This window comes from Paenibacillus sp. FSL R7-0048 (assembly GCF_038004505.1).
Classification (GTDB): domain Bacteria; phylum Bacillota; class Bacilli; order Paenibacillales; family Paenibacillaceae; genus Paenibacillus_AQ; species Paenibacillus_AQ odorifer.
Genome location: NZ_JBBORF010000001.1, coordinates 1,557,130 through 1,614,800 on the forward strand (window position 1 = coordinate 1,557,130; position 57,671 = coordinate 1,614,800).

The window sequence follows — 57,671 nt, forward strand, 5'->3', positions numbered from 1 at the left end:
CTTCGACATGTTCCATAATCTGTGGCATTCCGACTCCGCCTTGAATCGTATCCAGCAGTGTCAGGCCGCCCAGCACCTTCATATAGGAGTCCTTTTCTTGCTCACTGAGCGTGAGCCAGGACATTTTATCATCGGATAATGGAATTTCATCGTCCGTCCAGAATTGCATAATGTTCTGATTCCAGAACATCAATGAGAAATCGTCGTCGGGACGGTTCCAGTTAACGGCTTGGATAGCGGTCATAATATTGCAATCTCCTTTTCTGCGGCTATAGCCTTCCTTTAGATCGAGCAGGTGAGGCATTCCTCGACGGACAGCTTTTTGGTCCGGGTGTAATACAGCGACTTCAAGCCTTTATGCGCCGCATACAGGTAGGAGCGGGCCAGTTCTCTGGTGGAAACATCACTGTTAACATGCAGAACGGTCGAGATACCCTGGTCGATATGGGGCTGAATTTCCGCGATCAGATCGATTACCTTGAACTGGTCCATCTGGTAAGCCGATTTATAGAAAAACACATTGTCCGGCCGCAGGTACGGCATCGGATAATAAGTAGTTGAATTAGCATAAGTCCGAGTCTCAATCTGCTCAACAATCGGCATAACGCTTGAAGTGGCGTTTTGGATATAGGAAATGCTGGCCGTTGGCGCAATCGCCAAACGGTAAGCATGGTATAGGCCATTTGCTTTTACCGCATCCCGCAATTGTTCCCAGTCTGCTGGGGATGGGATATAAATATCTCCGAATAACTCTTGTACCCTTGGGGTAACCGGGCGGTAATCAGTAGTCAGGTAACGCTCAAAATAAGCTCCCGTAGCATAATCAGAAGCCTCAAATCCATGGAAAGATCGGCCCGTGGCGGCAGCGATTTCCATGCTTTTCTCTAGCGAGTGGAAATTCATAGTCATAAAGAAGGTCCGGGCAAAATCGCGGGCCTGCTCGCTTTCATAAGCAATGTTGTTCTTAGCCAGATAGCCGTGCAGATTCATGACGCCAAGACCGACAGAGTGCATTTCCTTGTTTGCTTTGGCTACGCCTGGGGCATTGGAAATACTGGTCATATCGCTAACAGCGGTCAGGGCGATCATGCCCTCATGTACGGATTCACGGATTTTGCCATGTTCCATCACGTTAACAATATTCAAGGAAGCCAGATTGCAGCTTACATCGCGGCGGATTGTACTCTCCTGTCCGTAGTCGGCAATCTCTGAGGTCTCCTGCAGCTGAAAGATTTCAGTACAAAGGTTGGACATTTTGATCTGTCCGACGTTTTTCAGGGCATGGGCCGCATTGGCATTGCTCTTGTTCATGATATATGGATAGCCAGATTCCAGCTGGATCATGGCAATTTTGGTCAGCATATCCCGTGCGCTCATAGCTTTCTTCTTTTTGACACGTGGATCGGCCAGCAGCTTATCATACATGTCATCCAGATCCATATCGTCGAGATGCGTGCCGTAGGCTTTGTACACACTGTAAGGAGCAAATACATGCAGCGCTTCATTGTCCTTCGCCAGCTTATAGAAGCGGTTTGGAATAATCAGGCCGATGGACAGGGTTTTGAGTCTTGTTTTTTCGTCGGCGTTGATCTTCTTGCTGTCGAGGAATTCCAGAACGTCCCAGCCAAAAATGTTGTAATAGGCTGCTCCTGATCCTTTACGTTGACCCATCTGATCTGCATAGGAGAAGCCGTCTTCCATCAGCTTGAGTACAGGTATAATTCCCTTCGCAGCATCCTCAACACCCTTGATAGTTTCACCACGGGAGCGTAGCTTGGATAGGTTAACGGCCACACCGCCACCGATCTTCGACAACTGCATGCAGGTATTCAGCACATAGTTGATGGAATTGAGCGAGTCGTCCATTTCGATTAGGAAGCAGGAGACGAGCTCACCACGCCGGCTCTTACCGGCATTTAAGAAGGTTGGTGTCGCAGGTTGCAGGCGCTGTTCCATCATCGAACGGGCAAGTACCCCCGCAGTATCGGCATTGCCGCGTCCCAGGTGAAGGGCGACTGCCGCCACACGGTCCGGGTAATGCTCCAGATATTGTTTGCGGTCATTGGTTTTTACAGCGTAATCCGTGTAGAATTTCGAAGCTGCCATATAAGATGGAAAACTGAAGTTGTAGGCGTGGGTAATCTGGTAGACTTCTTCAATTTCCGCCGTGCTGTACTGTTCGTAAAAATTCTCGTAGAAATCCTGTTCAATCATATAATCAACCTTGGCTTTTGTATTCGCAAAAACCAGACTCCGCCGCTCTACATCCCGCATAAATTCGGCTACTGCCTCAAGATCTTTGTCTAGCTGAAAGAAGCCACTTTCGTCTCTCTTCATCAACATGTTGTTTAATTCAATATGCCGCAACCCGGCTCACCTCCTGTTTAATCCGTTCTACATCGCCAAATGTACCCGATAACTCAAATTTACCGATAACGGGCACGTTATACCGATCTGCAATCAAGTCCGCGCTGTGCGCGAACAGCTCGCCCCAGTTCTTATTGCCGCTGGCGGCGATGCCCTTCAGATTGGCATTATTGTTCTTCAAGAAAGTAGACACCTTTTCTGGAATCTGTCCAAAGCCGGTGGTATATGTAATAAGCACATAGGGCTCATCAATCGTCATATGCTCCTCAATCTGCACAGCCGGCAACTTAAGTTTGCTGATGAAGCGTCTGACATTTCCTGTTTTTGAATCATACGCGACTAGCATGGTGTCTGTCCCCCTGTAAATATTAAAAACTATTGAAAATAGTATGAAAACTGAATGGATAAGCTATAAATACTGAAAAATCGTATCTATACTATATTTAGTGTGCGTTGTTTATTTTAATTACTATATGTTGAAAAGTCAATATGGGAACAGCAGTCTTAATAGCTGGGAAAGTGTCTCGTAAGCGGTTTTTTGGTAGACTTTTAGGGCAGAAAGACCGGAGTATTAGCATTTTGCTAGTTTAAAAATAAAAATAAAAAAATTGCAGGAATAAGGGTGATACTTAGGGATGCTGCTGAGGGTGATGGCAAGCCAATAAATCTGCAAGGAACAGAGCCTGCTCCTTGCAGATTTATTGGCTTTATTTTTGCGAAGTGGGATTATTCTTAATAATCTCTTGATCTCAAGAACGGTTGTTCACTCCGAGGCTTCGGTCAGATGGTGAATCTGCTTTAAGTTGCTGCATGTATTCCCTGGGGGAAATTCCGGTTACCTTTTTGAAAACTTTACTGAAATAGAAGGCACTCTCATATCCCAGCTTCTGTGAGATTTCGTAGATGCGACCTTCCCCACGTGCCATCATTTCTTTGGCTGTCGTGATTTTGATCTCCGTGATATATTCCACATAGTTGACCTTGGCAACCTTGGAGAAAAGGTGGCTTAGATAGTTGGGACTGAAATTGAAGACATCAGCCACTTGATTGAGCGAGAGCTTAGTTCCGAGATTTCGTTTAATATACTCTTGGACATTTTTGACGAGCTGCTCCTTGTAGCTTTGTCTGCGGGTAGAGAGGATGTCTGAGCAACCGTCCCGGAACTGGATCAGCCAGCCAGCGATCTCTTCAATCGTATGCATCTGGTAGATAGCCCGGTAGCCCTCCGGTTCATTTTCGAAAATTTGTTCCACAATGTTCTCACCGTCTGCGAGCAGTGAAGTGGCCATGTACAGAATGTTGCAGGCGGCATCAGTGGCGGGAACCAGCAGGTCGGCCCGGCCGTCGAAGATTTCGATCATTTTGGAGATAATGGCGTATAAAGCTTGGGTATCCATTTCTTCAAAAGCACGGCGGATCTCTGTACGCAATTCGGAGAAATCAAACAACAGATGATCCTGCTCCAGCGACTCTCCTTCGGCAAAAAACACAAACGACTGTGCTTTAACCGCAGCAGGAAGCGCTTTTCGCGCAGCGAGGTAGCTTTCCCGCAGCAAATAAGGATCCTCGACCGCAAAGCCGATCGCGCCGATGATCCTTACATTGAAGTAGTTATGGAGTATGGAGGCCATATGGGTCAATAGCATTTCAATCTCAGGCATCCATTGCCGTGAATCCGTCCCGTTGACGGGCAGGGTTACAGCAAAATTGCGCAAGTCCAGACTGCTCACATAACAAGGTCTTATGGAAGTAAGCGTATCTTTGGCCATTTGGACGGTACTTGAACACAGGGCAACCATTTTATCGCCGCGGGGCGGGACACTGTCTGGCCCCAAAATACGGCAAGTGCAGACTAGATAAGCAGGTTCCTTGAGCTCAAGGTTTAAATCATCTCTCTGCAAAAGGTACTGGTTTTTATTTGCGAATAAGTTATTGAACAGGCGGATGAAAAATTTATCGCGTTGAGCTTGTAGATTGCCTCTATGAGCAAGCATGGGATAGCTGTCTAGGGTTTGAAAAGCCTCCAACTGGGAAATTGCTTTCCGAATGGAGGCATCAAGTGCCTCTGGTGTCAGTTCTAGCTTCACTAGATAATCTGTGGCTTGCACTTCAATCGCTCCACGCGCGTATTCGAATTCCTCGTAGCTTGTTAAGATGATGAACAGCGGAAGCCGGCCGTGTTTTTTGCGTACCGCATTGGCAACTTCTAAGCCGCTTTTAATTGGCATTTTTATATCGCTGATTACGATGTCAGGACGAAGGGTGTCAATCATTTCTTCCTCTTGAGCCCCGTTGTGTGCAATGCCGACAATTTCTATATTATATTGCTCCCACTTCAGCATGGACTGCAAGCCGATACAGACCAGCGCCTCGTCATCAGCAATTAACAACTTGATCAATTCCATCACATCCTTGCTTGATATGCTACTCTATTCCTTTTGCAGGAACGGCAGAAGAATCTTCATCCGGGTATATTGGCCCGACTCACTCTCAATCGAAAGACCGTAATTATCCCCAAATGCCAGGCGCAAACGTTCATTTACGCTGCGGAGTCCAATATTCTCGGGCATTTCTTTGCTTCCATTACCTGGATTCGACAGAATCGTGGAGATTTCTTCTTCCTTCATCCCTATACCGTTGTCTTCAATCGTAACTAGAATATCGGCGAATCCACTTTTGGCCACCTTAATGAGAATTTCTCCTCTGCCTTTGGGCTCAATGCCATGGAAGATGGCGTTCTCGACCAGGGGCTGGAGCGTGAATCGTGGAATTAGGCCGGTTAGCAGTTCCTCGTTGTCAATCTCCTTTACCATAGAGACCGTACTGCCATAGCGATATTTCTGAATTAGAAAATAATCATCCAGCAGGCTCAGCTCATCTTTCAACGGCATTAGTCTACGGTTGTCTTTGGCGATGCTGCGCAGCAGTCTGGATAGTGAAGTGGTCATTTCCGCGATGCCGGTAGCATTCTGAATTGTAGCCATCCATTTGATCGAATTCAGTGTGTTGTACAGGAAATGGGGATTGATCTGACTCTGCAGCATCCGGTATTCCAGCTCCTGCTTCTGTTTCTCGTCAGCGAGCCGGCTGTCCATAAGCGCTACGATATCTTGGGACAGGCGGTTAATGCCCCGGCCGACATCGCCAAGCTCGCTGTTCCATTCGATATTGCGGTCCAGCAGGAAATTGCCCTGGGCGATCTTATCAATCCGCTTCTTCAGTTTTTCCACCGGAAGACTGATGGTACGGGTCAGATACAGCGTAATGATAGCGCTTAAGACAATAACCAGGAGACAGACGCCGAGCATAACCAGAATCCATATATTTGTCTTGGGAGCGAACAGGTCATTGGATAAAGTCTGTGACAGAATGACTCCGCTGCGTACGGGATAAGATACCACGATATGGCTCTCTTTCTCGTCCTCGAGCTTGACCATGGATAGCTCAGTTTGCGGACCGACAGGTTTATCATTGGTATAGGCCACCGGTTCATACGGCTCTGCAATGGCGATGACCTGGTCGCCGATGAGCTGATAATGATGATTGCCGAGCGTCAGCAGCAGCCGGGAATTCTTCGGCAGGGAGTACCCTTTCAGCTTGTCGGTAATAACAGTGGTATTCGCTAACAGGTACACTGTTCCAACGCGGGAAGCTCCTTTGCCGTAAATAGGAAAAACAAAAGGAATTCCGTTCGTGTTGGAGAGCGGGTCCTTGATCACCCGGTCCCATTTCTCCTCGGCATCATTGCTAAGGCCGGTAATTTGACCGATATTGTGTATGGTAAGCGGAACAGAGGTGCCGGTTTTATCCACCTGCAGAAACTTTCCGTTGCTATCCGTAACAATCAGACGGCGGGCATAGCTGTTGGAGCGGTTGTTCAGGAAGTCCTGCTGCATCGAGTTGAATACATTAACTGCTTCCTTAGAGCTAGCCTTAGGTGAGCTGAAGTAGTCTGTAATCAGGGTATTAGTAGAAGAGTTAGTGCTGCAAGTCATCGCCAGCGATGACAGATCAATTAAATCCTGTTCAATAATATGGGATACCAGCTGCAGATTGAATTCGGTCGCCTGGATGGTTGTTTTACGCTGATAATAAGTAATTAATTCATAGCTAAAAAAAGACAACAGCGACGCTATCAGCAGTGCGAATACGGCCATGAGCAGAATAATGCGACTTTTAATGGTGGATTTTCTTACCGTATTTAACACTCCTCTACAAAATGTGAAAACATATAAAGCGTTTTCATATACCATAGCATATTCCTGCGTTCCGATACAGGGGGAGGTACATAAGCTGAATATTTTACATGTTTTAGATAGAAAATTACAGGTTTGAACCGGAGCAGGGAAGAAGAACACAGAAAAGTGAATGAACTTTGTTTGATAATGCATGCCATTCTTGCGAAAAAAGCTATAAACTTTGAACTAAGCTCAGAAGAGCCGATCGTAGTTACACAATCAGAAGAAAAGGGGATATTTAAATGAAACTGAAAAGATTCTATGGCATAACCCTCGCCACAGTATTCTCCATGAGTCTGTTGGCTGGATGTTCTGGTAATAACAACAACGAAGGTGCTGCTGCAACGACAGCTCCAGCAACGGGGAATTCTGCAAACGCTTCCGCTGAACCGAGCCAGGAGCCTGTGACTTTGAAATGGGCCTTGTGGGATTGGGAAGCTACCGCTTACTACAAGCCGCTAATCGATGCCTATAAAGCTGAGCATCCGAATGTAACGATCGAATATGTCGATCTGGGGTCGACGGACTATATGACCATGTTAAGCACACAACTATCCGGTGGCGCAGATCTGGACGTACTTACAATTAAAGATATTCCGGGCTACTCGAACCTTGTGAAACAGAATCACCTGGAGCCGCTTAAAAGCTTTATGAGTGGCAACGCTATTGATCCTTCGGTATATGGAGGTACTGTAGAACAAATCGAAGTGAACGATGAGGTGTATGCGCTTCCTTTCCGCAGCGATTTCTGGATTCTCTACTACAATAAAGATTTGTTCGACAAAGCAGGAGTGGAATATCCAAGCAATGATATGACATTCGAGCAATATGATGAGTTGGCCAGAAAAATGACTTCCGGCAGCGGTTCTGAAAAAGTGTACGGAGCTCACTACCATACTTGGCGTAGTGCGGTTCAACTGTTCGGTATTCTGGACGGCAAGAACACTGTTGTTGACGGAAACTACGATTTCTTGAAACCAACCTATGAGCGGATCCTGAAAGAACAGGAAGACGGCATCGTAATGGATTACGCCACACTGAAGACTTCAAGTACGCACTATTCTGGCGTATTCTACAATAATTCCGTTGCTACTATGAACATGGGCAGCTGGTTTATCGCTACACAAATTGAGAAAGTGAAGAGTGGCGAGTCCCAATCGGCTAACTGGGGCATTGCGAAATACCCTCATCCGGATGGTGTGGAAGCCGGTACAACCCTGGGTACAATTACTTCCCTAGCTGTAAATCAGAAATCCAAACATAAAGAAGCAGCACTTGATTTCATGAAATTCGTGACTGGTGAAGAAGGCGCTAAAGTCATTGCTTCCACCGGAACCATTCCAGCGATTAAGAATGATGAAGTTATCAATTCCATTACTTCCATCGAGGGCTTCCCTACGGATGAGAACAGCAAAGCGGCACTGACTACTGTTAAGACTTATCTGGAAATGCCTATGCATGAAAAGAGCGCAGACATCGAAGTTATTTTGAATGAAGCGCATGACAATATTATGACTAAAAATGCTTCGATTGACGAAGGTTTGGATGATATGAATGCTCGCGTACAGCAGCTCTTGAATAATTAACCTTAAGAGAGCCGGTTCTAAGGGCGGGTGAAAGCCCGCCTTTTATATTAAAAAGTATAGATTTGTGGGGAAAGTTTTAGAAGGTTTGGAGGAGAAAGAATGCAGAACGAAACCATATTGGGTACAAAAAAGATCCCTAAACGTCATTTGTCAAAAGGTGTCCGGGAAAACCTGGTAGCTTACAGCTTCATTGCGCCGAACTTTATCGGATTTGCCCTGTTTACACTGGTACCTATGTTTTTTGCCTTTATCCTTGCTTTTGTGAAATGGGACGGGGCCAATCCAATGAAGTTTATCGGGCTGGACAATTTCACCCGGTTGATCAGAGATACAACATTTCACAAAGCATTATGGAATACCATTGTTTACACTATTGGCGTAGTACCGTTCACCATGATTGTCGCGCTGGCGCTGGCGATTCTGCTTAATCAGAAGATAATGGCCCGCAATTTCATGAGAACCGTATTCTTTTTCCCTTATGTAGCATCCCTGGTAGCCGTTGCTGCCGTATGGAACTTTATCTTCAGTCCTACGATGGGTCCGATCAACAATATCCTGCATACCCTTACCGGTATCCCGCTGGAGGATCTTCCCCGCTGGGCAGCGGATAAACACTGGGCGATGTTCACAGTAATACTGTTTACAGTGTGGAAAAACATGGGTTATTACATGGTTATTTACTTGGCAGGTCTTCAGGGCATCAACCCTGAATTGTATGAGGCTGCTGAACTTGATGGTGCGGGCGCGTGGAGAAGATTCCGCAATGTGACGGTCCCTCAACTGGCGCCTACCTCTTTCTTTGTTCTGATGATTCTAGTCATCAATTCGTTCAAAGTCTACGATATCTTTATCAACCTATTTGCCGGCGCCGATAACCAGTTGAATGATTCTACAAGGGTTATGGTGTATCAAATCTACAATACGGCGTTCCGCTCGCTTGATTACGGATATGCCAGCGCCATGGCCATTGTATTGTTTCTGCTGGTACTTGGCATCACCATCGTCCAGTTCCGCGGCGAGAAGAAATACGGACAATAGGAGGATTCAAAAGATATGGTTGGTAAAAGTAAAGGACTTCGAATCAGCATTATGGTTCTTGTGTATATTTTGTTGTTTGCGACAGTACTGGCGATGCTGGTTCCGTATATATGGATGTTGTCTTCTTCACTCAAGATGAACAAAGATGTGTTTTCCTTCCCAATGCAGTGGATTCCACAGAATCCGCGCTGGGAGAATTTCGCGGATATCTGGACACGCATTCCGCTGGGCCGTTTTATTTACAATACGGCGAAACTATCGATTATCGTAACGATTCTACAACTACTGACTTCCAGCTTTGCTGCGTACGCGTTCTCCAAACTGCATTTCCGGGGAAAAAACATTCTATTCCTTGGATATATTGCAACGATTGCGATCCCTTGGCAGGCTTACATGGTGCCGCAATTTATCCTGATGCGTTACATGGGACTTAACAATACGCATTTGGCAATCATACTGCTGCAGGCATTCTCGGCATTTGGAGTATTTCTGATGCGCCAGTTCTATCAAGGTGTTCCGGATGAATTATGCGAAGCTGCCCGTATTGACGGCTTGAGCGAATATGGAATTTGGGCGCGAATCATGCTGCCGCTGTCCAAGCCAGCCTTGTCTACATTGACGATCTTCACCTTCGTCGCCACCTGGAATGACTTCCTGGGGCCAATGATTTATCTGACAGATACGAAACTCAAGACTATCCAAATCGGACTAAGAATGTTCATCTCGCAATATTCCGCCGAATATGGCCTGATTATGGCCGCGAGTGTGGTGTCCATTATTCCGGTTGTAATTGTTTTCCTGGCTCTGCAAAAGTACTTTGTACAAGGTGTTGCAGCATCGGGCATTAAGGGCTAGAACCGTATTTGACCTGGCAGTTGCATGCTTCATAGGCTGCCAGGTTTTTTTATAAGTCAAAGGGATCTGTATAACTCTAGTAATTATTCATTTAACAATAAAATGAATACGCTTTCTTTTATTATTGGCCATCAAAGGAGGAGAAGAGAATGAACAGAAAGCACTTTCGAAAAAGGCTTTTCTCAATAACGATGACTACTGCGCTCGTAGTTGGGATGTTTCCGGCATTCACTCTGCCTGCAGCCTCTGCTGCTACCGTAAATTCTATCTACGCTGCCGCCCATATGGGGGCTACAACAATTGCAGATACTACGCTGCCAGCTAGCATTGATATCGGAGGCCAGAGCACAGCTGTGAACTGGAATATTGGAGCAGATACCTTTGCCGTGCCATACGATGCCGTGAACGTCAGCGGTACAGCAAACGGGGGGCCGGTCGTTGCCAGTGTGGAAGTTATTCCGCCCGCAAGTAATCCGTTGGTTTACTTTGTGGATAGCGGCAGAGGGGGCGATTCCGTAGGCAACGGGCCTACTTCCTCGCCGCTGTACGAAGCGGTGCGCGCGCTGAGCGACAGCGATTTGCTCAACCAGTCACCCGACCAGAAGTATATCAGCGGTACGGCGGACTGGGGATTTGATGATTCCGTAAACAAGGTCAAGAATTCCAAAGACGGGGGACTTACCGATCCAGCCACCGATCCGTCCCTATGGACTGTCGGACTTCGTGCCGACCCTGCCAGCAATCATATCGTGTATAAATTAAAAGCGCTTGAAGCTGGAACCTATACGCTCAGCAGCGGTTTCCATGATTGGTACGGCAGCCGCTCCCGTGTAATACGTCCTCAGATCGAGTATAAGGATGCTAGCGGGGCAACCAAGAACATCTTGTTTGACCAGTTCAACACTAATGTGACTAAACTAATTTCCGGCGAATTCACCATTCCTGGAGACATTGACGTTAGTAGTCCAATGACGTTGACTTACGCCTATGTTGCTGACGAAAAACCTATTTTGAGCTGGTTCGCCGTTGCCAAGGGCGGAATCAAGAAACAGATCGAAGAGGCTACACAGAGCGCAGCTTCTATGGTCAAGGTTCTGCTTGACGGCAACGATATCCAAGCTGACAATGTCAACGGCCTCACATTCAAGGGATTTGGCGTACTAAGCGCTAACAGCACCAGTGCGCTTTTGCTGGACTATAAGTCAGAGCATCCAGAGGCTTATGCAGAAATGCTACAGATCTTGTTCGGTGGAGAACATCCGCTCATGACGCATGTGAAAATCGAGATGGGCAATGACCGCAATAACTCCACGGGACCTGACCCGGCGACTATGCGTACGGCCGATGAAGAGGCAAATGTTACCCGGCATCCCGGCTTCCAGCTTGCCGCAGATGCCAAGGCAGTGAACCCTGATCTTAAAGTGAGTATCCTGCGATGGAGTGCTCCGGCCTGGGCGAATAACAACGACAAAATCTATACCTGGTACAAAAAAACCATTCTGGCTGCTTATCGTGAATACGGTTATATGGCCGATTACGTTAATCCTTATATCAACGAGCACGCTCCAGATTTGGCGTGGACCAAACAGTATGCTGAGAGAGTCAAGACTGACAGCGAAGGCTTCAACAGCACCGAAGAGCGGGAACTGTACAACCGGATCAAGTCTGTGATATCCGATGAAGTCGGGATTGGCAGCTTCGGTGCCAGTATGGTGAGTGATCCTTCTCTGCGGGAAGCCGTGCCGATCGCTGGATACCACTACAACACGGACGACGACAGCGCAGGCAATTTCAAAAAACTTGCAGAACAATATGATATTGAGGTTTGGAACAGCGAGGCGCAGTCTACCTTCAGTAATTCCTCTTTCCGTCCCAACAACAATATGAAAGATCCTACAGTGGCAGGAACAGGAATTGGTGGTGTCGGCAGTCCGCTGGAGATGAGTAACACGATTATTAAAGGATTCGTTAACTCCCGCCGGACACACTTTATTTACCAGCCCGCCATTGGTTCCTTTTATGAAGGCGGACAATATTCCTTCAAGGAATTGGTCAGCATGCGCGATCCGTGGTCGGGATGGATTCATTATGATGCGGGTCTTGTCACTCTGCAGCATTACAGCTGGTTTGCGAATGTAGGCTGGGAGAACGAGGATAATACTGCTGGGATCTGGCGAGCGGTTCCTCAAGCCAGCTCTACAGGTGCGACAGGCACCAATCCGGTCAGCGGCCGCAACGGTTCCCCTAGCTATATAACCCTTGCAGCACCTGATAAAAAAGATTTCTCGACGGTTATCGTGAACGATAGCGAGTATTCCAAAATCTACAAGCTGCAGACAGTCAATATGGCTTATACGGGTAATCCATCCATGGAAGTATGGGAAACCCGTGCCGCTGATGCAGGAGAAGCGTTCAACAGCAATTATATGCAGTATCTCGGTGATGTCACTGCTGATGGCAGCGGGGTGTATACCGTTAAGGTTAAACCGTATTCGACCGTGACTGTGTCTACTTTGAAGAACAAGGACAAAGAAGAATATAATACACCGCTGCCTGTAGAAGGCGAGCGTACCGTACTGGATACTGATGCTACAGGAGCAGGACACAGTACTGGGGACAACATTCTGTACGCTGATGATTTTGACTATTCCAAGCAGACTGTTGTGAAGATTGGTGCAGGCGGTCAATCTGAGGGTACCCAGAGCTATATCGAATCCCGCGGCGGTTCCCAAAGCGTTATCCCGCGTTATACCCATGACCGCAACGGGGCATTTGAGGCCTATCTTCCGGACGGTTCAGACAATTATGTCCTGCGGCAGCAGCTGGACACGGGAACCATGGGGCTTGGCGGCACATGGAACAGCGGAGATCCCGTAACGGCCATCGGCGACAACCGGTGGATGAACTACAAGGCCAGTGTTGATGTTTCGTTCGAAACAAACAATACTCAGGGCGGAGCAAATTATGCTGCGATAGGCGCCCGTTATCAGGGAGGTGGCAGTTCCCACTCCATAACCGGTACACCGTATGTGCTGAAATTCTGGTTCGACGGCGGCTGGCAGCTGCTGGTCAACAATAGCGCAGTTGCGAGCGGAAATGCCGCGAACGGTTCCGGCGGCGTGAAGATCGACGGATTCGATACCGCATATGACGCATGGCATAATATTGCCGTTCAGGTTGCAGGCGATAAAGTGACTGCCTATCTGGATGGGGTGAAGCTGGCTTCCTATACCGATCCTACTCCTGAATTGTCCGGCCGGGTAGATCTGGCCAGCGGCTACTATCACGTCCGCTTCGATAATTTGAAGGTGGAGAAGGTTGAGGGCTACACGCCGTATTATTCAGAGCTTCTAGACAATCTTGAGATGTATGACCTGGCAGCTGCTCCGAACCCTAAACTGATATATACCGGGTCGTGGAGCCATATAAATGGAGCGGGCATGTACATTTACCAGCGTTCTCTTTCTACCAGCCAGGCTGTAGACGCTGCAATGGAATATACGTTTGAAGGCACCGGACTGGATATTCTAGGAGCGAATAACGGATCGGCGAAGCTTGAGGTAACGGTGGACGGAAAAGTTATTGTTCTATCGGCTGATACATTAGCTTCCAAGGAGCTGTACCAGACGTACGCACTCCGCGGGCTTAAATATGGCCAGCACCATGTGCAGATAAAGGTGGTAAGCGGCACCTTGGTTGTCGACGCGGTGGCGGTTGTTTCCGGGGAAGTAACCGGTTCTGTAGATACTGCTGCTCTTCAGGCGGCGGTAACAGCCGCGAAAGAAATGAACAAACAGGATGAATATTCGGACAGAGACTGGCAGCTCTTCGTAGATGCACAGAGCGATGCACAGGGAGCACTGGATAATCCTATTTTATACAAATTGGATCAGGAAGGAGTTACTCAGCTTGAAGCACGCCTGATCTCCGCCCAGAACCAGTTGACTACGGGAGATATACGGGAGCTTGTCGCTCCTCAGGATTTGGCTACTTATGCTGGAAAACTGCCGGATCTTCCAGACAAGGTGGAAGCCACTCGGGCAGACGGATCCAAATTGCTGGTATCAGTAAAGTGGAATGTAAATACGGCCAGCTTCAACAATCCGTATGAACGGGTAGCTGTAACCGGCACTTATGGAAATCTGAAAACAACTTGTTATGTGGAAGTGGTACCGGAGGGGCTCTTATACTTCCTCGATGCTGGTGTATCGATGGACGGTATCACGCCGCCGTATACGTTAATCAAGGATTTTGTAGGTGACAGCTTGCTTAATAACAAGGCGGATCAGCCTTCGACAGGCAATGGCGTATGGGGGCATACCAGTACTAAGTACCTCCTCAAGGGGCTTGGTGGCGCTGTAGTTCCTTCTGATAAAAGTCAGACAGGTGTTTATGGTTCGGATACAAAAAATAATCCACTTGTATACCTGCTCCCTTTGAACGCAGGCAAATATACGATTACGTCATTCCATCGGGACTGGTGGAACAACACCAACCGCACGATGGATATTACGCTCAGCTATATTGACGCTGAAGGGAAAGAAGTGACCAAACCGGTCCGAACCGGCCTCGTCGCAGGTCCTAATGGCGCTATGATTAACTATGACTTCTCGCTTCCGGTGAGCGGTAGTGTGAAATACTCAATAAACAATACGTATTCAGGCAATCAGGCTGCATTGATCAGCTATGTGGCTGTAGCTAGAGATAAAGCCAGCGTTGCTAATGAGCAGGCTGTAAATGAGGCTAAGAGTATCATAGAAGGTGCGGTATACAGCGTGCAGAAGGAAGCGGCAAACAGCGAAGAAGCTGTCCAGACTTGGCTGCTGCAGACGATAGGCGCTCTGCCCGGTCTCAATGATACCGGAGTTACGATCGGTGAGATTACCTTGTCTTCCTTCCAAGAAGCAACCGATGAGACTAACGGCAGCTTCAGCTTTACGGTATCACTGAGTAAGGGAGAGGCCACAGCGGACAGTTCGGTGAGCGGAACAATTAAGCTGCCGGAACCGGATACTGTTCAGCCTTTGATTACTCTGTTAGGTGATGCAATAGTGAATTTGCACATCGGTTCTGAATATACAGATGCAGGAGCGACTGCTTATGATGACAAGGATGGTGATATTACAGACCGTATAACTACAACAGTTAGCAGTGAAGTATACGGCTTGACTGCTCTCGATACAGCGAAAGCTGATATTTATACCTTCCATTATAATGTCAGCGATACTGCGGGCAATGAGGCTGAAGAAGTGACAAGAAAAGTAGTCGTTGCACTTGATCCGGATGTAATGAAGCCGGTGATTACACTGCTTGGTGAACCGTCCATTCAACTGGAAAATGGCGCAAGCTATATGGATGCCGGAGCCACAGCGGTAGATGACCGTGACGGCGACATTACGGAGCACATTGTAGCAACGATTACGAAGAATGAGGAGAATGTGCTGGCACTGGACACTAAGGCGGCAGGCATCTACACCTATCATTATAATGTGAGTGATGCGGCGGGCAACGCGGCTATCGAAGTGACTAGAACCGTGACAGTGGGCGAAGCAGAGCAACTTCCGGTAGTGACACCAACACCAACACCAACACCAACACCGACATCGACGCCGGAACCGGAGCCAACAACAGCACCAACATCTACGCCGGCACCAACGAAAGCACCAGTGTGGACGGTAGCACCGACACCAGCAGTCACCCCGTCCCCAACGCCAACACCGCTGCCGCAGACCGAAAAGGTTCTTGATCCAAAGGATTTCACGGCACCGGTTGGAGGAGTAATAACGGTTCAGCTTACTGAAGCTACAGAATCCGTGCTCCTTCCAGCAGGACTATCAGGAATCATCGGAGAGAACACTCTACGTCTGGCTTGGAGTAAGGTTGCTATCGATCTGACCCCAGAAGTGCTGATGAGCATTCAAGAAAAAGCTACTGGAGGTCAAACGGAGGGGGCGCAAATTAAGCTCTCAGCAGTGAAGGTATCCAGAGATGCTGTGGAACAGTTAATCAATAATCCGGCTGTTAATGGTTCCGTACATTTATCTGCGGCGAGTGATGTGATTAACTTCAGCTTGGAGGTTGTTGCTGCCAACGGCACTGCTGTAACGGTAACTGCTTTTGATAAACCGTTGACACTTACGTTCAACGTAGATCCGGATGCCAATATAAGCTTGCTCGGCAGCTACTATATTTCTGCAAATGGTGCGCTTGAATTCATGGGCGGAACGTTGACTAATGGTAAATGGACTGCTGAAATACGGCATTTCAGCCAGTATGCAGTCCTGGAATACGATAAGCTGTTCACAGATGTCAGCAGTGACAGCTGGGCCAGCAATGTGATTAAGACCATGGCTGCGAAGCATATTATTGAAGGCATTTCCAGTACGGAGTTTAATCCGCAAGGGGATGTAACTAGGGCACAATTCGCTGCTATGATTGCACGCGCGCTTGGGCTTAAGGCAGGAAGCCATGCAACATTTGGTGATGTGGATTCCAAAGCCTGGTATGCCGAAGCCGTGGCAGCTGTTAGCGGAACGGGTATCGTGCTCGGACGCAGTGCGGATTCGTTCGCCCCGGATCAGAGCATTACCCGCGAGGAAATGGCTGTGATGATCGTTCGTGCTTATGAATATTTGCAGGGAAGCGAGACCAATGAACCTGCTGTAGGATCGTTCAGTGATTATTCCCGGATTCATGACTGGGCGAAGAACGCAGCAAACATCGCCGAACAGGCGGGACTGATCAAGGGACGCGGCAATAAGCAATTCGCGCCACAAGAGACGATGACCCGTGCCGAAGGTGCGCAAGTTATCTCCAATCTGCTGGGATATTTGTAAGTAGCATTTCAAAGAACCTGGCAGGCTGCATTAAGCGGGCTGCCAGGTTCTTTATAGATTTGGAGAGGCGGTGGAGTGCTTAGGAAAACAGCGGCCGGAAGTCCAACTATTCACCGCAGTAGCGATTGCATCTTTTTTTGAAAAATCCTTGAATTTGAGTTTTAAAGCTCAGCTTCTTTTACTATATTTTCCGGGTGGAATGCCCGTGATGTTCTTGAAGGTACGGATGAAATTGGCATAATCGTTAAAGCCGGACAGATAGCAGGTATCGGATACGGAGTTCCCGGCGGACAAGAGCTGCTTGGATAACGCAATTTTTTTGAGCAAGACGTAACGGTAGATGGTTCCGCCTGTCTGCTGTTTGAACAGATGGCTGAGATAATATTTATCGACGTTCAGTTCTCCAGCGATTTGCTCCAGTGACAGATTTAGATGCAAGTGGTTGTCGATATAGCTCATGGCTGATTGAATATGTGAGGAAATGATGCTGGGCACGGTAGATCGGGTGCGGCTGTACAGCTCATTGATGAGGACGAGGATCTGAACCAGGTAGGTCAGAGCCAGAACTTCACTCCCGTACTGCTGATTCTCTAATGTCTCAATCAGGCGGGAAGCAAGGACTGTATACTCTTCAATCAGCGGTTCATCCATTTGCGCGAGATTATGCTCTCCGGGCTGGCGGTTCTGGAAACAAGCGAGCAGATTTGTAGTTGCGGTACAGAAGGGATAGACAAGTGGAGCTTTGAAATGGATTGTCAACCGTTCATAGGGCTCCGGAGATAAATTGATGATTTTATGAATCTCGTGATTGTTGAACAACAGGACATTGCCCCGCTGCAGGGGATAGCTGAACTGATCTACAAAACCGTTCACCTTGCCGCCCAAGAACAGGAAAATTTCATAGTGGTCATGGATGTGGAAATCCCTGGTAGGTGAGATCGGCGAATTTCCGATACCTGCCAGAATATCTCCATCGAACGGCTCATAATACTGGGCATGCTTCATTGGAACTGCCCCTTTCAGATTGATCACAATATACGCAATAAAACATCATTATTCGCAAAGACATTGCAATAATACAACACTAAACTATAGTAGAAGATTACGCAATATAACAAGATTCAGGCGTTAGGCAAGAGAAGTAGCTGTAGCTGATTAGATGCAATTGAAAGGGTGGAATTGTGCATGAATGGGAAGGAACAGCGTAAATACTGGCTGGATACAATGCTGCTGATCGGGGGGCCTGTGCTGAATGCTTTGGCTGAGCGGAAATTAAAGGAACAGTTGCCTACAAAGTTTCATAGTGACCGGAGCCAGTTTGCCCATTTGGAGGCTTTTGCTAGATTGGCATGTGGAATGGCCCCTTGGCTTGAGCTAGAGGGACTTGAGGGTGAGGAAGAACAGCTTAGAGCGCGTTATGCCGGGCTAATGCTGGAAGCCATTGATGCCGCTGTTGATCCGAATTCACCTGACTATATGGAATTCAAGGCTGAAGGCCAACCGCTGGTAGATGCGGCATTCCTGGCACATGCGCTGGTGCGTGCACCAAAGCAGCTTGCCGGCAAGCTGAGTGCGCGGGTCAAAGGCAATGTAATAACAGCGCTGAAGCAGACACGCCGGACAGCGCCAAGCGGCAGCAACTGGCTGCTGTTCAGCGCAATGGTGGAAGCCGCTTTGTATATACTTGGCGATCCTGAATATGACCGGATGCGCGTTGGTTATGCGGTCCATATGTTCATGGATTGGTATAAGGGCGACGGAGTTTACGGGGATGGCAAGGACTTTCACTGGGATTATTACAACAGCTTTGTTATTCAGCCGATGCTGGTGGATGTGGTAGCACTTTTTGAACAGGAGTCGGAGCAATATTCCGCATTGAAACCGCTGATTCAGCAACGGGCACAGCGATACGCTACTGTTCTCGAACGGATCATTGCACCGGATGGAACCTATCCCTTTATCGGGCGTTCGATCGTTTACCGTTTTGGGGCGTTTCAACTGCTGTCGCAGGCGGCGCTGCAGCATTTTTTGGAGGAAGCATTGCCCCCTGCACAGGTACGCTGCGCTTTGACAGCTGTGATTACGCGAATTATGGAATATCCGGGTACGCTGGATGAGTCCGGATGGCTACGTCCGGGGGTATACGGTTATCAGCCGGAGCTTGCGGAGAGCTATATCAATACAGGCAGTCTTTATTTATGCGCCTCCGTATTCCTCCCGCTGGGGCTGCTCCCTTCTGATCCATTCTGGTCAGGGGAAGAGATGAAATGGACTTCACTAAAAATTGCAGCCGGTGAGGATGTTATGAGAGATCATGCCTTGGAATAAAAAGTATTCAGCCATATTAGTGAAGAATAAGATGCTTCGCGGATCTGACTGACCTTTAAGGAGGAAAAAAGGCATGAATAAACAGATGCTTTTGGAAATAGTGCATGAAATGAAGCCAGTCGATCTGAGCTTGTATTATCCAAAGGGGGATGCGGCTGCTTTTTGGAAACGGGCGTTATCATCGGGAGTACTACAGGCAGATATCAGCGAGATCCGCGCGGAGGCGGTAAGGCTGGACGGGCAGTCTATACCTGAACTGTCGTATACGTTATTTTCCATTTATTCGCGTACGGGTTCGAGGCTGGAATATGAACGGGTCTATTTTGAACGGAGAAGAAGGCTGAATACTTATGTATTTCTGGCTTTGCTGGAGCCGGAACATCCGGAAGTACTGGAGAAGCTGGAGGACATCCTCTGGGCTATATGCGATGAGTACACCTGGTGTCTTCCGGCCCACCTCCCAGCGGATCATAATGCAGCTGATATCAACCGGTATATTGATCTGTTTTCTTCCGAGACCGGATTTACTTTAAGTGAAGTTTTACTTTTGCTCGGGGAACGACTTTCGCAGCTTCTGAGATCCCGAATCCACCATGAAGTAGAGCGGAGACTGTTTCGTCCATTTCTTGAAAATGGTCCTTATGATTGGGAGACAGCGCGGCATAATTGGGCAGCGGTCTGTGCGGGATCAATCGGGGCTGCTGCCTTGCTGTCTGTGGAGGACCCAGCCATGCTTGCGGATATTCTGCTGAGGACAGAGCGCGCCATGTTGTATTACCTGGAAGGGTTCGGTGAGGACGGTGCCTGTCTGGAAGGCCTTGGGTACTGGAATTATGGGTTTGGTTATTTCACTTATTATAGCGATTTGCTCTGTTCCAGAAGCGCAGGCAGACTGGACTGGTTCAAGCAAGAGAAGGTAGCGCAAATCGCGCGCTTCCAACAAAAATGTTTCATTGACGGAAGTCATGTAGCCAATTTCTCTGATTCAGTGCCTCAGGTGCTAGTACATATGGGATTGTCCCATTATCTGGCGGAAGTCTGTACGGATGTCGAACGCCCCCCATCCGCTTTGCGTGCTCCTTACACTGAAGATCATTGCGGCCGCTTTGCACCGGCTTTCCGCAATCTGATCTGGACCAGGGCTGGCAAGGAGGACGAAGCTTGGCGAGCCGCCAGCTATTATCTCCCTGATGCCGTTTGGCTTGTCTCGCGTCATGTGTCGGAGGCGGGTTCATTCGGATTCGCCGCCAAGGGCGGGCACAATGCTGAACCGCATAACCATAATGATCTGGGACATTTCATTCTGAGCGGCCGGGGAGAGATCTACGCATCCGATCTTGGAAGCGGAGAGTATACTGCTGATTATTTTGGGGCTGGCCGTTACCAGTATGACTGCAATGGATCGCAGGGTCATTCGCTGCCGATCATTGATGGCCAGTATCAGCTGGCCGGTCGGGCGTTCAGCTCCACAGTGCTGCATGCATCGGCGGAGGAGAATGATGAGCTGACACTGGATCTGACACAGGCATATCAGGTAACAGGACTACAGTCCTTAATCCGTTCGTTCGTCTGGCATAAAGAGGAATGTCCACGGCTGGAGCTTACAGACACTTACCGGTATGAGGGAATTCCGGCGAGCTGGACGGAGCGGTTTGTCACCTGGCGTGAGCCTAAGCTTCTTCATCCGGGTACCTTGCTGCTGCCGGGGACTATGACTCGCGGCGTTGAAGTGACTTACGATTCACTGAAAGTTGAGCCGGAGATTACTGTGCATATGTACCGGGATCATTTTGGCATGGAGAAGCTCTGGTATAGTCTGGACTTCCATGTGCTTCAGCTTGGCGCGGTGGGCAAACTGGTATTCACTTTTCAATTTCTATAAAAGATGGGCCTGAGCTTATAAAAAGTCCTCTATCAGAGGGTAGAGGCTAATTCGAATAAAGGCGGGATTTAGATGAGTAGATTAGTAAAGCAAGCTTGGGTAGACGAGGCTTGGGGCAAAGCCTTGGAGAAGACTAGAACGAACAGTCGGAGAATCGGTGCAGAATTCCCCCATGCCAGTCAAGGCGGCAAATACGTGCTTGAAGCACCAAACTGGTGGACGGCTGGCTTTTGGCCGGGAATGCTCTGGCAGCTCTATGCTGAGAGTGGTGATGAGGATTTGAAAGCGATTGCTGAGCAGTGTGAGGAACGTCTTGACGAGGTGCTGGATGGTTATGTGAAGCTGGACCATGACCTAGGTTTTATGTGGCTGTTGACCAGTGTTGCGAACTACAAGCTCACGGGCAGAGAAGCATCACGAGTCCGGGCGTTGAAGGCAGCCAACTATCTGGCGGCCCGCTTCAATCTGAAAGGACGCTACATCCGGGCCTGGAATCCATGGAGTGAAGGCGAGGATAACAGCGGGGTAGCCATTATCGATTGCTGCATGAATACCAGCCTGCTTTTTTGGGCTTCCGAAGTAACAGGGGATCCACGTTATCGGCATATCGCTGAGGCGCATATGGATACGGTGCTGGAGCATTTCATCCGGCCGGATGGTTCGGTTTATCACATCGTCAAATTCAACCCGGAATCGGGCGAAGTGGTTGAAAAGCTTGGCGGGCAAGGTTATGCGCCCGAGTCGGCTTGGTCGCGCGGGGCAGCCTGGGCGCTCTACGGACTGTCATTGGCCTATCATCATACGGGCAAGCAGAGTTATCTTAATGCAGCCAAGCAGGTCGCGCATTTCTTCTTGACCCGTCTGCCCGAAGATCACGTTCCACATTGGGATTTCCGTGCTCCCGGTGAAGTTGGCGAGATTCGTGATAGCTCTGCTGGTTCCTGTGCAGCGAGTGGCTTGCTCCTGCTGGCTAGCCAGGTGGACGACTCGGAGGCTCATGTGTATCGGAACGGGGCTATAAGAATTACTGAATCCCTTTATCGGAATTATGGAACTTGGGACAATGCAGAAGAAGAAGGATTGCTGCTTCATGGTACGAGTAACTATCCTGAAGATCGGAATATAGATGTTCCGCTTATCTATGGCGATTTCTTCTATGTCGAAGCGCTAGCCCGGCTAAAAGAAGCCGGACCGTTCTACTGGGAATAGGGGGCATATAATGCAGACTGAAAAGACTTTTACGACTATTGCTAAAAATCCGCTAAAGACCCGGGAGGATCTGGTCTCTGCTCTTGAACAGCTTACAGAACCGCTTCGGCCGCTCTACAGCAGAGGCGGCACACGGCTGGCAATCGGCGGAACAGGAGCCAGCTATTCAGCAGCAACTGCAGAAATGGAAGGTTTCTCCCGGGTATTGTGGGGCTTAGTGCCCCTGCTCATGGGAGGCGGAGAAAACGGGCTTTGGGATACTGTGCTGGATGGCATACGCCACGGCACGGATCCTGCCCATGAAGAATACTGGGGTGAAGTTCAAGATTATGACCAGCGTCTGGTAGAGATGGCGGTCTTCGGTTTCGCCTTAGCCGCCATTCCTGAACAGATCTGGTCACCACTTACCCAGAAGGAACAGGAGCAATTGTACAGTTGGCTGAATCAGATTAATTCCCATCCTTGCTATGACTGCAACTGGCTGTTCTTCAACGTGCTGGTTAATGTTGGATTCCGCAGAATCGGCCGCCCCTACGACGCGGAGCAGCTGGAGAACAATCTGAAGCGAATGGATGATTTTTATCTGGGTGATGGCTGGTACAGTGATGGAATTAACGGGCATAGCGATTATTATGTTCCTTTTGCCATCCATTATTATGCGCTACTGTACGCGAAGCTGATGGAACAGGAGGACCCGGAACGTTCACAGGTGTTCAAAGAACGGGCCCGGCTTTTTGCCACCGAATTGTTGGGCTGGTTCGCTCCGGATGGATCTGCCCTTCCTTATGGAAGGAGCTTAACCTACCGCTTTGCCCAGTCTGCTTTCTGGAGCGTACTCGTCTATGCAGGCGTTGAAGTATTCCCTGTAGGTGTGGTCAAAGGATTAGTACTGCGCAATTTGCGCTGGTGGTTCAGCCAACCGATCTTTGATGCCGGAGGCGTTCTGACGATTGGTTATACCTATCCCAACTTGGTCATGGCGGAGAATTATAACGCTCCCGGTTCCCCCTACTGGGCGTTAAAGACATTCCTGCCATTAGCTCTCAGCGCGGAGCATCCATTCTGGAAGGAAGAAGAACTGCCGCTGCCGGATATTCCTGCAGTTATAGTCCAGAAGCCTGCGCATCTTGTCATTGTCCGCGAACCTGCTTCCGGCCATGTGGCTGCCTTCAACAGTGGTCATCTATATACGAATGAACATACCCACACGTCTGCCAAGTATGAGAAATTCGTATACTCAACAGGCTTCGGGTTCAGCGTACCCCGCTCCGAATGGGGATTGTCTCAAGGGGCATTTGATTCCATGCTCGCTCTAAGTGAGAGCGGGGACAACTTGTATCGGGTCAGACGGCGGAATATGGAGTCAAGAATTGTGGACAATGTGCTGCACTCCGTCTGGAAGCCATGGACTAATGTGGAGGTTCGGACCTGGATCGTTGCTGGGCTGCCCTGGCATATTCGGATACACCGGATCGAGACCGGACGACCGTTGGACGCCGCAGAGGGCGGCTTCGCGCTTGGTCAGGAAGCGGGGGTGGAACAGCAGATCGGCCTTACAACCGCGGCAGTATCTACAGCAAGGGGAATAAGCGGAGTCAAGGGTTTGATCGGCTACGAAAAGGCTGAGCTAATTTGGCCTAATGCCAACACAAACCTGCTTCATCCCCGGACTGTTTTGCCTACACTGACGACTTTCCTTGAGCCTGGAATCCACTGGCTGGCTTCGGCTGTATACGGTGATCCGTCGGGAGATTCTTGCGGCGGTATTATAGAACAATCACCAGAGTCTATTTTGAAGGTTGCTTTTGACAAGGACATCATTAAGGTTCTTACGTCTAGTGAAGCGGAATTTAACATCAGAAGAGAGTGAGAATTACCGCTAACAACATTGTGTTAAAAAGACAAGTAATTGAGTAGAGTATGACTGATTTCTCGTATGAAAAATAAATTTCTGTGGTTGTACAATTTCCCCCGTACAGGCACTTCTAGGCGCACGCCCACATACAATAAGGATGACCATGAACCCGTAAGGCAAACAGATCGGTTTCATTGTACAAGTGCGGGAGGTGTCGCCAAGTTGCCTGGATTCTTAAGCACGATTGCATTGCTGATCAAAGAACTGACGCTGCTGGTATCATACGTAAGGAATAATGCATTTCCACAACCGCTCTCGGAGCAGGAGGAAAGCCGATACTTAGGGATGATGGCTGAGGGAGATGCCAAGGCCCGCAATTTGTTGATTGAGCATAATTTGCGGCTCGTTGCCCATATAGTGAAGAAATTCGATAACACCGGAGAAGACATGGAGGATCTGATCTCCATCGGCACCATCGGCCTGATTAAAGCTATTGAGAGTTATCGTCCGAACAAAGGGACAAAGCTAGCCACTTTTGCTGCCCGTTGTATTGAGAACGAAATCCTGATGCACCTAAGATCCTTGAAGAAAACTCGTAAAGATGTATCTCTGCACGACCCAATTGGGACTGACAAAGAAGGTAATGAAATTACACTCATTGATATCCTCGGTTCGGAAGCGGATGATGTCATTAAAGAAGTAGATCTGAAGATCGAAAAGAGTAAGATTTATCGTAACCTTGATATTCTGGATGACCGGGAAAAAGAAGTTGTCGTTGGGCGGTTTGGATTGGATACAGGTGGAGAAGAGCGGACACAGCGGGAGATTGCCAAGGAGTTGGGGATCTCGCGGAGTTATGTTTCGCGGATAGAGAAGAGGGCGCTCATGAAGTTGTATCATGAGTTTTATAAGGCGAAGCGGTAGGGTCTTCTAAGTTATGAAAAAATAGAATTCGATAGACAGTAGAGATTTGAAAAGCGACTTTTCTACGGAGAAGTTGTTTTTTTATCGTTAACATGATGGGGAATTTTTCCCTTTGCACTATGGATCATCCCATTGATTAGGAGAGGTTTGATGTTGTGTAGGTAGTCTGCGCAATCTCTACTGTGTCATCATACTGCTACTCCCCCTATTCCACTCTCTATCAATGGTGGAGTGATTTTTGTCTAGTTACTTGCCAATCTGTGATTGGTCCATCCCAAGCGAAGTGAATGACTGCGTTCGGTTTTGTTAAGGTGTGTGTAACTCATGGTTTCATTCTCCCACGCAATGGATGTGGTGGTAATTCCATTATACGAATCTTCCTTAGGTGTTTTTGTCTGTCGCACTTCATAATAATTCATGGTATATTATTCCTGTTAATATTTATGGTGATTGCATAGGAATATCCTATCTAGCTTAAAAGGGGAATGTTGGTGAAATTCCCACGCGGTCCCGCCACTGTGAACGCACATTAAAATTCCATCATTAACTGCTTAATGTTAATGGTGGGTTTTTTAATGAACTGCGAAGCCAGAATGCCTGCCATAAATATATCCAACGAATCCCACGAGGATGGGAAGGAGGTTTTTTTATGTCTATATTCAATAGTGAAACTCTTTTATAGAATTACTTTAATAAAGTACTTGTTACATTGGAAATAATGTTGTTAATAAATTATTAATGGTAAAGGTTCATTTGGAATGAAGTAATTATTAGTTAGTTTCATGTTGTCGATGTATAGATTTCGGACAAAAATAAAAAAAAGTTACGGTTTGATTAAATGAAAGTATCTTTCAATATCTAAGAATTTGTTGATTTTTTTATGAGCTGTTTGGTTTTACACGATCATTTGTATTGTCTGTTTAGTTATTTTGCTGGATCCGAAGTTTATTATCCCAGTCATCCTATCTAGTATCGTAGATAACAACTAATTAACTGGAACTATTTATTAAATGGGAGAGAAAAATAAATATGAAGAAATATTATTCGTTATTAATTATCTTATTTCTTTTAGTTATATCGATTAGTCAGTTATCTTTAGTGAGTGCGGATGGTGTAAATCAACAAAAGGAGTTAATTGCACCTGAGACACAAATAATAAGCATATTGGAGGATTCCTCGTTAAAGGTGAATTTAAAAAACATTATTAGAGAAGGGAATTTTTTTCATTTAATTAGATTAGTAGATTTTGATAGTAATAAGGTGATAAATATAAAGAAATCAATTGAGAGGGATCAACTGATAATTAGTCCACAAATTGAATTGAAAGATGGTCATGATTATACATTACATATTCCTCCTTACTCACTTGAGGATATAAATGGAGAAAAATTAAATGATAGCTACTTCCTGAAGTTTCAAATTGTTAGCAATGAGAGCGCTAAAAAAAAATTATTAATAGAATCTATATCTCAAAATAATAACTCCAAAATCATGTCTTTAAATGAAAGCGCAAAGAGTTTACCCTCTACTTTAACTCGGGGTGTTTTAGAACATGGGGAAATATATGCTGGTATAGATAAAAGTGGTTTTATAGAAAAAAATGGGAATCTATGGTTATGGGGAAGTAATGAAATGGGACAGTTGGGGGACTTTATTACTCCATCTAGCAATAAACCAGTTCAGTTGGCTGGAACCGATGTGGTGTCGATGAATAAAGGATTTACTGGTGGAACTTTTAGTTCATATGCTTTGAAAACTGACGGTACAGTGACGGCTTTCGGATTCAATTATTATGGTTTTTTGGGTTTGGGACCTGCTGGAGATCAGACTGATTTTGTTGTCTCTCCAACTCCAATTTCTGGATTATCAAATGTAAATAATATCAGTAGTAGATTTTACCATACCCTCGCTGTTAAATCTAACAGAACAGTGTGGGGATGGGGAGATAATCAACGAGGGCAAGTGGGAGTCGATAGATTAGAACTTATTACAACTCCGGAACAAATTAAAGGTGTTAACGGGGTTGGGAATCTTATGGATATTATTGCTGTTGATGTTGGTGAAATACATTCTATAGCACTTTCGTCAACTGGAACTGTTTATGTTTGGGGAGGCAATAATCATGGTCAGTTAGCAAATGGATCTCTTAATGATGAGAGTTTCCCTAGTAAAGTGCAAATGGGCTCCAGTAATGCTTCTTTGTTAACAGGAGTTAAAGCTATTAGTGCTGGGGACAATTTCAATTTGGTTTTAAAAGAAGATGGAACAGTATGGGGCTGGGGGCAAAATGATAAAGGGCAGCTTGGAGACGGTACTACAGTAGAACGGCGCTATCCAGTCCAAGTCAAGGGCCCAAACGGAGTTGGTTTATTAAATAATGTAATTGCTATTAGCGGTGGAAGTAATTATTCATTAGCACTAAAGTCAGATGGAACAGTATGGAGTTGGGGAGAGAATAGCATGGGCCAACTTGGAGATGGCACAACTTTAGGAAAACTTACTCCTACTCAAGTAAAAGCGATAGGCGGTAAGAGTTTTCTGAATGATGTAATAAAAATAGATGCTGGAAATTCGCATAGTATAGCACTTACTAGCTCTTCATTTATTACGTGGGGGAATAATACAGAGGGTCAATTAGGGAATGACTCATTAATTTCTTATTCAAATATTCCAGTAACAGTTCTACAACCTTCTATTAGACAGGATTACGAATATATTTATGATTCCGCTAATAGGTTAACAGCTATTATCATTCATAAAGGGAATATCAGCTACCGCCGTGACTTTGTATACGATAGTAATGGTAATTTACTATCTGCAATTACAAAGGAAATAAAGTAGCTGTATAATAGCGTTTCAAAATAATTAGTTTGAAAAGAAAAAATAGAATGTTTTTCGTGATGAGTAATCAAAATGATTTGTGGGGAACTAAATATTCTTTGTTACTCAATCGATGGTCCTCTCAATTTATAATAATAACACTGTTTTTGGAGCGTAGTGTTTTTTTAGGATATGTAAATTTTATTCCGACTACCTCTCCAGAATAACCTTATGCCAACTATATTATGGTGGATGTAAGTAGCAAATCATAACCACAAACCCTATATGTCTAAAACTTGACATTCAATATACATAAGATGGAAAAGGAGTCTGATAAAGAGGAGTAAAGATTATTCGTCAAAATCGTATATGTTTAGTATCTTGGTGCTTTTCGTAAGACGTCTATCTAAAGGGCGGTTTTGATAGCACCCAACAGGGGACCTTTCCAACATGGACGATAGTAATGGTCAAGACGATTTAGAGGATCCATGGATTAAGGGGGAACGTTTAAGTTCTACAAGTTGGCGAATTCGAATTCCTTTCTTTAAACATAACAATGAAACAGGAATGTATATTACCCATATTTATTCCTTTGATGCTTCTATGAACAAAATGATGATTGGTGAAATTTTAGTAGAAGTAAAGAAGTGAGTGAAATTAAAAGAGGAGATGCAAAATTCATGTTAATGCATCCCAGGATAGGAAGGTATATTGAAGAAGAAACGATTCAAATAGGGAATGAACTATTATTCTAATAGATTATAGATAAATATTGGGGAATATTTTCATAGAAAGATAGAAATATAGCTCAATTGTGAGGTAACCAAATAAATTCCTGGGGGAAACTAAGTTGAGAAAAATAAAGCTAGTGAGAAAAATAGTAATGGTCATCATGTGTTTATCTTTGATCATTCCAAATATTTTGGAAGGAACTGCGAAAGCGAGTACAACCGTTAAAAGTACTTCTGATCAAACGTACATAAACAAAGCACAAGATTTACCTGCTCCATCACCTGCACCGTCAGATTTTTTGGATTTTTCAACGGATTCGGGACCACAGCCTACACCTACGACTCGTCCAGAGAATTCTGCGAGTGAATTATTCAAAGAAGAAGGTTGGCAGGACTCCATTCCTCCATTGCCGGATGAGAAGGCTACTGTGGAGGTAGCCACCTATGATCCGAAATTGTCTGAGGCTATTGTATCAATTAAAGTTAAAACGCTTGAGAAGCAAGGATTACTCAATCATTCGGTCTCTTCAGGTGGAACGGCTACAAATCAAAGAGTAGCATCACAAGATTTAATCGAATCTGAAATCGAAAAGCTGTTTTTGGCCGGAGCTTCCATTGAAGATGTCTATTGGATTAATTATCTGATGCAGGATTCACCGAATCAAACCTTACTTGAGCTATTAAAGTGGAAGCAAGAAGGAAAGCTAAGCTGGGAAGACATACAAGGGGAATTAGAAAATCAAGCTATCCAGAAGAAGAACCCATCTTCGGTTCAAAATTCTACCTACCAGGATGATCCGATCTTTCAACAATTTCCGAGCATAACCTCGCTAGTGTATGGAGAGGACCTTTTTTCTCCAGATAAATTGAAAATCGCGGCTTTAACGGTGACTGCTTTTGATATGAGGGTCGCTGGCATATTTGACGGACTAGTTGTTCGAGCTCAGCTTAATCAAACCAACAAACCCCAATTTGGAGATCGTAATACTACTGATGAAGTGATCGATCCTGTTTCCGGTTCATTGACATGGAAAGAGAATCAAATCCATTTACCCGGTCGAGATGGTCTGGATTTGGATATTGGGATTATGTACAGTTCCAATCAAGGACATTCTTTTGAAAGAGCATATAGTTCTTCAGGTAATTATACGTACACAGAAAGATATGATCATTTTTTGGAGATGAATAGTTTAGGGGTAGGTTGGTCGTTTCAATTTCCTTCAATCGAAAAAAATGGCGACTATCGTTATTATCATGACGGAAAAGGTGGGGTGTATACCGTAGCCCGTTATCCAGAAAATGGTGATGAATTTACAAAATACACAAAGTTCCTAAATTACAAGCAAAAAAACATGCGATTTGTTTATAACAATGAGAACCATGAATTTAATAACGGAGAGGAAAATTCCTGGTACTACGTTGAATTCGAGGATAAGAGAAAAGAGTACTTTTCTGCCAATGGAGCACTTATCGGGATTGTAGACCGTTTTGGAAATACAATTAACTTTAAGCATCGCTCTATAGATATTGATGGTATACGATCTGTTCTTATCAGTTCAATTACAGATACAGTGGGTCGTGAGGTTACTTTTGAATATGAGGATAACCTTAATACTCAAGAGATATTTAACGGTGAAAATGTGACGATTCGAGTTAAGCAAAATGGAACCGAGGTCCAAAAGGTCATCTTGACTAAAGGCAGAAAACTTGTGCCAGTGAATGAAATTGAAGTCTATTTGCCTGTACTATGGTCGGTTACAGATCAGAATGGGGACAAGACCTACTTCGACTATGAGGAAGGAATTGCATATTATCAAACAGGGAGTGATTATTCGGGTGCAAGAAATCAAAACTATCATACCTTGCTAAAAGAAGTCATATATCCTAATTCAAACACAGAGTATACGTATGAACGGGTTTCCAGAAATATAGGTGAAGATCAAACCCTTCATCAATTTCGACTCTTATCAAGGGTAGATAAAACAGGTCCGAAAAATTATAATTGGCTTCAGTATACGTATACAGGTGACTATACGGGATATCCGACCTATTATCCGCCATATCTACAGCAAAATAATCGCTATAGCAGCACGGTTACCGTAAAAAGCGATACGGCGGCCAACAACTCCAGAATCACCCGAAATTATGATGGTAAAGGAAAGTTGCTATCTACGGACACTCAAGCTGCTAATGGGGAGCGCAAGATCGTTACGAATACAGCATTTGATGGACTCTTCGAGCTATTCCCGACGAGAACTACAATTTCAGAATATGGTGTCGGGGACAGCGAGGCAAGTGCTAATCATTTGTATACAGAAACAACATATTCAGATTGGGGACTGGTCAGTACCCAAACCCAACCATTAACGGCGGAGCAACATAACAATTCAAATCTAAAACAACACTATACGACAACGATAAGCTATGAACCGAAATATCATTTAGTGGAGTCTAAATCTTGGTACCAGAATGAATCTGATCCGGCCCCATTAATTGAACGATACACCTACACTGACAAGGGAAGGCTATCGACAGTAACGAATGCGTCGGGGGAACAAACCACATATAGTTATGGTAACCGCGATACCTTGGGTGGAATCTCTCAAATGACGGCTGAAAAGACAGCCAAGGGTCAATTGGTAGCTAAAAGTGTAACCATATACGGACCTGAGAGTCGTTACGCCTACCCGACAGAACAACAACAGTGGTTCAACATCGGGAAGTCTGACCAGAAAATCGTGAAGACGAAGATGAGTTACGAGATGGGAACGGGTTTGCTGAAAAGTCAAAGTGACGGCAACGATCAGACTACGGTCTATGAATATGATGCAGCAGGTCGTCTAAAAAAAGAAACACATCCGATTCGAACCAATAGCAATGGAGAAACCTTCAGAGAGGTTATCGATTACAATTATTATCATCAAACCTCCAGTAACTTTGATTCGGTGAATGCAGGGACCTATGTTCTGAAGGTCGATACGATTAAAACTGTCACTCAATTATCCACTAACAGTAGTATGAGAACGTATGCGAATACGTTATATAATGGAATGGGCCTAGCGTTGTTAGAAGAGCATTATGACGATAACGTGAGTCAATGGGTCTTCACCCAGTACCACTACGATGATCAAGGACAAGCGATCTATCAAAAGGATGCGTTAGGCAATGAGATTACGGCTAGTTACGATGCATGGGGAAGGCAGAATCGTGCCACAGATGCCAATAACAATATATATGTAACGGATCATAACCTTAAGCAGCGCAAGACAGAAAGTTACATGATTGCTGCTGACACTCAAGAACGATTGAATTATCTGGAAACTATCTATGATCCATGGGGCCAGCCAGTTACCATGAAAACCTATAAAGACTGGCCGAGTCAATCACAGCTTTTAACGGAAAGTTATCGGTACGATATTAATGGTAACGTGATTGGCTACACGGATCCTGCGAATCATCTGAACGAAGCGGGTGTCACAACATCGTATAGCTATGATGCACTGAATCGTCTCACCTCCGTCTATGATGCATTGAACCAGCGCACACGCTATACGTACGATGGGAATGGTCAGCTAGCGAAAGTTACGGTGCAAGCTAAAGGTGGAACAGAGCAAATACTGAATACCAAGTACTATAACGAAGTTGGGTTATTGACGAGCAAGCTAGACGGGGCTTCTCAAAGTGAAAGCTTATCCTATAATGCATTAGGGCAATTAACTAGCAAAACCGATCGTAATGGCAGTCTGTTTGGATACAGCTATGACGAAATTGGCGCGCTCAAGTCAAGCACAGTCAGCGGGATGATCAATAACGTATCGCAGACACAGAAAACCGAAGTGATCTATAACGACGGTTCGCCCTCTAATCAGACCACTAAAAACTTTCTGAACGGAACGATTCAGGCGATGCAGCGAAATACTGTAAACAGTTTGAATCAAGTGCGAAGCACGAACACGGTTGCGTATTCCGCTGGAGCGGTTGCACATTCCGCGTACATCTTTAATCAGCGGGATGCACTAGGCCGAATTACGCAATTGAATGATTATTATTTAAACTTTTACGTGAATTATCAATTCAATAAGTTGAGACTGGACAAAGTACAGACGAATGGCAGCGCTACGGTGAGTAGTGCTGCCACGGCCAATGTACAATATAACTACACTGGGGTTAACCTGGTGAAGTCGATTAGTTATCCGACGCTGACAGACGGAAGCACACTTATGATAGTATACACCTATAACAAAGCCCTAAACTGGGTGGAGAGCGTAACGAACCAAAAGGGAGGCCGTGTGCTCTCCAAATATGTGTATGGGTATGACAACAACGGAAATATTACCTCGGTTACGGAAACGAAAAACAACAATGTGACACAAGATACACAAACGACAACCTATGAGTACGATGCATTGAATCGCTTAATTTCAACGGTACATCCGGGAGGAAGCAGAGACGCATACACCTACGATGTACGTGGGAATCGCTTGACGATGGAACAAAGTGTGAGTAGTTCAGCAGATTTTCAAGATACAAGTTACAACTACGATTTGTGGAACACGCTGACCTCTATAACCAAGAATGGAAGCACAACGAGCTTCCAGTATTATGCTGACGGCCTACGCTATCTAAAGAGTACAGGTAGCAGCCATACCCAGGTGAACTATGATAATAACGCTCAGGTTCTGACTGAAGAAAAGCTGAGTGGCAACAACATTGTTGAGCAATCCACGTTTGTACGCGGGGACCGGGTACTTGTGAAAAAGGACAAGAGAGCAAATAAAGACTACTATTACCTATACAATGGTCATGGTGATGTGGTACAGATAGTGGATACTAGTGGAAAAACAGTAAATGAGTATAGCTATGATGAATGGGGAAACATCACTAGTCAGACAGAAGGAATCTCTAACTCCTTTAAATACGCAGGTGAAGTGTATGATGCTGAAACGGGATTATACTATCTTCGGGCACGGTATTACGATCCGAGTATGGGGCGTTTTTTAAATGAGGATACGTATGAGGGGCAGATTGATAATCCGCTGAGCTTGAATTTGTATACTTATGTTATAAATAACCCGCTTAAATATATTGACCCAACAGGAAATATGCATGAAATGGGCGGAAAATCGTCTGGGGGTTCTGGTGGAGGAGGAGCTTATACAGTTCCAAAATGGTTAGTTAGTGAATTTAAGTTTGTTAAAACACAAAGTCCAAGGACCTTACCTAAAAATTTAAAAATACCAACGGATAGCGCTAATTCTTCTAGTAAGTTGAGAGCAGAAGTCAATACCCAAAGGAATAATACTAAGGGGACCGGTGAAGTTGAAAAAGCATTAACAACTTATAACCCTCAATTTGCTGCTCAGCAAATGCTAAAGAATGGTAAAGTTCCAATAGAGAATTTGGAAAGCATGGTTCCTAACGGTGCTGCCAACGGGTTTAAACCTTCCGCAACAATAGCAGATGGGTACAAGTATAATTATGAGATTAACGGTACAAAAATTGAAATAAAATGGCATGCTCCTGATGCGAATGCTGCTGCTAAATTTCCTAGTAGCAATTCCGGAAGCGGTTGGACTGCACAAATTAAAGTTGGAAACAAGTTGCTTGGTCAAGATGGTAAATTCTATAGAAATCCAAGTAATATCACGCACATACCTGTTGATTTTGGGAGGTAATAATTTTGTTGGATTATTATAAATCGTTGCCTGATTACATTTCCACAACCCAATTAAGAGAGTTGTTTGAGGAATTCATCTCGTCGAATAGTTCAAACAAAAATGATATTGGAGTTGCATTAGAGTCATTAGTTGAATTAGCAGACAGACAGTGGCATACGTATGAGTTAATCGACTCTGAATTAAGAAATAGGGTTGAAGAATGGATAATTGGTATTTGTAATAAGGAGTCGTTACATGATATTGAGCTAATCTCATTGATTATCGGACGGCTAGGTTTAGTAAAGGTTTATATACACCTGAAAAATTTACTAACTGGTAATGTGAGAAATGAGATTAGGACAGTTATTCACGAGATAATTGATGAGTTAGACGGTCATGTCGATGACCCTTATCATGGAATGAAGTGAAAAAATGAACACCTTGATTGGCTACGTGCCTTTCAAGGTTGTTTTTTCGTGCGGCTACCCAGTGCCGAATGAACCCATCATTCAACCATAACACACTTTACCCATGAAATACCGTTATAAGAATTTCATGATTTATGTTGTACGCACATTATTGCTTGAAAAGTATAACCTAAATAACGCTAGTTCGTAACAAAAAGGGTCGATTATGGTCAGATACCACCATGATTGACCTGTTTTTGTTATCTACGTTATCCTCTTTTTTTTCAAATCAATTGCACCTGTAAATTAGCTACTGTGATAGCCATAGCGAGAAGATACTTAATCATAAGGTTTTTCACAACTTAATGAATGGATGGCTCGATCATTACACTGACAGGACGTAATTTAACATCTTGCATAGGGAAGGTCATGTGTTAAAGGCTAGCCACCGACTCCCTCATTACTATAATACAAACGGCAAATACGTCAAAAGTTTTGGCCGTGGGGGAATGCATGAACAACATACAAATTTCTATTGATAAAGTTTCACTTGAATATCATGGAGTGACAGTGAGCTTTTACAATCAACTCGCACTGTCATTTCGAGATTGGTTTGATATTAAACCAACTATACGTCACAAAGGTTATGTATACCAATGGCATCTAGCAATGGATGATGCTTATCTTTATTTGCGGTATCAACCATGGTGTCAGAAAAAATCAAGGAAGTACACGTTACAAATTGAAACTCATCCAGACCACTTAGTTAAGTTTCAACGCTTGCTTGTTACCTTATATAAACATTCGCAGAAAGTATACCTTAACCGAATTGAATTGGCTTTCGATATTCCATATCCAATGAGCAATGAGCAATCTGTTCATTGCTTCCAATACGGGTGAAGGAACTCGATATTTTGGGCGAAAAGACCAAAGAAAGCAACATGCTTATTGCCATAACTATGATAAAAAGTTAGAGAGGAAATGGAAAGGAATTGAAGAAGTGGTGGAACGAACAAGAGTGGAATTAGTATACAGACCCGTTGAGAAAATACCTTTAGAAAGTATCATTCAGTATCCACCTAAGTTCAATGATTACTATACTTGTAGCATCATTATGGATTTGGAAGCTGTTAGGGTGGAAAAAAGAGCCATGATACTAGCATTACAAAATGGCTTAATGCTACCCGATGAACTAAGCAAGCATCATCGGGCATCAATAAAAGAAATGATGTCCTCACAGCAATTAGTTGATTTCGATGGCTTGCCGCTGGGCATTAGGCAGATTTAATAACGATAATCTGTGCTTTAGTTTGCGGCAAGGTTAGTCATCTTCCAGTACAAGAAGTTCGTTTAGGCTGATGTTGAGTGTTCGGCAAATCTGTTCCAAGGTGTCGAAGTAAGCTGCATTCACTTTATCGGAGCAGAGATGGCTAATTGTACTCGGTCGAATGTTCATTCTTCGTGCAAGTTCTCGTTGACTAATTCCTTGTGTTTCAAGGATTTCTTTTATTTATTTTGAACAGTTTGATAATGATGTATTGATCGATGCTGTATTATTTCCTGGTGAGAAATAAAATAACAACATGTAAAAACGAAAAAATATGTTGTTCTAAATGTATTAGATTCTGGATTATCATAATAACAAATAAACCTCCCAGTATGTGGGAGGTTTATTTGTTATACAAAATGTAGCGATTTGCCAGAATCGAGCGGAAGCCATTGCCGGTTAAAGAAAGTAGAGCTTAAATCGGCATAATATGTAGTAACGGGAAGGCGACATTTTAATAAGGAACCAATATGCATGAACGAAAGATGATAAATATCTTGAATTATTGTTTCGATTGGTAGTGATCCCTTTTTCTTGATGATTTTAATTGGTTGAGCTGTACCGACACGAGGATGAGGATTAGTAGCGATGACATACGCTAGATCGTCTCTAACATAGCAAAGCCCTGGTTTTGTTTCCCAACCTTGCTTATCAACGTTTAGAGCCATACGACGATTCGTTTTCTTGATAATTTCTACCATGTCATATTCTACACCTAAACTATTCATCACTTCGTCTAGACTATCTAAATCTTCTCTACAAAAACCATCACGATGAAACGTAATATGCTTTGGTCTTTCATTGTAATGTTGATGATATTGATCTATCGCTGAGTACACAATTTGGCACATAGTCTCATGGCGGATTTTTTCGCCGGCTTCATTAGAGGTATTTGCCCTACTGGACAATACTCTGCCGTCTTTTCCTACGATCTGTACAATACCAGTAGAGTGTCTGCCAGCTTCATGAGATACATCTAGTCCAATAAAACAATCGGATGATAGGGATGAATTTAAGATCCACGGTTGAATGCCTGATTTAGAATAAAGCCCCAATAATATATTGCCTAGAATGTAGTCATTAGCTTTTTGAAGAGTTTCCATAGTTATGAACTGAGTCGGTACTGAAGAATTCCCTCCGAACTCCTTCTTTACCGTGTCATACCACATGCCTGAAATTTTTTCTGGGATTATCACGAGCGTCAACTCTTGAAATGAATTTTTCGTAAGCTCTTTAAGCAGGATGGCAAGTTGGTGTGGATTTGTGAAATCAATAGATTTGTTCCGATAGGCTCCTGATTTTTTTAAGATTGATAATGGTACACCCCATTTATGGGATAGCGCATTCAATTTATCATTAAAGTCAGTTATGACATCGAGTTTTGTGTCTATCAGTTCTGGGTATACAAGTAAATTAACGGATAAAGGTTTTGAGGCTACTACACCGCCCTTATCAAGTCCATATTTAAGCTGTGTTTGAGTAACATTTTTTCCGAATTGAAGAGTAGGATTTGACAACTCCAATATTTCATACCCAGCTTGCTGGACTAGGAGCTTTTGTCTATTAAATTTAATTTTATCAGTGCGTGCTAATATTTTTTGTATTTCATCCAGCAATGTTTTAATTTTTTGATTTGCGTTTTGTTTATAAATTTCTGATGTTTGACGCACTACACTAGAAGGAAGTGACTCAAAAGTAAGCTCTTTTTGTAGCATAGCTGGTGCATAAGCAATGCGAGTTCCATTAAATGCTTTTAGATAGACAACAGGCATACTCTGTTCAAGTTTATCAACTTTCCAAGCTTGCTTTCGTTCTTTAGTAAAATAACTAACAACTGATTGATTAAGTTCTGGAATTGCATCATTGATTGTAGAATTGGAGATTTCCACAAACTCATAATGAAGATTGTTATATATATCAATTACTCGATCGCCTTTAAAAATTGCGTTTGATTTTATTAAATCATATACCGATGCATTTGTACGATAACTATGATTTAAATCAAAACCAATGGTAATTTTGCCCGTATAGCCTACAGTAATATCACATTGTATAACCCTATGTATTGAAATATTTTCTACGACTTTTTCAGCTTTTAACCACGTGAATTTCCGACTTCCAGCAGCAATTTCTTTTTTTGGCTGAACACTTTCAATAGTTCTTAAAAGTAATCTTTCCAAGATAGTTCTCTCTGCTAGGATAGTGGGATTAATTGAGCGAATTTCATATTGAGTGAATGTGTACTCACCCCAATTTTCAATAGGTTGCCAGCTTGCAATATAGTGATTGAAAAAATCGATAACAAGCGACCTGTTTAATTTTCTTAAATCAAAAGAAGCATTTCCGTTTTCTGTATGTTGTTCAAATACATTACGCACAGGTAGCGTATATAAATGAATATTTAGAACATTTGTATTCGTGTCTGATTCCCATTCTGTAAGTACGTAGTGTGTTAGTGGTGTATTCATAATCTGTTCTGTTCACTCTCCCTATTGGCCTATACCGCAAAATCCATATGGCATATTTTAACTATACAATATATCCCATGCATCATCTATAAGCATCTTTAAATAAGGGTTCTAAGATATTATTTTATTACAAGGTGATTTTACATCGTATCATGTCCATAACGTCAAGAAATTCGATAACACCGGAGAGGACATGGAGGATCTGATCTCCATCGGCACCATCGGCCTGATTAAAGCTATTGAGAGTTATCGTCCAAACAAAGGAACCAAACTAGCCACATTTGCAGCACGTTGTATTGAAAACGAAATCCTGATGCATCTAAGATCCTTGAAGAAGACTCGTAAAGACGTATCCCTGCATGATCCAATTGGGACGGACAAAGAAGGTAATGAAATTACACTTATCGATATCCTTGGCTCCGAAGCGGATGATGTCATTAAAGAAGTCGATCTTAAGATCGTGAAGAGTAAGATATATCGTAACCTAGATATTCTGGATGACCGGGAAAAAGAAGTTGTCGTTGGGCGGTTTGGATTGGATAGGGGTGGGGAAGAGAGGACACAGAGGGAGATTGCTAAGGGGTTGGGGATCTCGCGGAGTTATGTTTCGAGGATAGAGAAGAGGGCGCTCATGAAGCTTTATCATGAGTTTTATAAGGCTAAGCGGTAGGGTCTTCTAAGTTATGAAAAAATAGAATTCGATAGACAGTAGAGATTTGAAAAGCGACTTTTCTACGGAGAAGTTGTTTTTTTATCGTTAACATGATGGGGAATTTTTCCCTTTGCACTATGGATCATCCCATTGATTAGGAGAGGTTTGATGTTGTGTAGGTAGTCTGCGCAATCTCTACTGTGTCATCATACTGCTACTCCCCCTATTCCACTCTCTATCAATGGTGGAGTGATTTTTGTCTAGTTACTTGCCAATCTGTGATTGGTCCATCCCAAGCGAAGTGAATGACTGCGTTCGGTTTTGTTAAGGTGTGTGTAACTCATGGTTTCATTCTCCCACGCAATGGATGTGGTGGTAATTCCATTATACGAATCTTCCTTAGGTGTTTTTGTCTGTCGCACTTCATAATAATTCATGGTATATTATTCCTGTTAATATTTATGGTGATTGCATAGGAATATCCTATCTAGCTTAAAAGGGGAATGTTGGTGAAATTCCCACGCGGTCCCGCCACTGTGAACGCACATTAAAATTCCATCATTAACTGCTTAATGTTAATGGTGGGTTTTTTAATGAACTGCGAAGCCAGAATGCCTGCCATAAATATATCCAACGAATCCCACGAGGATGGGAAGGAGGTTTTTTTATGTCTATATTCAATAGTGAAACTCTTTTATAGAATTACTTTAATAAAGTACTTGTTACATTGGAAATAATGTTGTTAATAAATTATTAATGGTAAAGGTTCATTTGGAATGAAGTAATTATTAGTTAGTTTCATGTTGTCGATGTATAGATTTCGGACAAAAATAAAAAAAAGTTACGGTTTGATTAAATGAAAGTATCTTTCAATATCTAAGAATTTGTTGATTTTTTTATGAGCTGTTTGGTTTTACACGATCATTTGTATTGTCTGTTTAGTTATTTTGCTGGATCCGAAGTTTATTATCCCAGTCATCCTATCTAGTATCGTAGATAACAACTAATTAACTGGAACTATTTATTAAATGGGAGAGAAAAATAAATATGAAGAAATATTATTCGTTATTAATTATCTTATTTCTTTTAGTTATATCGATTAGTCAGTTATCTTTAGTGAGTGCGGATGGTGTAAATCAACAAAAGGAGTTAATTGCACCTGAGACACAAATAATAAGCATATTGGAGGATTCCTCGTTAAAGGTGAATTTAAAAAACATTATTAGAGAAGGGAATTTTTTTCATTTAATTAGATTAGTAGATTTTGATAGTAATAAGGTGATAAATATAAAGAAATCAATTGAGAGGGATCAACTGATAATTAGTCCACAAATTGAATTGAAAGATGGTCATGATTATACATTACATATTCCTCCTTACTCACTTGAGGATATAAATGGAGAAAAATTAAATGATAGCTACTTCCTGAAGTTTCAAATTGTTAGCAATGAGAGCGCTAAAAAAAAATTATTAATAGAATCTATATCTCAAAATAATAACTCCAAAATCATGTCTTTAAATGAAAGCGCAAAGAGTTTACCCTCTACTTTAACTCGGGGTGTTTTAGAACATGGGGAAATATATGCTGGTATAGATAAAAGTGGTTTTATAGAAAAAAATGGGAATCTATGGTTATGGGGAAGTAATGAAATGGGACAGTTGGGGGACTTTATTACTCCATCTAGCAATAAACCAGTTCAGTTGGCTGGAACCGATGTGGTGTCGATGAATAAAGGATTTACTGGTGGAACTTTTAGTTCATATGCTTTGAAAACTGACGGTACAGTGACGGCTTTCGGATTCAATTATTATGGTTTTTTGGGTTTGGGACCTGCTGGAGATCAGACTGATTTTGTTGTCTCTCCAACTCCAATTTCTGGATTATCAAATGTAAATAATATCAGTAGTAGATTTTACCATACCCTCGCTGTTAAATCTAACAGAACAGTGTGGGGATGGGGAGATAATCAACGAGGGCAAGTGGGAGTCGATAGATTAGAACTTATTACAACTCCGGAACAAATTAAAGGTGTTAACGGGGTTGGGAATCTTATGGATATTATTGCTGTTGATGTTGGTGAAATACATTCTATAGCACTTTCGTCAACTGGAACTGTTTATGTTTGGGGAGGCAATAATCATGGTCAGTTAGCAAATGGATCTCTTAATGATGAGAGTTTCCCTAGTAAAGTGCAAATGGGCTCCAGTAATGCTTCTTTGTTAACAGGAGTTAAAGCTATTAGTGCTGGGGACAATTTCAATTTGGTTTTAAAAGAAGATGGAACAGTATGGGGCTGGGGGCAAAATGATAAAGGGCAGCTTGGAGACGGTACTACAGTAGAACGGCGCTATCCAGTCCAAGTCAAGGGCCCAAACGGAGTTGGTTTATTAAATAATGTAATTGCTATTAGCGGTGGAAGTAATTATTCATTAGCACTAAAGTCAGATGGAACAGTATGGAGTTGGGGAGAGAATAGCATGGGCCAACTTGGAGATGGCACAACTTTAGGAAAACTTACTCCTACTCAAGTAAAAGCGATAGGCGGTAAGAGTTTTCTGAATGATGTAATAAAAATAGATGCTGGAAATTCGCATAGTATAGCACTTACTAGCTCTTCATTTATTACGTGGGGGAATAATACAGAGGGTCAATTAGGGAATGACTCATTAATTTCTTATTCAAATATTCCAGTAACAGTTCTACAACCTTCTATTAGACAGGATTACGAATATATTTATGATTCCGCTAATAGGTTAACAGCTATTATCATTCATAAAGGGAATATCAGCTACCGCCGTGACTTTGTATACGATAGTAATGGTAATTTACTATCTGCAATTACAAAGGAAATAAAGTAGCTGTATAATAGCGTTTCAAAATAATTAGTTTGAAAAGAAAAAATAGAATGTTTTTCGTGATGAGTAATCAAAATGATTTGTGGGGAACTAAATATTCTTTGTTACTCAATCGATGGTCCTCTCAATTTATAATAATAACACTGTTTTTGGAGCGTAGTGTTTTTTTAGGATATGTAAATTTTATTCCGACTACCTCTCCAGAATAACCTTATGCCAACTATATTATGGTGGATGTAAGTAGCAAATCATAACCACAAACCCTATATGTCTAAAACTTGACATTCAATATACATAAGATGGAAAAGGAGTCTGATAAAGAGGAGTAAAGATTATTCGTCAAAATCGTATATGTTTAGTATCTTGGTGCTTTTCGTAAGACGTCTATCTAAAGGGCGGTTTTGATAGCACCCAACAGGGGACCTTTCCAACATGGACGATAGTAATGGTCAAGACGATTTAGAGGATCCATGGATTAAGGGGGAACGTTTAAGTTCTACAAGTTGGCGAATTCGAATTCCTTTCTTTAAACATAACAATGAAACAGGAATGTATATTACCCATATTTATTCCTTTGATGCTTCTATGAACAAAATGATGATTGGTGAAATTTTAGTAGAAGTAAAGAAGTGAGTGAAATTAAAAGAGGAGATGCAAAATTCATGTTAATGCATCCCAGGATAGGAAGGTATATTGAAGAAGAAACGATTCAAATAGGGAATGAACTATTATTCTAATAGATTATAGATAAATATTGGGGAATATTTTCATAGAAAGATAGAAATATAGCTTAATTGTGAGGTAACCAAAATAATTGCTGGGGGAAACTAAGTTGAGAAAAATAAAGCTAGTGAGAAAAATATTAATGGTCATCATGTGTTTATCTTTGATCATTCCAAATATTTTGGAAGGAACTGCGAAAGCGAGTACAACCGTTAAAAGTACTTCTGATCAAACTTACATAAACAAAGCACAAGATTTACCTGCTCCATCACCTGCACCGTCAGATTTTTTGGATTTTTCAACGGATTCGGGACCACAGCCTACACCTACGACTCGTCCAGAGAATTCTGCGAGTAAATTATTCAAAGAAGAAGGTTGGCAGGACTCCATTCCTCCATTGCCGGATGAGAAGGCTACTGTGGAGGTAGCCACCTATGATCCGAAATTTTCCGAAGCTATTGTATCAATTAAAGTTAAAACGCTTGAGAAGCAAGGATTACTCAATCATTCGGTCTCTTCAGGTGGAACGGCTACAAATCAAAGAGTAGTATCACAAGATTTAATCGAATCTGAAATCGAAAAGCTGTTTTTGGCCGGAGCTTCCATTGAAGATGTCTATTGGATTAATTATCTGATGCAGGATTCACCGAATCAAACCTTACTTGAGCTATTAAAGTGGAAGCAAGAAGGAAAGCTAAGCTGGGAAGACATACAAGGGGAATTAGAAAATCAAGCTATCCAGAAGAAGAACCCATCTTCGGTTCAAAATTCTACCTACCAGGATGATCCGATCTTTCAACAATTTCCGAGCATAACCTCGCTAGTGTATGGAGAGGACCTTTTTTCTCCAGATAAATTGAAAATCGCGGCTTTAACGGTGACTGCTTTTGATATGAGGGTCGCTGGCATATTTGACGGACTAGTTGTTCGAGCTCAGCTTAATCAAACCAACAAACCCCAATTTGGAGATCGTAATACTACTGATGAAGTGATCGATCCTGTTTCCGGTTCATTGACATGGAAAGAGAATCAAATCCATTTACCCGGTCGAGATGGTCTGGATTTGGATATTGGGATTATGTACAGTTCCAATCAAGGACATTCTTTTGAAAGAGCATATAGTTCTTCAGGTAATTATACGTACACAGAAAGATATGATCATTTTTTGGAGATGAATAGTTTAGGGGTAGGTTGGTCGTTTCAATTTCCTTCAATCGAAAAAAATGGCGACTATCGTTATTATCATGACGGAAAAGGTGGGGTGTATACCGTAGCCCGTTATCCAGAAAATGGTGATGAATTTACAAAATACACAAAGTTTCTAAATTACAAGCAAAAAAACATGCGGTTTGTCTATAACAATGAGTACCATGAATTTAATAACGGAGAGGAAGATTCCTGGTACTACGTTGAATTCGAGGATAAGAGACGAGAGTATTTTTCTTTTTATGGAGCACTTATCGGGATTGTAGACCGCTTTGGAAATACAATTAACTTTAAGCATCGCTCTATAGATATTGATGGTATACGATCTGTTCTTATCAGTTCAATTACAGATACAGTGGGTCGTGAGGTTACTTTTGAATATGAGGATAACCTTAATACTCAAGAGATATTTAACGGTGAAAATGTGACGATTCGAGTTAAGCAAAATGGAACCGAGGTCCAAAAGGTCATCTTGACTAAAGGCAGAAAACTTGTGCCAGTGAATGAAATTGAAGTCTATTTGCCTGTACTATGGTCGGTTACAGATCAGAATGGGGACAAGACCTACTTCGACTATGAGGAAGGAATTGCATATTATCAAACAGGGAGTGATTATTCGGGTGCAAGAAATCAAAACTATCATACCTTGCTAAAAGAAGTCATATATCCTAATTCAAACACAGAGTATACGTATGAACGGGTTTCCAGAAATATAGGTGAAGATCAAACCCTTCATCAATTTCGACTCTTATCAAGGGTAGATAAAACAGGTCCGAAAAATTATAATTGGCTTCAGTATACGTATACAGGTGACTATACGGGATATCCGACCTATTATCCGCCATATCTACAGCAAAATAATCGCTATAGCAGCACGGTTACCGTAAAAAGCGATACGGCGGCCAACAACTCCAGAATCACCCGAAATTATGATGGTAAAGGAAAGTTGCTATCTACGGACACTCAAGCTGCTAATGGGGAGCGCAAGATCGTTACGAATACAGCATTTGATGGACTCTTCGAGCTATTCCCGACGAGAACTACAATTTCAGAATATGGTGTCGGGGACAGCGAGGCAAGTGCTAATCATTTGTATACAGAAACAACATATTCAGATTGGGGACTGGTCAGTACCCAAACCCAACCATTAACGGCGGAGCAACATAACAATTCAAATCTAAAACAACACTATACGACAACGATAAGCTATGAACCGAAATATCATTTAGTGGAGTCTAAATCTTGGTACCAGAATGAATCTGATCCGGCCCCATTAATTGAACGATACACCTACACTGACAAGGGAAGGCTATCGACAGTAACGAATGCGTCGGGGGAACAAACCACATATAGTTATGGTAACCGCGATACCTTGGGTGGAATCTCTCAAATGACGGCTGAAAAGACAGCCAAGGGTCAATTGGTAGCTAAAAGTGTAACCATATACGGACCTGAGAGTCGTTACGCCTACCCGACAGAACAACAACAGTGGTTCAACATCGGGAAGTCTGACCAGAAAATCGTGAAGACGAAGATGAGTTACGAGATGGGAACGGGTTTGCTGAAAAGTCAAAGTGACGGCAACGATCAGACTACGGTCTATGAATATGATGCAGCAGGTCGTCTAAAAAAAGAAACACATCCGATTCGAACCAATAGCAATGGAGAAACCTTCAGAGAGGTTATCGATTACAATTATTATCATCAAACCTCCAGTAACTTTGATTCGGTGAATGCAGGGACCTATGTTCTGAAGGTCGATACGATTAAAACTGTCACTCAATTATCCACTAACAGTAGTATGAGAACGTATGCGAATACGTTATATAATGGAATGGGCCTAGCGTTGTTAGAAGAGCATTATGACGATAACGTGAGTCAATGGGTCTTCACCCAGTACCACTACGATGATCAAGGACAAGCGATCTATCAAAAGGATGCGTTAGGCAATGAGATTACGGCTAGTTACGATGCATGGGGAAGGCAGAATCGTGCCACAGATGCCAATAACAATATATATGTAACGGATCATAACCTTAAGCAGCGCAAGACAGAAAGTTACATGATTGCTGCTGACACTCAAGAACGATTGAATTATCTGGAAACTATCTATGATCCATGGGGCCAGCCAGTTACCATGAAAACCTATAAAGACTGGCCGAGTCAATCACAGCCCCTCACAGAAAGTTATCGGTACGACATCAGTGGTAACGTGATCGGTTATACGGACCCTGCGAATCATCTGAACGATGCTGGGATTACAACGTCGTATAGCTATGATGCTCTGAATCGTCTCACCTCCGTCTACGATGCATTGAACCAGCGCACACGCTATACGTACGATGGGAATGGTCAGCTAGCGAAAGTTACGGTGCAAGCTAAAGGTGGAACAGAGCAAATACTGAATACCAAGTACTATAACGAAGTTGGGTTATTGACGAGCAAGCTAGACGGGGCTTCTCAAAGTGAAAGCTTATCCTACAATGCATTAGGGCAATTAACTAGCAAAACCGATCGTAACGGCAGTCTGTTTGGATACAGCTATGACGAAATTGGCGTGCTCAAGTCAAGCACAGTCAGCGGGATGATCAATAACGTATCGCAGACACAGAAAACCGAAGTGATCTATAACGACGGTTCGCCCTCTAATCAGACCACTAAAAACTATCTGAACGGAACGATTCAGGCGATGCAGCGAAATACTGTAAACAGTTTGAATCAAGTGCGAAGCACGAACACGGTTGCGTATTCCGCTGGAGCGGTTGCACATTCCGCGTACATCTTTAATCAGCGGGATGCACTAGGCCGAATTACGCAATTGAATGATTATTATTTAAACTTTTACGTGAATTATCAATTCAATAAGTTGAGACTGGACAAAGTACAGACGAATGGCAGCGCTACGGTGAACAGTGCAGCCACGGCCAATGTACAATATAGCTACACCGGGGATAACCTGGTGAAGTCGATTAGTTATCCGACGCTGACAGACGGAAGCATACTTATGACTGTATACACCTATAACAAAGCCCTAAACTGGGTGGAGAGCGTAACGAACCAAAGGGGAGGCCGTGTGCTCTCCAAGTATGTGTATGGGTATGACAACAACGGAAATATTACCTCGGTTACGGAAACGAAAAACAACAATGTGACACAAGATACACAAACGACAACCTATGGGTACGATGCTTTGAATCGCTTAATTTCAACGGTGCGTCCGGGAGGAAGCAGAGACGCATATACCTATGATGTACGTGGCAATCGCTTGACCATGGAACAAAGTGTGAGTAGCCCAGCAGAGTTTCAGGATACAAGTTATAGCTACGATTTGTGGAACACGCTGACCTCTGTAACCAAGAATGGAAGCACGACGAGCTTCCAGTATTATGCTGACGGCCTACGCTATCTAAAGAGTACAGGTAGCAGCCATACCCAGGTGAACTATGATAATAACGCTCAGGTTCTGACTGAAGAAAAGCTGAGTGGCAACAACATTGTTGAGCAATCCACGTTTGTACGCGGGGACCGGGTACTTGTGAAAAAGGACAAGAGAGCAAATAAAGACTACTATTACCTATACAATGGTCATGGTGATGTGGTACAGATAGTGGATACTAGTGGAAAAACAGTAAATGAGTATAGCTATGATGAATGGGGAAACATCACTAGTCAGACAGAAGGAATCTCTAACTCCTTTAAATACGCAGGTGAAGTGTATGATGCTGAAACGGGATTATACTATCTTCGGGCACGGTATTACGATCCGAGTATGGGGCGTTTTTTAAATGAGGATACGTATGAGGGTCAGATTGATAATCCGCTGAGTTTGAATTTGTATACGTATGTGCATAATAATCCGTTGAGATATGCTGACCCGAGCGGACATTTTGCAAAGGATACTTATGACGTTCAAGAATTAAAACAATTGCTGAGCGAAGCGAGTTCTATCAGTAAAGACAGTAAATATTTTAACGCATACAAAACAAAAATAATGGAACGCTACGGCTTTGACAGTATCATGGATGAGAATCAATATAATTACTTGTATGGCTTAGTAACAGGGACAAGTGCGTATACGAATAGTGCTGGCAGGTCTGATTGGGCGAGCGATCAGTTAGTGAATGCGTATTATGAATCACAAGAGGCGGCATATGTTATGATGTATGCTGCAGGCATGGCAGGTGGTCTAAGCGGCCGAGCGGGAGGTTCCAAAAAGTCTGGTTGTAACTGCTTTATAGCGGGGACAAAGGTTCAAACAGACGAAGGGGAGAAGAATATCGAAGACATTGAAGTCGGAGATAAGGTTCTTTCCAAGGATGAGAATAACTCGGATGGAGAATTGGCTTACAAAGAAGTAACAGGTTTATACCGTAACCAACGTGATGATATTATTAAGTTGTACGTTGGGGAGCAAATCATCGAGACGACAAATAACCATCCGTTTTGGGTAAAGGAGAAAGGCTGGGTCTTCGCGGATGAGCTTCAGGCACGTGACAAACTCCAAAAGGCTGACGGAAGCAATCTGACAATTGATAAGGTTGAGTTTATTAAACTTGAAGAGAAGGTCACGGTTTACAATTTTACGGTTGCAGACTATCATACCTATTATGTTACGGATATCGGAATTTGGGTGCATAACACTAAATGTTTTACAGGAGGTTACATTAATTCTGGAGATGCTCCTTCGCACGTTCAAAGTACGCTTATTTCTATAAAAAACAACGGTGGCAAGCCTCCTCAAGGTTATGTAGGAGGTCGTGAGTTTAAAAATTTGGGTAAAACTGGAGAAACCGTACTTCCGACAGGTGTTAAATATACTGAGTATGATGTCCAACCATACCAAAAAGGTGTAAACAGAGGAACAGAGAGATTAGTAATAGGTAGTGATGGAAGTGTTTATTACACAACCGACCATTATAAGACCTATGTTGAAATTAAATAAGTGGTAGGTGACGTCAATGATTACAAACATTCAAAATGTTCTCATAGGACAGCCTCAGTTCTATGTAACTCATTACAACATTTCGGAGTTTTGCAACTTCCAGTGGAAATTAAACCAAATGTCCGGTAAGAAAGTCGTTGCTAAGATGATAAGGGGTGGTAAGTGTACAACGATAAACGGTCTCTTTGATGAGTTTTCAGCCGTCTTTCAATTCCCGTATTATTTTGGTGAGAATTGGGATGCATTTGATGAATGCTTAAATGATTTAGAATGGATAAAGGCTGATGCTTTTGTTTTGTGCATATGCAATGCAGAGGACTTATTGCATCTAGCGAATGAAGACTTTAAGGTTTTTGCGAAGATTCTACTAAATACTGCGGAAGAGTGGGAGAATGGAAGGGATTTAGGTGCAATATCAACTCCTCCTACACCATTTAAGGTCGTTTTTCAGTGTGGAGAAGGCAAAAAAATGGATGTTATTACAACTTTCCATGCATTGGGGATAGGTTTGGAAAAACTGTAAGGAATAAATGATGAAACCTTGAGGGCTTTTATCCTCAAGGTTTTTCTTTTACCCCACCCATTGCTGAATGAATCGGGCGGCAGTCTCAAATGGAACTTTACTCTCATAAGTCCTATATGAAAATTCTCCAAATGCGGATGTACGTACTTTTAAGCTTTAACAGTATAACCTACCTGAACTTGTGATCATCTCCATATAACCCTCAGAATCATCAGATACCACCGTATTTAGAGTCAAATACATTAGCTTTGTTTTCTCACGGTTTTTCCAAAATAAATAGAGTCTGTAGATGACCGCCATGAGCGGTCTTTTAAAGTTGAATCATATGAAACTTATCAATAACATAGCCCGACCACTACAGTATTAGCGGCGGATAAATTTTTTTAATTTGTTTCGCAACGATCTGTACATAAGAAGTGATGATTACACTGCAAAGACAATCTGGTAACGTGCCAGTTGACATATAACGGGTAAGGCAACGTGAAGGGCTAGCTGCTTTATTGATAACGCAACGACTTCGCAAAGGTGGGAATTAGTGAAAGTAAGGGAATAATATGTCGATTAACGACTAAACGCTAGAAAAAAAGTCATCAGGAATGGTGGCTTTTTTGCATTAAAAGGACTCAAGAACTGAGAACGCTAATAGTATTTGATGAATAGTGAACTTTAACATAAATTCTTTTTATTTTCTACAAATTAATTATAGTTCCGACAAAATACCACTATTCCATAATATAGGTTGTTGTCGTATGATTAGGTGAATGGTGCGATTTTTACTATTAATTGAAATATCAATAATTTTAAGCGTTTTTTAGAAAGGGAGTTAAGATAATTGAGAAGTAGATTGATAAAAAAAGTGGTTTATTTCACATTGTTAGTTACTGCAGTTCTGGTTATGTTCTTAGTGTCTCCATCCAGTAAGATCTTAGCAGACAGTAACGAAGTAATTCCGATCGAATCGTTTGAGTCAGGTACATTTAACGGAGGTAATTTCAAGCCATTGTCAGGGGTCATAACCAATGATACTAATAAAGTTGTATCAGGCCTCTATTCGGCGTATCTGTCATCTTCATTGACACAAGTTTGGAATGACTTTGCTAACACAGACTTAACAAAGGTTAAATTTGAAAAGAATACAAGTTACTCTGTAACATTTTCTTATAAAGCTGTAGACATGCAGCCGTCAGATAGTAATCGCTTTTTTTATTTTCTGGCACGCAGCAGCGACGACAAAGAAGACATTAGTATGACGACATGGAATGACGAAACTGGAAGTAAAGGGATTAAAACGATCAATTTTACGACAGGATCTAAAGAAAACTATTATTTAATTTGGGGAATACACGCAGGTGGTGCTCTTTCCTTAGATGATATTCGTATTGTCAAAACTGTTCCGGAAACAAGTGAATCATTTGAGAGAGGAACCTATTTGAATACGAACTTTTTACCTGGTTTTGGGACAATTACTAATGATCCATCAAAAGTAGTGACTGGAATCTATTCTGCTCACTTGTCTTCTTTATTAACAGAGGATTGGAAAGAGTTTGCGTATACAGATCAAAGCAAATATAAATTTGAGAGAAACACAACCTATTCTATAACCTTTTCCTACAAATCAGTAAGTATGGATAACACTCAAAGTAATAGATATTTTTATTTTTTAGCGCGAAGTACAGATAATAAAGAAGATAAAGGTTGGACTGCTTGGAATAATCAGACTGGAAGCAAGGGGAGTAAAACTATAACATTTACCACTGGAAACAAGGAAAATTATTATCTAATATGGGGAATTCATGCAGGAGGTGCTCTTTCCATAGATGATATACAAATTGTTAAATCTAGTGAATCTTTTGAAAAGGGTACATATAACGGTACGGATTTTTTACCTGGTTCTGGAATAATTACAAGTGATGCTTCTCAAGTAATAAGTGGCAAGTATTCAACCTATTTGAAATCCTCTAAATTAGAAGATTGGAAAGAATTTTCTTACACTGATTCTAGTAAAGTGAAATTCGAAAAAAATACTACATACACTGTAACATTTACTTATAAATCACTGGATATGTCCACAGATAATAATCGGTTTTTCTATTTTTTAGGTCGAAGCACAGATAATACAGAAGACAAAGGATGGACAATTTGGAATAATTCAAGTGGTTATAAAGGGAGTAAAACCATAACCTTTACCACTGGAAATAAAGAAAATTACTATTTAATCTGGGGAATCCATGGTGGTGGAGCAATTTCTTTAGACGATATTCAAATTGTTAAAGATAGTGAGTCTTTTGAAAGAGGTACATATAACGGTACAAACTATAATTCTTTATGCGGAATTCTTACAAATGATCCCACAAAAGTAGTAAGTGGCTCGTACTCTGCAAATTTAGCTTCGCAATTATTAGTGGAATGGAAGGATTTTATTATTTTAGATACCAATAAAGTTCAATTCGAAAAGAATACATCTTATGAAGTCACATTTTCTTATAAATCCTTAAATATGCAACCAACGGATATTAATCGTTACTTTTACTTTCTAGTTCGAAGTACAGATGGGACAGAACAGTTGGGATGGACAACATGGAATGATGTTAGTGGAAGTGTTGGTACAAAAAATGTGAAATTCACTACCGGAGATAAAGAAAATTATTATATTTACTGGGGAATCCATGGAGGGGGAGAGTTTTCCTTAGATGATATTATAGTCAAACAATTAAATACATATCAATATGATGGAAACGGCCGACTTATACAAATCAGAACGCAAAATAATAGAGTGATTAAATACAATTATGACTCTAACGGAAATTTGATTAAAGTTGTAACCGAGTAATCTTGCTTGGAGGTTATAACATACCATAGGGGTGTTGAAAAATGAAGAAAATGATGTTTGTTCTAATGAGTAATCTTTTTGTCTGTCTAGCATTTACCCACATTTCAATAGCCTCAGCTCAGGAAGTAGGCACTAGTTATATTATGGTCGATATGCCAGGAACTTCTCAAAATGAGAATCTGTATATTTATAATCAGGGTAGATTAGAAACCAAGATTATGTCAGATAATTCTATGATCAATTATTCTTTTAATGGAAATGGAAATTTACTCAAACAAACTAAAGGATATTCGGCGAAACCTTATCTATTTAGTACCTCAGCAGTATCCTACGATATTTATATCAAAGGTGTTCCTGAGAATATTCAACAAGTACATTTTCCAACATGGAACGAACTAGATGCGCAAGCAGAATGGATTGTTGGTGAGAAAATTACTAAGGGGGGTCTGGAAAGGTACAGTTGTTTTTGCTAGACATACCGGACAAATAGGTACATACACTACACATGTCTATGCAGACGGAAAACTTGTAACAGATTTATTTAGCACAGGTAAAGGATACTGTAAAAACCATTGCCCCACAAGAAGCTTCATTAGTGGATGGATTTTATGAAGTTTTTGTAGAAGGCATAGCAAGAAATGTTAGAGAGGTTCGATTTCCTACATGGACGGCTAACGAGTGGCAAGATGACCTGGTGAATCCATGGATTATTGGAGAAATGGTAAACGATACTACATGGAAAATATCGGGTACCCTTCAGCAAACATAACTTTGAGAAGGGCAATTATATTACTCATTTCTACTCTTTTGATAAATCCGGCACTTTGACTTTGTTAGGAGGGACTTCAGTTAATGTAGAAGGTGGTACTGGAGGTGCTAAAGAAACGGACATTTCCAGTGTGTCATATGATGTATTCATATATGGACTTGATAGCACAGTACAGGAGGTACGTTTTCCAAGCTAGACCGCTAATCTAGGACAAGATGATATTGAGTGGATTGAGTGTGTTAAGGTTGCAACCGGGGTCTGGAAAGTACATTTTTCAATAGTAATAAGATAGGTGGGGAATTGATGCTAAAAAAGACAGCATATTTGTTCATTTGCTCACTAATGCTTTTGTTATTAGTTATACCAAGTGTAGGAGCAAAATCAGGAACAAAATATATTTATAACAAAAATGGACAACTGGTTGAATTAACTAATTCAAATGGTAATTTCGAGTTAAAATACGATAAAAATGGAAATTTAGTAGAAAGGTCAAAAAGCGATAATCTATTATTTAACTCAGGATTTGAAAGCTATTTAGGTTCTGAGAATGTAGCAGATGGCTGGGATAAATATATGGCATCAGGGGTCAAGGGAACTTACGAAATAATAACTGCAGGGGCGTCCGAAGGGAGGCAAGCCCAGAAACTAATGGTAAGCTCTTTTCCGAATGCTGGTGATGGGGCGAATGTCTCGCAGGTGATGTTTATCCAAGGCAGTAAAAGTTATAACGTAAAAGGAATGCTGAAGCTGGCGGACATGAAGTATGCGAAGTTCGAGGTCATTGTGTTCTTTTATGATGCGAACAACCAACTGGTCGGAGGGCAAACCCCGGTCGAATACACTGGCAATACTGCAGATTGGGTAGCGTTCGCTGGAAATGTAACATCCCCGACAAATGCGACCACCGCACGAGTGCACATGCACTTAAGCGCTACAGAAAACAATGGAAAAGGTACGGCATATCTGGATGGAGTAACCGCTACATTACTGGGAGATTCTAATCTATTATTCAATAGTGGTTTTGAATCGGATAAAAGAAATGATGGAGCTGCAGATGGCTGGGATAAATATATGGCATCAGGGGTCAAGGGAACTTACGAAATAATAGCTGTAGGGGCGTCCGAAGGGAAGCAAGCCCAGAAACTAATGGTAAGCTCTTTTCCGAATGCTGGTGATGGGGCGAATGTCTCGCAGGTGATGTTTATCCAAGGCAGTAAAAGTTATAACGTAAAAGGAATGCTGAAGCTGGCGGACATGAAGAATGCGAAGTTCGAGATCATTGTGTTCTTTTATGATGCGAACAACCAACTGGTCGGAGGGCAAACCCCGGTCGAATACACTGGCAATACTGCAGATTGGGTAGCGTTCGCTGGAAATGTAACATCCCCGACAAATGCGACCACCGCACGAGTGCACATGCACTTAAGCGCCACAGCAAACAATGGAAAAGGTACGGCATATCTGGATGGAGTAACCGCTACATTACTGGGAGATTCTAATCTATTATTCAATAGTGGTTTTGAATCGGATAAAAGAAATGATGGAGGTGCAGATGGCTGGGATAAATATATGGCATCAGGGGTCAAGGGAACTTACGAAATAATAACTGCAGGGGCGTCCGAAGGGAAGCAAGCCCAGAAACTAATGGTAAGCTCTTTTCCGAATGCTGGTGATGGGGCGAATGTCTCGCAGGTGATGTTTATCCAAGGCAGTAAAAGTTATAACGTAAAAGGAATGCTGAAGCTGGCGGACATGAAGAATGCGAAGTTCGAGGTCATTGTGTTCTTTTATGATGCGAACAACCAACTGTCAGGAGGGCAAACCCCGGTCGAATATACTGGCAATACTGCAGATTGGGTAGCGTTCGCTGGAAATGTAACATCCCCGACAAATGCGACCACCGCACGAGTGCATATGCACTTAAGCGCCACAGCAAACAATGGAAAAGGTACGGCATATCTGGATGGCGTCTTCGTAATGAACTTTTAAATTGATGTAGTCAAAAGGATCGCAAGTCCTCCAACTTCGACACGGAAATAGGTAAGCACTAATTACGGATTTGAGCCGTTTTTAGATTAATTTTATTAATAAAACGTTAAAACTATAGGAGGAACTAGAGTTGAGAAATACCCATTAATCCAGAGACTATTAATTATTATATTATGTGTAATAGTACTCTTACCTAATTACCAGATAAATGCAGCAGCTAGTAATCAAGGAAATAAATCAGTGATCGTTCTGCTGAAACAATCATTTCTGATAATTATATGGAACAAAATAATACGTTACCCACAATACCAATCCAAAAGATATACCGTTCCTAAGATTTTACTTAAAGGCAATAATAAAGTTAAAGTACAAAGCACGACTGTTAGACCTAAAAATGTAAAGGCATCGATGGATAGCTCTAACTCTTCTAATAAGTTGAGAGCGGAAGTGAATAGCCAACGGAATAGTACAAAGGGAACGGGAAATGCGATAATAAGTGATGGAAGAGTATCAATCGATGCTATTAAGGCTAATCCTAGTGCTTTTAACGGTAAGTCTGCAGATGATATTGCACAGATGCTAAGAAACCAAGGTTATGATGTAACAGTTCAAGTCTCTACCAAGTCTCGCTCTGGTGCACAAATAATTAAAATTAATAATTCTGGTGGCGGTAAGAATATTACTCAGGTACAAGTTTCGCCGGGTGGTGGTAGACATGGAGATAGTCCTTATGTAAAAATAAGTACAAGTGACCAAGGCATTATTAAGATTGTTAATGGGGCAGAAAGCGTTTATAAAACGGATGGAAAAGAAGCAGCAACAATTATCTTTACAGGGAGGTAATAACTATGGTTGAGCTACATGCTCCTATCCTTCCATGGAAAGGAATAGGAGGGGTTAAACTCTACAGTCATATAAGTGACTTCGTTCCTTTACTAACTCAGCAAAAGGTGAAGGGAGAACTTTTAGGTAAATTTCTAATAAAGTATGAAATTAATACTTCAATCGATCTTTGGTTTAGTCTAATTAATGGTAAATTATTTAAAATAACAGCACTAAGTAGTTACACGGGAGCACTATTTGAAAAAATAACAATTGGTATGCATATCGATGATGTCTTGAAAATAGAACCTAGCTTTGTCTATGATGATTTTGAGGAAATATATTGTAGTGATAAAGGGATATATATTGAGACAGATCCTACTACTGATATAGTATTATGGATATCTGTATATATAAAAGAAGTTGATAATGAAGACTTCGAAACTGGAAACTGGTAATAATAACTGGGCCGCATCAGCTTATGCTGTTGCGGTCATATTGTTTTAGAAGCTATTCTGTGTAAAAAAAGTGTTGAAAAATAATATACAAAGTTATGGTCAAGAAAATTCTCCTATAATGACGCAATAGGTTATGAAGTAGGTGTAACGGTAGCAGTTAATGTAGGAGTTTCACTTGGTTTTTCAACTCTTGCATATTCATATGAGAGCGAAATTAATATTAACGAGTTCATATGATATTAATGCGTTTACGAAATTTCTCTTATCTACGGGATACGCAGAAATAACTATAATTGAAGTGGATGATAATGATAACACTATTACTGAAAGTAGCAGAAGCTTAAATGATGGGTGAATGGCACTAACGTTCAATTTTGATCACTTCTAAATGGCAAACAAGATAAGATATATAAGAATAAAGTTTGCAGTGGGGGGAAAGAAAAAGCCTATCTAGATATAGATCATGTGGCTATTAACCCAGTGACAGTTCTAGAAAAATGGAAATTGGATGTACCGAATCAAACTCGATATTTTTACGATTCAAATGGAAGACTGAGCTATATACTTTTGCCTGATTGTCACATCATCATGCAACAATTATAATAATAATGGTGCGCTGTTAAAGAAAGTAGTATTGTGAGTAGACGCAAAATCATTATTCTATAAAACCCACACAATGTCTTGGGACTCGTGTGGGTTTTATTCTATAACAATTGATATTAAGTACGAGTTCATTATTTAAAACACCATTTTTACATACTTCGCAGATCACTCTCACGCCGCAATTCTTTCACTAAGTAAAAATAATCCATACCTTAGCATTTGAGGTTTTGCTATTCGACTTTTCTTCAGTTTTTTCGACAAATTACCACTCTTTAACAATTTTTTGTGTTGTCGTATGATTGAGATCAGTGTTTATTATTGTATATACATAGCTTCACTTTAATGATGATTTTATATCTCACTGGAATTAGGATTCAATTAAGAGCTTATATAGAAAAGTAAAGTGAATCAGTGAGAACAAATAACAATAGAAAGGAGAAAAGAAAAATTGAGCTTTCTAAAAAAGGTTTCTTTATCATGCTTTACGGCTGTACTAATTTTCATATTTTGTGAGATTCTCGGAACTAATGATTTACTGCAGCCAGTAGTTTCACCAAATCTTGCAGGAGCCGCAGCTAGCAACGGTCTTAAAGGTGAATATTACAATAATATGGATCTGACAGGATTAACCCTCACACGAACGGATTCTAATGTAGATTTTAGCTGGGGGCTAGGATCACCGAATTCTTCCATCGGGGAGGATTCCTTCTCTGCTCGATGGACGGGTACCATTAAACCGAAATACAGTGAAACCTATACCTTCTATATGG

34 protein-coding genes and 2 riboswitches (2 of these 36 only partly in view) are annotated in these 57,671 nt (G+C 42.5%); of the genes, 26 read left to right on the forward strand and 8 right to left on the reverse strand.

Annotation, left to right across the window (positions count from 1 at the left end):
- From nrdF to NSQ91_RS06835, 5 genes are all read right to left on the reverse strand, one after another.
- A protein-coding gene (gene nrdF, locus NSQ91_RS06815) for a class 1b ribonucleoside-diphosphate reductase subunit beta (RefSeq protein ID WP_076099522.1) crosses the window boundary here: on the reverse strand, positions 1 to 244 show its 5' end (the start). Its footprint begins 716 nt before the window's first position; the window shows 244 of its 960 coding nt (coding positions 1-244); it begins with the start codon at positions 242 to 244; the stop codon falls past the left edge of the window.
- A gap of 38 nt (positions 245 to 282) precedes the next feature.
- Positions 283 to 2,367, reverse strand: coding sequence for a class 1b ribonucleoside-diphosphate reductase subunit alpha (gene nrdE, locus NSQ91_RS06820; RefSeq protein ID WP_036675863.1), 2,085 nt, complete (start codon positions 2,365 to 2,367; stop codon positions 283 to 285).
- Positions 2,354 to 2,713, reverse strand: a complete 360-nt coding sequence (nrdI, locus tag NSQ91_RS06825; protein WP_036675861.1) for a class Ib ribonucleoside-diphosphate reductase assembly flavoprotein NrdI — start codon at positions 2,711 to 2,713, stop codon at positions 2,354 to 2,356. Before nrdI ends, nrdE begins: the two co-directional genes overlap by 14 nt.
- A 403-nt stretch (positions 2,714 to 3,116) precedes the next feature.
- A complete protein-coding gene (locus NSQ91_RS06830) occupies positions 3,117 to 4,766 on the reverse strand; it encodes a helix-turn-helix domain-containing protein (RefSeq protein WP_076185377.1) in 1,650 nt (549 codons plus the stop codon).
- Positions 4,767 to 4,796: 30 nt separating this feature from the next.
- The gene (locus NSQ91_RS06835; protein ID WP_081383302.1) at positions 4,797 to 6,620 is read right to left on the reverse strand and encodes a sensor histidine kinase; all 1,824 of its coding nucleotides are present in this window, start codon (positions 6,618 to 6,620) and stop codon (positions 4,797 to 4,799) included.
- 227 nt (positions 6,621 to 6,847) lie between these two features.
- Here NSQ91_RS06835 and NSQ91_RS06840 point away from each other — a divergent pair, with 227 nt between their 5' ends.
- The 4 genes from NSQ91_RS06840 (at position 6,848) to NSQ91_RS06855 (ending at position 16,920) form a co-directional block, all read left to right on the forward strand.
- Complete coding sequence (locus NSQ91_RS06840) at positions 6,848 to 8,191, forward strand: ABC transporter substrate-binding protein (protein WP_036675860.1); 1,344 nt, start codon at positions 6,848 to 6,850, stop codon at positions 8,189 to 8,191.
- Between the two features lie 99 nt (positions 8,192 to 8,290).
- Entirely contained in the window at positions 8,291 to 9,229 is a 939-nt protein-coding gene (locus NSQ91_RS06845; protein ID WP_036675858.1) for a carbohydrate ABC transporter permease, read from the forward strand.
- Between the two features lie 15 nt (positions 9,230 to 9,244).
- The gene (locus NSQ91_RS06850; RefSeq protein ID WP_081383301.1) at positions 9,245 to 10,084 is read left to right on the forward strand and encodes a carbohydrate ABC transporter permease; all 840 of its coding nucleotides are present in this window, start codon (positions 9,245 to 9,247) and stop codon (positions 10,082 to 10,084) included.
- 149 nt (positions 10,085 to 10,233) lie between these two features.
- A complete protein-coding gene (locus NSQ91_RS06855) occupies positions 10,234 to 16,920 on the forward strand; it encodes an S-layer homology domain-containing protein (protein ID WP_143763959.1) in 6,687 nt (2,228 codons plus the stop codon).
- 168 nt (positions 16,921 to 17,088) lie between these two features.
- Here NSQ91_RS06855 and NSQ91_RS06860 read toward each other — a convergent pair whose 3' ends face one another.
- Complete coding sequence (locus NSQ91_RS06860; RefSeq protein ID WP_051490882.1) at positions 17,089 to 17,925, reverse strand: helix-turn-helix domain-containing protein; 837 nt, start codon at positions 17,923 to 17,925, stop codon at positions 17,089 to 17,091.
- 180 nt (positions 17,926 to 18,105) lie between these two features.
- Between NSQ91_RS06860 and NSQ91_RS06865 the strand changes: the two genes are divergently transcribed.
- The 11 genes from NSQ91_RS06865 (at position 18,106) to NSQ91_RS06915 (ending at position 36,021) form a co-directional block, all read left to right on the forward strand.
- The gene (locus NSQ91_RS06865) at positions 18,106 to 19,248 is read left to right on the forward strand and encodes a DUF2264 domain-containing protein (RefSeq protein ID WP_076220723.1); all 1,143 of its coding nucleotides are present in this window, start codon (positions 18,106 to 18,108) and stop codon (positions 19,246 to 19,248) included.
- A 73-nt stretch (positions 19,249 to 19,321) separates the two neighbouring features.
- A complete protein-coding gene (locus NSQ91_RS06870; protein WP_076305621.1) occupies positions 19,322 to 21,130 on the forward strand; it encodes a heparinase II/III family protein in 1,809 nt (602 codons plus the stop codon).
- 72 nt (positions 21,131 to 21,202) lie between these two features.
- The gene (locus NSQ91_RS06875; protein WP_076185373.1) at positions 21,203 to 22,339 is read left to right on the forward strand and encodes a glycoside hydrolase family 88 protein; all 1,137 of its coding nucleotides are present in this window, start codon (positions 21,203 to 21,205) and stop codon (positions 22,337 to 22,339) included.
- Positions 22,340 to 22,349: 10 nt separating this feature from the next.
- Positions 22,350 to 24,209: a DUF2264 domain-containing protein gene (locus tag NSQ91_RS06880; RefSeq protein WP_076305622.1), complete on the forward strand. Its 1,860-nt coding sequence runs from the start codon at positions 22,350 to 22,352 to the stop codon at positions 24,207 to 24,209.
- Positions 24,210 to 24,416: 207 nt separating this feature from the next.
- Positions 24,417 to 25,118, forward strand: coding sequence for an RNA polymerase sporulation sigma factor SigK (sigK, locus tag NSQ91_RS06885; protein ID WP_036675850.1), 702 nt, complete (start codon positions 24,417 to 24,419; stop codon positions 25,116 to 25,118).
- A gap of 427 nt (positions 25,119 to 25,545) precedes the next feature.
- Positions 25,546 to 25,737, forward strand: a riboswitch (cobalamin riboswitch).
- A 410-nt stretch (positions 25,738 to 26,147) separates the two neighbouring features.
- Positions 26,148 to 27,959 carry an RCC1 domain-containing protein gene (locus NSQ91_RS06890; RefSeq protein ID WP_076305623.1) on the forward strand — a complete coding sequence of 604 codons (1,812 nt, stop codon included), beginning with the start codon at positions 26,148 to 26,150 and terminating at the stop codon, positions 27,957 to 27,959.
- Positions 27,960 to 28,388: 429 nt separating this feature from the next.
- Entirely contained in the window at positions 28,389 to 28,589 is a 201-nt protein-coding gene (locus NSQ91_RS06895; protein WP_340917083.1) for a GBS Bsp-like repeat-containing protein, read from the forward strand.
- Positions 28,590 to 28,788: 199 nt separating this feature from the next.
- Positions 28,789 to 34,344 carry an RHS repeat domain-containing protein gene (locus tag NSQ91_RS06900; RefSeq protein WP_340917086.1) on the forward strand — a complete coding sequence of 1,852 codons (5,556 nt, stop codon included), beginning with the start codon at positions 28,789 to 28,791 and terminating at the stop codon, positions 34,342 to 34,344.
- 5 nt (positions 34,345 to 34,349) lie between these two features.
- Complete coding sequence (locus NSQ91_RS06905) at positions 34,350 to 34,754, forward strand: hypothetical protein (RefSeq protein WP_076305725.1); 405 nt, start codon at positions 34,350 to 34,352, stop codon at positions 34,752 to 34,754.
- Positions 34,755 to 35,246: 492 nt separating this feature from the next.
- On the forward strand, positions 35,247 to 35,633 hold the full coding sequence (locus NSQ91_RS06910) for a hypothetical protein (RefSeq protein ID WP_076193575.1): 387 nt from the start codon (positions 35,247 to 35,249) through the stop codon (positions 35,631 to 35,633).
- Positions 35,599 to 36,021: a hypothetical protein gene (locus NSQ91_RS06915; RefSeq protein ID WP_076193573.1), complete on the forward strand. Its 423-nt coding sequence runs from the start codon at positions 35,599 to 35,601 to the stop codon at positions 36,019 to 36,021. The genes NSQ91_RS06910 and NSQ91_RS06915 overlap by 35 nt, the downstream gene beginning before the upstream one ends.
- Before the next feature lie 33 nt (positions 36,022 to 36,054).
- Here the strand turns inward: NSQ91_RS06915 and NSQ91_RS06920 are convergent, their stop codons facing one another.
- Positions 36,055 to 36,243, reverse strand: coding sequence for a helix-turn-helix domain-containing protein (locus tag NSQ91_RS06920; protein WP_076193570.1), 189 nt, complete (start codon positions 36,241 to 36,243; stop codon positions 36,055 to 36,057).
- 167 nt (positions 36,244 to 36,410) lie between these two features.
- Positions 36,411 to 38,528: a Piwi domain-containing protein gene (locus NSQ91_RS06925; RefSeq protein WP_076305724.1), complete on the reverse strand. Its 2,118-nt coding sequence runs from the start codon at positions 38,526 to 38,528 to the stop codon at positions 36,411 to 36,413.
- A 118-nt stretch (positions 38,529 to 38,646) separates the two neighbouring features.
- Between NSQ91_RS06925 and sigK (NSQ91_RS06930) the strand changes: the two genes are divergently transcribed.
- The 11 genes from sigK (NSQ91_RS06930) to NSQ91_RS06980 form a co-directional block, all read left to right on the forward strand.
- On the forward strand, positions 38,647 to 39,198 hold the full coding sequence (sigK, locus tag NSQ91_RS06930) for an RNA polymerase sporulation sigma factor SigK (RefSeq protein ID WP_340921417.1): 552 nt from the start codon (positions 38,647 to 38,649) through the stop codon (positions 39,196 to 39,198).
- Positions 39,199 to 39,625: 427 nt separating this feature from the next.
- Positions 39,626 to 39,817: riboswitch (cobalamin riboswitch) on the forward strand.
- A 410-nt stretch (positions 39,818 to 40,227) separates the two neighbouring features.
- Positions 40,228 to 42,039 (forward strand): RCC1 domain-containing protein, encoded by a 1,812-nt coding sequence (locus NSQ91_RS06935; protein ID WP_076305623.1) that lies wholly within the window; start codon positions 40,228 to 40,230, stop codon positions 42,037 to 42,039.
- A gap of 429 nt (positions 42,040 to 42,468) precedes the next feature.
- On the forward strand, positions 42,469 to 42,669 hold the full coding sequence (locus NSQ91_RS06940) for a GBS Bsp-like repeat-containing protein (RefSeq protein WP_340917083.1): 201 nt from the start codon (positions 42,469 to 42,471) through the stop codon (positions 42,667 to 42,669).
- Positions 42,670 to 42,868: 199 nt separating this feature from the next.
- Complete coding sequence (locus NSQ91_RS06945) at positions 42,869 to 48,907, forward strand: polymorphic toxin-type HINT domain-containing protein (RefSeq protein ID WP_340917095.1); 6,039 nt, start codon at positions 42,869 to 42,871, stop codon at positions 48,905 to 48,907.
- Positions 48,908 to 48,923: 16 nt separating this feature from the next.
- Positions 48,924 to 49,430 (forward strand): barstar family protein, encoded by a 507-nt coding sequence (locus NSQ91_RS06950; protein WP_076305717.1) that lies wholly within the window; start codon positions 48,924 to 48,926, stop codon positions 49,428 to 49,430.
- 832 nt (positions 49,431 to 50,262) lie between these two features.
- Positions 50,263 to 52,260, forward strand: coding sequence for an RHS repeat protein (locus tag NSQ91_RS06955; protein ID WP_076305718.1), 1,998 nt, complete (start codon positions 50,263 to 50,265; stop codon positions 52,258 to 52,260).
- Positions 52,261 to 52,301: 41 nt separating this feature from the next.
- Entirely contained in the window at positions 52,302 to 52,733 is a 432-nt protein-coding gene (locus NSQ91_RS06960) for a hypothetical protein (RefSeq protein WP_076305719.1), read from the forward strand.
- 599 nt (positions 52,734 to 53,332) lie between these two features.
- Positions 53,333 to 55,018, forward strand: a complete 1,686-nt coding sequence (locus NSQ91_RS06965) for a hypothetical protein (protein WP_340917102.1) — start codon at positions 53,333 to 53,335, stop codon at positions 55,016 to 55,018.
- A 240-nt stretch (positions 55,019 to 55,258) separates the two neighbouring features.
- Positions 55,259 to 55,861: a hypothetical protein gene (locus tag NSQ91_RS06970; protein WP_076305711.1), complete on the forward strand. Its 603-nt coding sequence runs from the start codon at positions 55,259 to 55,261 to the stop codon at positions 55,859 to 55,861.
- 5 nt (positions 55,862 to 55,866) lie between these two features.
- Positions 55,867 to 56,298 (forward strand): hypothetical protein, encoded by a 432-nt coding sequence (locus NSQ91_RS06975; protein WP_076305712.1) that lies wholly within the window; start codon positions 55,867 to 55,869, stop codon positions 56,296 to 56,298.
- A 1,051-nt stretch (positions 56,299 to 57,349) separates the two neighbouring features.
- Positions 57,350 to 57,671, forward strand: the 5' end (the start) of a protein-coding gene (locus tag NSQ91_RS06980; protein ID WP_076187556.1) for a PA14 domain-containing protein. The gene runs 1,655 nt beyond the window's last position; 322 of the gene's 1,977 nt are visible here — the first part of the coding sequence; its start codon is at positions 57,350 to 57,352; its stop codon lies off the right edge, out of view.

What these genes read in the sequence shown, in the direction of transcription:
- NSQ91_RS06915 (WP_076193573.1), top strand. Translation starts at nt 35,599, where the DNA reads ATGAGCAATCTGTTCATTGCTTCCAATACGGGTGAAGGAACTCGATAT.
- NSQ91_RS06940 (WP_340917083.1), top strand. Translation starts at nt 42,469, where the DNA reads ATGGACGATAGTAATGGTCAAGACGATTTAGAGGATCCATGGATTAAG.
- NSQ91_RS06880 (WP_076305622.1), top strand. Translation starts at nt 22,350, where the DNA reads ATGCAGACTGAAAAGACTTTTACGACTATTGCTAAAAATCCGCTAAAG.
- NSQ91_RS06845 (WP_036675858.1), top strand. Translation starts at nt 8,291, where the DNA reads ATGCAGAACGAAACCATATTGGGTACAAAAAAGATCCCTAAACGTCAT.
- NSQ91_RS06840 (WP_036675860.1), top strand. Translation starts at nt 6,848, where the DNA reads ATGAAACTGAAAAGATTCTATGGCATAACCCTCGCCACAGTATTCTCC.
- NSQ91_RS06910 (WP_076193575.1), top strand. Translation starts at nt 35,247, where the DNA reads ATGAACAACATACAAATTTCTATTGATAAAGTTTCACTTGAATATCAT.
- NSQ91_RS06865 (WP_076220723.1), top strand. Translation starts at nt 18,106, where the DNA reads ATGAATGGGAAGGAACAGCGTAAATACTGGCTGGATACAATGCTGCTG.
- NSQ91_RS06855 (WP_143763959.1), top strand. Translation starts at nt 10,234, where the DNA reads ATGAACAGAAAGCACTTTCGAAAAAGGCTTTTCTCAATAACGATGACT.
- NSQ91_RS06835 (WP_081383302.1), bottom strand. Translation starts at nt 6,620, where the DNA reads ATGGTATATGAAAACGCTTTATATGTTTTCACATTTTGTAGAGGAGTG.
- NSQ91_RS06960 (WP_076305719.1), top strand. Translation starts at nt 52,302, where the DNA reads ATGAAGAAAATGATGTTTGTTCTAATGAGTAATCTTTTTGTCTGTCTA.
- NSQ91_RS06975 (WP_076305712.1), top strand. Translation starts at nt 55,867, where the DNA reads ATGGTTGAGCTACATGCTCCTATCCTTCCATGGAAAGGAATAGGAGGG.
- nrdI (WP_036675861.1), bottom strand. Translation starts at nt 2,713, where the DNA reads ATGCTAGTCGCGTATGATTCAAAAACAGGAAATGTCAGACGCTTCATC.
- NSQ91_RS06875 (WP_076185373.1), top strand. Translation starts at nt 21,203, where the DNA reads ATGAGTAGATTAGTAAAGCAAGCTTGGGTAGACGAGGCTTGGGGCAAA.
- NSQ91_RS06965 (WP_340917102.1), top strand. Translation starts at nt 53,333, where the DNA reads ATGCTAAAAAAGACAGCATATTTGTTCATTTGCTCACTAATGCTTTTG.
- NSQ91_RS06890 (WP_076305623.1), top strand. Translation starts at nt 26,148, where the DNA reads ATGAAGAAATATTATTCGTTATTAATTATCTTATTTCTTTTAGTTATA.
- NSQ91_RS06870 (WP_076305621.1), top strand. Translation starts at nt 19,322, where the DNA reads ATGAATAAACAGATGCTTTTGGAAATAGTGCATGAAATGAAGCCAGTC.
- NSQ91_RS06925 (WP_076305724.1), bottom strand. Translation starts at nt 38,528, where the DNA reads ATGAATACACCACTAACACACTACGTACTTACAGAATGGGAATCAGAC.
- NSQ91_RS06895 (WP_340917083.1), top strand. Translation starts at nt 28,389, where the DNA reads ATGGACGATAGTAATGGTCAAGACGATTTAGAGGATCCATGGATTAAG.
- NSQ91_RS06850 (WP_081383301.1), top strand. Translation starts at nt 9,245, where the DNA reads ATGGTTGGTAAAAGTAAAGGACTTCGAATCAGCATTATGGTTCTTGTG.
- NSQ91_RS06935 (WP_076305623.1), top strand. Translation starts at nt 40,228, where the DNA reads ATGAAGAAATATTATTCGTTATTAATTATCTTATTTCTTTTAGTTATA.
- NSQ91_RS06860 (WP_051490882.1), bottom strand. Translation starts at nt 17,925, where the DNA reads ATGAAGCATGCCCAGTATTATGAGCCGTTCGATGGAGATATTCTGGCA.
- NSQ91_RS06950 (WP_076305717.1), top strand. Translation starts at nt 48,924, where the DNA reads ATGATTACAAACATTCAAAATGTTCTCATAGGACAGCCTCAGTTCTAT.